Origin of the sequence: Clostridium sp. FP2 (assembly GCF_011065955.2) — a bacterium.
Lineage (GTDB): Bacteria > Bacillota > Clostridia > Clostridiales > Clostridiaceae > Clostridium_AD > Clostridium_AD tagluense.
In genome coordinates, this window is the sequence record NZ_JAAMNI020000001.1 from 3,229,607 (window position 1) to 3,287,277 (window position 57,671).

Genomic DNA, 57,671 nt, shown 5'->3' on the forward strand with positions numbered 1-57,671 from the left:
CCATATATGTGTCATTTTCAATAAAAGTATTTGTGGGCATCATTTTCTCAACTACTGGATGCCTTCCCCCCACAATATTAAAAATACCCTTTGTATTTATTTCAGGTTTTGTATAATTATTTTCAAGGGCAATTGTAGCAAGGGAGCTTAAACAATCAATTTCTGATATTAGCTGAGCAGTATTTTTCATTCTTTCAACGTGCTTTTCAATCTCTTCACGAATACCTGTAAATACCTCGTATTCAAGATTTACTAATTTTTCTTCTGCACCTAAAATCTTTTCTTCCATTTCCTTAAGTTCAGGAGTAATATATCTTTCTGCATTAGATAGTGTTTGTTTTCGTATATACCTGCCCTCAGGTATTAGTGGAATATTTGCTTTTGTTATTTCAATATAATAACCAAATACTCTGTTATATCCTACTTTTAGTGATCTTATTCCAGTTATGCCCTTCTCATCATTTTCTAAGGTAGCAATCCATTCCTTACCATGAGCCTTAGCTAGCCTTAGCTCATCTATTTCAGTATTTAATCCTTCTTTAATAATATTTCCCTCTTTAATAGAAATAGCTGGATTTTCAATAATGGACTTATTTAAAGTATCATATATATCTTTTAAGTCGTCTAAACCTAAATATATTTTCCTCATTAATTTACTATTAAGTCCTGCTAAAATCAATTTAATCTTTGGTATTTTTTCTATAGAATTTTTAAGAGAAATCAATTCTTTTGCATTAACATTTTTAGAAGAAATTTTTCCTACAAGTCTTTCTATATCATATATATCAGTAAGTACATCTTTTAAATCTTCATGGCTGGATATATTACTTTTTAATTCCGAAACGACCTCTAATCTCTCTTCTATTAACGCTTTATTTATTAGTGGTTGATCTAACCATTTGCGGAGCCTTCTAGCACCCATTGCAGTATTTGTTCTATCTAATACCCAAAGCAGCGAACCTTTCTTAGTTTTATCTCTTAGTGTTTCTGTGAGCTCCAAATTCCTCCTGGAATTCGCATCCAAACTTACATAATCTAAAATGTCATAATATTCTATAGTATCTATGTGTGACAGAGAATTTCTTTGAGTATCCATAATATAGCTGAGAAGTCCTGTAATACTTCTCAGTAATTCTTCTGACAAGGTGATTTCACAAAAATTGTTAAACTGGTTTTTTATTAAAGTGTAGTCTTTTGTTATAAAATAATCATTTGGATAAGATGAATAGGATACATTAAATCTTTCTTTGATGGCACTTAGCATCTCGCCCGATATATCCTCTGATACAATAATTTCTTTTGGACTAAATTTTGAAATTTCATCTAATATATTAACAAGGCTTAGTTTAGTATCCGTGCAACTAAATTCACCTGTTGATACATCACAAAAACAAAGTCCACAGAAATTAGTTTTTTTATCAATGTAAATACTCATAACATAATTATTTTTACTTTCTTCTAAAAAACCAGAATCAGTGTAGGTACCTGGCGTTATTATTTTAATTATATCTCTTTTAACTATACCCTTTGCCACTGCTGGATCTTCTACTTGTTCACATATAGCAACCTTATATCCTTTAGCAATTAGCCTACCCACATAGGTATTTGCTGCATGGTATGGAATCCCGCACATAGGTGCCCTTTTCTCTAGTCCACAGTCACGACCTGTAAGCACCAGTTCTAATTCTTTTGCTGCAAGCTCTGCATCTGTAAAAAACATTTCATAAAAGTCACCTAATCTAAAAAACAGTATACAGTCCGTGCAGGTTTCTTTTATTTCAAAATATTGTACCATCATTGGAGTTAATGCCACTTATAATGCCCCCTTGCTTGTCTATGCGCCTAATATTTCTTCACCCATAAGTGAAAAAGAATGTGCATTGGTTATTTGAACTGATACCAGCTCTCCAATAGCTTTGTAATTGCCTTCAAAATTAACTAATTTTCCTGTTCTTGTTCTTCCAGTTAATTTGCTTTTATCATTTTTACTAAAACCTTCAACCAGTACTTCTACAATTTTTCCTACATATTCTATGTTTTTTTCTTTAGAAGTTCTATTAACAACTTCGATTAATCTATTAAATCTTTCATGCTTAATTTTATCTGGTATTTGGTCTAGCATTTCATCTGCGGGAGTTCCTTTTCTTTTAGAATAAAGGTACATAAATGCTAAATCAAATTTCACCTCTTCCATAAGACTTAATGTTTCTGCAAAGTCTTCTTCTGTTTCTCCTGGAAATCCAACGATAATATCTGTACTGAGTCCAACACTTGGCAGTATATTTTTAATGTTTTTAACTAATTCCAAATATTGCTCTCTATCGTAGTGTCTATTCATTTTGTTTAAAAGATTAGTTGAACCTGATTGTACTGGTAAATGAATTTGCTCACAAATTTTATCGCACTCAGCTATTACTTCTATTACCTCAATAGATAAATCCTTTGGGTGAGATGTCATAAATCTTATTCTCTCTAAATCCTCAATATCGTTAATCCTTCTGAGTAACTCTGCAAAATTTATTTGAGGAATTAATCCCTTGCCATATGAATTAACATTTTGACCAAGTACGGTTATTTCTTTATAACCCTCTGAAACCAAAGTTTTTATTTCACTTATAATATCTTCTGGAGTTCTACTTCGCTCTCGCCCTCTTACATAAGGAACTATGCAATAAGTACAAAAATTATTGCAACCATACATAATAGTAACAAAGCCTTTTATACTACTTTCCCTGTCTATTGGCATTCCTTCGATTATAGCGCCTTCTTTATCCCAAATTTCTACAATAGAGGACTCTCCGCCTTGTATTCTTTTTAAGTACTCAGGAAATTTATAAGCATTATGTGTTCCAATAATAATATCTACAAATGGAAATTTAGTGATTATATGTTTAGCCATACCTTCCTGCTGCATCATACATCCAGTAACTGCTATTATAAGGTTTGGATTTTGTTTTTTCATATTCTTTAGAGCTCCTATGTTCCCATCAACCTTTTGCTCTGCATTCTCTCTAACACAACAGGTATTGAAAATAATTATATCAGCAGCTTCCTTATCCGTAGTTTTTTTATATCCCATAGGTATTAGCATACCGGATAATTTTTCGGAATCCTCCTCATTCATCTGACAACCCCATGTTTCTATATAATAGTTAAGTATTTCATTCATTAGTGCATTCTCCTTTATAAAAAAAGTATTACTATCTACCCATTATATATAATGTGTAGGTTTTTTTAAAGGTATTTTTAATATTTCAATGTATTTAATCATTTAATTAATTTACTTGAAATATATATTTAAATTAGATTTTAATAATAGTAGTCCTATTGTATTGTAATACATAAAAAAACTATACGTAAATTATGTTCTTTATTTTCCGCTTATCTCTAATATTCATTTATTTAGCTATTACATTAAATTTCTGATTTTTGGGTAATATAACTAAAGAGGAGTGATTTTATATGTATGATGCAAAAAAAGATGAAAATTTTAGAAGTAAGCAATTACAATATGATTGTATAGGTGACAGGAGTTATTTTTATATGTGTGCCCATAGTAATATGGTAAATATAACAGTACCCTATGTACCTGCAGAAATTATAATAAGAGAATTTAAATAGTTTTAAATTTAGGAAGTGTGCATTATAACAAATAAGTATCTTATTTAATTAAGATACTTATTTATATTCTATTACAAAAAAATTAAATTATAGGGATTAGAATTCGCCTGTTACCGTTTTTAGCGGTTTAGTACTCATTTACCATAAATTGAGCATTATAGCAATAATCTAATTAACCTGATATAATATTATATGAAGGTAACTATTTTATAAATTATAATTATATTTTTAGGGGGTATTTTTATGAACAAACCAATACTGTCAGAACATTTTAAGAAAAGGATGCCATCAGACGTCAGACTTGGTCAAATCAAATTTGATGAGCGCACAGTTAAACCTGCATTAGTCAATGTAGCAATTGGAAACGTTTCCCTACCAACAAATCCTGCTATGCAAAAAAGGATGTTTTCATTGGATGCACCTGAAAGCCCATTTGCAAAGGGTATTGTAAGATATTCAGGTACTGCCGGTGTAGCCGAAGCTAAAGATGCATTTAAAAACATCCTAAGGTGCCAAGGTTTTGATACTAGTAAACTATTTGTTCAGGTAACCGATGGCGGATCCTCAGGTATGGAACTTTTATTACTTGGCGTTTGCGGAGATGCAGGCACCGATGATAAACCTCTTATGATGATTGACCCAGCCTATACAAATTATATTTCTTTTGCAGAAAGAATCGGACGTAAAACTGTTACAGTAAAACGTAATTTAGGAGCTGATGGCAAGTTCAGCCTTCCAGAGCTTGACAAAATTGAAGAAACCATTAAAAAGCACAATCCTGGAGCACTTCTTGTAATACCTTACGACAATCCTACAGGACAGCTCTACGACTATGCAACGCTTAAAGAGCTTGCTAAAATATGCGTAAAATATAATATGTGGATGATCAGCGATGAAGCTTATCGTGGACTGTTTTATGTTGACGGTGACCTGGTAAGCATTTGGGGAATCACTGATGCAGATGTACCTGGCATAGAAGGCAGAAGAATAAGCATTGATACCGCATCAAAGGTATGGAGTGCCTGCGGTTTAAGAATAGGAGCTTTAATCACTGATAATGAAGAGTTCCATACTCAGTCAGTAGCTGAATATACTGCTAATCTTTGCGCCAATGTAATAGGTCAGTATATCTTCGGAGCACTGGCTCATGAAAGCAAGCAGCAGATTGATGGATGGTGCAAAGGCCTTCGTGAGTATTACAAAAATATCATGTTTAAATTCTATAACGGTCTAAGAGAACTGGACCCTGGTCTGATTGTTTCTAGCCCTGATTCATCTATATATTCAGTAGTTGATGTTAGAAATGTTGTAAAACCAGGATTTGATTCAATCAAATTTGTTATGTATTGTGCCCAGGAAGGTTCTGTGGACTTAAATGGAGTAGAAACAACTCTTTTGGTAGCACCTATGAAAGGTTTCTATGACCTTAAACCCGGCCAGGCTAATCCAGGCAGCACTCAGATGCGTATTGCATTCGTAGAAACTCCAGAAAACATGGAAAAGGTTCCTGAGTTATTCGTTAAGCTTCTAAGGAAGTATGAAAAAGCACGCTAAATAGTTATTAACATCCTTCAATTATAATAATAAGGCAGTAATGGTTGCACCTGCAGAAGGTTTCTATGCAACTAATGGACTAGCTATATTATCCTATTGCATTACCCTACATTAAAAGATGCTATTGAAATCTCAGGGATAGCTCTTGAAAAATATATAGAATTAAATAAACATAGAATAATATAAAAGGAGGTACTAATACCTCCTTTTATATTATTGAAGTCTAGTTTTTTCCCAGGTATATAATTCTCTTTTAATATTAAAGCCAAGTGAACTATATAATCTAAAAGCATCAACATTATTAGAATCTACCTTCAGAGACACTTTAGAAAAGTCATTTTCCCTAGCTATATTAAGCAAATAGCACAGTAGCACTTTCCCATATCCTTCTTTTCTATATTTTCTTACAATCCCAAAATTTACTATGATTGCCACCTTATCTTCAATTATAATTTGACCATATCCAATTGGTATTTTGTCTAGCTCAATAAATATTGCACCTTTATCAAAATAATATTCCTGTGCTTCATCATAATAAATATCTTCTATATCTATTGGAATTCTATCATCGTTGTTAAATATATCATTTTGTAATAAACATCGTGCTTTTTCATCTTTATCCTTTTCTACTATAGAAAAACTAATGTTCTTAGGCTGGGCGGTACTAATATATTCTGTGCACTGTTTTTCAAGTTCCATAAAACCTTTAGCTCTAATAAAACCTAATTTACTTAAAATATCTATATTTACTGCATTATCTTCACATTCATAAGTTATTAAACTATCATTTTTCAATGGACCTATTAAAGTTTCATAATAATAAATTGAATTATTATCTCCGATTACATTTATTGAGTTAATAGAACTATGATGTTTATTATGTTTTTCAAACCATATATAACCTATATAAGTATTTTTTTCTAATAGTAGGTTTACATTTTTCCTTAAAAACATTCTTTGGATAATATTGCTGTTATCATAAAGCTGAAAAAAATCTTGATTTGACAAACTAAAGTTAGTATTAAATTGAGAAATTTTTCTAAATTTATTAATATTTTTTAAAGTTAGACTTATTGATTTATACATTTAGCTTTACTCCATTAATTTTTATTTTTAAATATATTTGATTACTGATAAAGTATAGTACAATTCTAATTATAAATCTATTAATAATATTTTTACAATAAATTTATTGTTATTTATAAATATTCTTGCAAGAAAATCAAATAATCAGCAAAAAATTTCTCTTGATTTTCACTGTAGCTTAAAATCCTCTTTAGCTTATGCAAATATTTAGTCTCGGACCATTTTTTTTGATCTATATACCTTCTATATCCTAACCTCCAAAATTTTTGAGGAAAAATTATTAATGCAAACATTATTTCTAAATCTTCTTTGCACAATTTATTAATGGAATTATAAGCTTCAATTAGAGCTTTGGCAAAATCAAAGTTCCATCCATAAGATTTTTTAAACATCAACCTCCTAATAAGCGTTCCTAGATCACTTATTTGTAAATCAATTATAATACTATCAAGGTCAGTTATAAAGTACTCTCCCTCCTTTTTAATTATATTCTGATTATAAAAGTCTTTGTAGCATATTGTTTTACCATCATTTGCTACTTTTGATAGTTTATAATATTGTGACTTATTTATCATGTTAATGGCTAACAATCCTCTATTATAAAAGTTATCAATTCCTCCTAGAAAAAGCACATCAAAATCATTTTTTATCCTTTTGCTAATAATTATTTTTTTGAATTTTTCAAGATTATTTAAATTACTAGCGAAAATCTTTGGCCAATTATTTAAATTTCTTCCTATATGAATTTTGTTATGGTCAATTTTATTTAATTTATTATGAAATTCGGCTAAAAGTTTTGTACAATTTACAGCTTCATCAATATCAGTTAAATCACATTCACAGCCTTCTAGCCATTCTGTTAAGTAGAATATACTACTTTTATACCTTACATAAAAATCTCCCTCCTTTGTTCTGAAATATTTGGCTATATTTGTAAATTTATTAAATATTAACTCTTCTGTTAAAAGACAACCATTTTTAGCTTTATTTCTTCCATGTTTTATTCTCTTTAAAGAGAAATTGCCACTATCTGCGGTAATTTTGTATGCACCTCTAATTTTTTCTGCAGTTACTAATTGGATATTGTACTTATGCATTACGCTTATTAATATTTGCATCTCTTTATTGTTAATTATTTTAAAGTGCTGAGCTGTCTTGGTATTCCCTTTCAATTTTTTCTCTCCCCATAATAGTGCTATTAAATTATATTACTTAATTTTATTTAGTATTCAATAATTTTCAAATAAGATATTTATTTAGAACCTATTTATGATTCCACAATTTTAGAAGCCCAATAAATAATAAAAAACGTGTATGCATAATTTATGCTACACGTTCTTATAGTAAACATTATAATTTTATAAACCTATTTACCAGAATTGATTTTTATAATTGCTTCCTTAATAATCCAATCTGGTGTAGAAGCTCCTGCTGTAACACCTATATTTTTTAAATTCCCATCTTTTATAAATTCATCCGGGATACCTGATAAATTTTCTACATGTACTGTATTCTCGCAATTTTTTTTGCATATTTCATAAAGTTTTGTAGTGTTTGAACTATTAAACCCGCCAATAACTACCATAGCATCAACTTTTGTTGATATTTCCTCTGCAGACTTTTGACGAACTTCTGTTGCACTACAAATAGTATTGAATGCAACTATTTCTTTACTGGTTTTTATAAGCACAGCTAATACCTCTTCCCAGGTAGATTGCCTTTCAGTTGTCTGAGATACAACACATACTTTATTGGGTATATTAAAAATGGGATCGCCACTCTTAAGTATTAAAGCTGAGTCATTACACCATCCATTAATTCCAATAACTTCAGGATGATTTTTATCTCCTACAATAATAATACTATATCCCAAATCGTAGTATTTCTTTACCTTTTTGTGAATATTTTCTACATAGGGACATGTTGCATCTATTATATTAAGTTTATGTTTTTTTAAAACATTTAACGCTTTTTCAGATACTCCATGTGATCTAATAATGATTGTATCATTTTCTTTTAAGCTATCAATATTATCAAGTTCTATAGGGAATATTAGATTTTCCTTTAAAAAATCCACAACATCATTATTATGAATAAGTGGTCCTAGTGTATAGATTTCACTTTTGTACTTCTCTTTCATTTTTAAAGCCGTATCTACTGCTCGTTTAACTCCAAAGCAAAAGCCAGCTGAATCTGCAAGTGTTATTTTTTTCATTCTGCCTCCTCCTTATTAAGGTATCTCACAAAATACTAATTATTATTTTTAATATTTGAATTAATATAATCTATCATTTTTTGTGCTACCCCATCAATATCTAAATCATTAGAATCAATCTCTATAGCATCTATTGCTTTTTTTAGTGGACTAACTTCTCTATGGGTATCAATATAATCCCTTTTTATAATATCGCTTAAAATGGTGTCATAATCAACATCTATGCCCTTAGTAATTAGCTCTTTATATCTTCTTTTAGCTCTCTCTTCACTGCTTGCAGTTAAATAAAATTTAAAAGTAGCATCTTTAAGTACAACAGTGCCAATATCGCGGCCATCCATAATAACATTGAATTTTTTAGCTATATCCTGTTGCAACTTAACAAGAATTTCTCTCACTTTAGGAACTGCTGCATACTTTGAAACATTATTGCTTATAACAGGCATGCTTATAAGCTCTGTCAAATCTTCCTTGTTAACAAACAAATGATCCTCTTCAAAATGCATTTCTAAAGATGCTACTATTTTAACTAAATCATCTACATTTTTTTCAGAGATATTTGCATTCATAGCCGTAAGTGTAACTGCTCTATACATTGATCCTGTGTTAATATACATAAGATTGAATTTTTCACCTATTATTTTAGCAATAGTACTTTTTCCTGCACCCGCAGGTCCATCTATTGCAACTGAAATTCTCATTATATTCCACCCACCCTTTATAAATATGATAGTATTAGTCTTCCCCTACATTATTTCCAGCTAAATAGCCTGTTGATAATGCTATTTGAAGGTTATAACCTCCTGTATATGCATCTACATCTATCATTTCGCCTGCAAAATAAAGATTATCAATTACTTTTGACTTCATAGTAGACGCATCTATTTGCAGCGTATCTACTCCACCACTAGTTATAATTGCTTCTTCAATTGGGCGAAGACCTTTTATGTTAAGAGTCAAATTTTGAAGTAAATTCACTAAGACTTTTCTTTCTTCTTTGGTAATAGAATTCACTTTTTTATTTTCATCAATATTAGATAATTGGATTATTGTATTAATTAATTTACTAGGAAGTAAATCATTTAATGAGTTTCTAAAATCTTTGTTTGCATATTTTATGAAATCGCTTTGAATTCGCTTATCAAGCTCAACTTCACTTAAAGCTGGTTTTAGATTTATGAAAGCTTTTAATTTTACTCCTTCTTTCACAAAACTACTACCACTTAAAACAATAGGTCCTGAAATACCATAATGAGTAAAAAGCATTTCTCCAAACTCTTTATATAGACACTTATTTTTACTATTAGTAATTCTTAATTCTACATTCTTTAGAGAAAGACCCTGTACATCCGGGATCCAAGCCTCCTCAGCCTCTATTGGTACTAGAGATGGTCTAGGTTTAATTATATTATGTCCTAACACACGGGCATAAGATAAGCCTTCACCAGATGAACCTGTTTGTGGATATGATAAACCACCAGTACATAAGATAAAGTAATCCCCTAATACAATACTTCCATCACCGAGCTCAACGGAAACAATCTTTTGATTATCTCTAATTAACCTTTTCACTTTTGTGTTTAATAGTACTTTAACCTTTTTATTTTTTAATTCCGTATTAAAAGCTTTTATAATATCTGAAGACTTATCTGACTCAGGAAATACTCTATCTCCTCTTTCAACTTTAAGGTTAACTCCCAACTCTTTGAAGAAATTCATTGTATCTTCGTTAGTAAAGGAATATAGTGAACTATATAAAAACTGCGGATTACATGGTATATTTTCAAAAAAATCACCGATATCCTTCGCATTTGTAATATTACATCTACCCTTACCTGTTATATAAAGCTTCCTTCCTAATTTTTCATTCTTTTCAATGAGTACCACTTCGTGTTTTGATGAAGCTGTAACAGCTGCCATCATACCTGCTGGTCCTCCTCCAATAATAATTATTTTTGACACTTAATCACTCCCTTATAATACTTACCATTATAACTTAATATAATATATTAATCTATTAACCTTATTTAAAATAAATAAAATAATTTAAAATAATGCATAGATTTTCCTAGTAAGCTCTCTTATAAAGATGAAAACAAGTGAAACGAAAAAAAGAATCCCAATAAAGGGATTCTCTTAAAAACGTTTACTTAATACTTAATAACTTCCTTGTGAATGCATAGCTTCTGCAACTTTAACAAATCCTGCAATGTTAGCTCCTGCAACTAGATTATAACCAAATCCAAATTCTTCTGCAGCATCTCTACAATTGTTGTATATATTAACCATAATTGCATGTAATTTTGCATCAACTTCTTCTTCAGTCCATGATAATCTCATACTATTTTGGCTCATTTCAAGTGCTGATGTAGCAACTCCACCTGCATTTGCAGCCTTAGATGGTCCTACTTTAAGTCCCTTTTCTAAGAAGTATTCAACCGCTTCATTAGTACATGGCATATTAGCGCCTTCACAAACCATTGTTATTCCATTTGCAACTATTTGTTTAGCATGCTCAATATGAATATCATTTTGAGTAGCACATGGTATTACTATATCAACTTTTACATTCCATGGTTTTTCTCCAGCAAAGAATTCACAACCATACTTGTCAGCATAGTCTTTAACTCTTGCGCCTTTGTTTACGTTTAACATTTCAACCATGTAATCTACCTTCTCGCCAAGTACTCCAGCTGGGTCATATATGTATCCGTCTGGACCAGAAAGTGTTACTACTTTACCACCTAATTCTTCAACTTTTTTGCAAAGACCCCAAGCAACGTTACCGAAACCTGAAGATGCTACTGTTTTGCCTTTAAAGCTTGTTCCTTCATGTTTAAGCATTTCTTCACAGTAATAAGCTATACCAAATCCTGTAGCACTTGGTCTTCCTATACTTCCACCATAAGATAATCCTTTTCCTGTAAGAACTCCATTTTCGAAATTTCCTTTGATTCTTCTGTATTGTCCAAATAAATAACCAATTTCACGTCCACCAACACCAATGTCTCCAGCTGGAACGTCTACATCTGGTCCAATGTGTCTGTAAAGTTCAGTCATAAAGCTTTGGCAGAATCTCATTATTTCAGCATCAGATTTTCCTTTTGGATCAAAATCAGAACCACCTTTACCTCCACCTATTGGAAGTCCAGTTAATGAATTCTTTAATATTTGTTCAAATCCAAGGAATTTAATGATTCCTATGTAAACTGATGGATGGAATCTTAAACCACCTTTAAATGGTCCTATACATCCATTAAATTGCACTCTAAAACCACGATTAACCTGATTAACGCCTGCATCATCTATCCATGGTACTCTAAACATAATTTGTCTTTCTGGCTCACAAAATCTTTCTAAAAGATTTGCTTCCATATATTCTGGGTGTTTTTCTAAAACTGGTCCTAATGATCCTAATACCTCTTGAACTGTTTGTAAAAATTCTGGTTCATTAGCATTTCTCTTTTTAACATTTTCTATTACCTGTTGAATATAAGCTTTTGTTTCCATAACTTAATCCCTCCCAAAAATGAATGTATAAATTCAATTTAATACCATCATGCATACTAAATTGCTTTATATATAGTATATTCTATATGTTTTTTAATAATCCTTCTTTATTTTTAAAAAAAAACATTATTTTTTAAAAAAAGAGTAAACATTTACATATAATTATTTTAAAGGAATATTTTATCGGGATTATCTTTCATTCTTATCTTTATAAGAGTAAACTTGATATTCTTCCCATATACTTTCCAAAGTAGAAAATGTTCTTGAAATTTTTTCTTTTTCGCGAAGTCCAACAGCAATAATTAATGCATTTATTACACTAAGCGGCGCTACTAAAGAATCAACAAAGGAAGCCATATTACTTTGGGCAATTAATGTGTAGTCAGCTTTAGCTGCAAGTGGAGATAATAAACTATCCGTAATTGCTACAACATCAGCATTTCTGCTTTTAGCAAAAGCTAAAGCTTCAATTGTCCTTGTAGCATACCTTGGAAATCCTATTCCAATCAGTACGTCTTCTTCAGAAACATTAATTATTTGTTCAAATATATCGCTAACTCCATAGGCAACAACCTTAACATTATCCAAAATTAGATTTAAATAAAAGGCTAAAAACTCTGCCAATGCTGAGGAACTTCTAAGGCCAATTATATATATTTTTTTAGCTTTAAATAGTGAATTTACTACGTCCTCAAAAGTTTTATGATTTATCTTTTCAAGAGTGGCGCGAATATTTTCCATATCAGCTTTTAATACACCTTTTAATGCATTTTCTTGCGTAATAAAATCATTAGATAATTCAATTCTTTGCACAGTAGTTAATTTATTTTTAATTAATTCTTGAAGAGATTTTTGTAGTTTTGGATACCCACTAAAACCTAATTCATTAGCAAATCTTACAACTGTAGATTCACTTACCCCTACACTAGAACCTAATTTTGCAGCCGTCATAAAAGCAGCCTTATCATAGTGCTTTAAAATATATTCTGCTATTAACTTTTGTCCCTTACTTAAACGCGGAAACTTCACTTGAATAGCCCTCATCAAATCTTGTTTGTTGTTTTCCATAATAACCCCAATCCTTTCTATGTTAACTTTTAAAAAATGAAATAAAAATTTCATTATATAAATAAATGAAATTTTTATTTCATTTTATCATTTATTGAACATAGTTTCAACAAATTATTCATTTCTTATGAAATCTTAGCTGTTTTTTATCTTAAACAACTAAGATTTCCTCCATAATATCTTGATTTCTTCAAAACACTACTGACATTTAATAATTATAAATTCTTCAAATATCTTATTTCTTCTTCAGTCAAGTTTCTCCATTCACCTTTTTCCATATTACCCAGTGTAATCTCACCAACTGAAACTCTTTTTAATGCAATAACTGGATGATCTATGGCCTCACACATTTTTCTGATTTGACGATTCTTTCCTTCATGAATAGTAATTGTAACTTTGCTGTTAAATCCAATTCTCTTATTCATTTCAAAATTTGATCCTGCTGTAATATATCCGTCAATATCTATGCCATTACAGAACTTAAATATTTCTTCCTCTGTTGCGCAACCTTCTAATAACGCTATATAAACTTTATTAATTGCTTGCCTTGGATGAATCACCCTATTATAGATATCTCCATCATTAGTTAATATAATTAAACCAGATGTATCATAGTCCAAACGCCCTATAGGGTATATCCTTTCTTTTGTCTTCACTAAATCTAAAATGGTTTTTCTTTCTTTTTCATCTTTTACAGTAGATACTATTCCCTCAGGTTTATTTAATGCAATATAAACCTTATTTTCTTCTATATTGATAATTTTATTATCTACATATACAGTATCTTTATCAGGGTCAACTTTTTGTCCAAGTTCTGTAACTACAAAATCATTTACTTTTACTCTCCCACCTGTAATTATTTCCTCGCATTTTCTTCTTGAAGCAACCCCACATCTAGCCATGAATTTTTGCAAACGTTCTTCCACTATACCACTTCCTAATATTATTTTAATTACTATATAATTAAGTCTTCATAAAGAAGTATATAAGTATATTAGTAAAAAATCAATTGTCGAAATCTTTTTTCATTTGATTAGCCCCTCCAAAGTAAAATTTTATGATATATTCACTACCCTTTCTTTTAACTTGTCTAATGATATAATATATACATAATTATTCCTTAAAAATATAACTCACGTTACAGTCAACAAAGACATAAAAATAAGGAAGTGTAAAATTTACACTTCCTTATTTTTATGTCTTTAAACTTTTCTTTAACTTTTCTTTAACTTTTCTTTAACTTAATCATCATTTAAATTAATGTGGCAGTAGCCTCCAGGATTTTTTTGTAGATACTTTTGATGATAATCTTCAGCATCATAAAAACAAACTAAAGGCTGTATTTCTGTAACTATGGGTTTATTATATTTACCTTGGGCTTCATCTTTTGTTTTTAATATAATATCTAAATCCACTTTATCAGTATAATAAATACCACTTCTATATTGACTACCTACATCAGGCCCTTGCCTATTAGAAACCGTAGGATCTATTATTCCCCAAAACTTATTTAATATTTTTTGAAGGGATATAATGTTTTCATCGTAACTTATTAAGCATGCTTCTGCATGACCTGTGTTTCCCGTACAAACCTCATTATATGTTGGATCTTTCTTTGAACCATTAGCATAACCAACTACAGTTTCAATAATACCATTTATTCTTGATATGTAAGCTTCTACACCCCAAAAACATCCTCCTGCTACAACAATAGTCTTCATAAACGCACCTCCATATTATATAAACTAGTACATATATATATATTACTACAAATGCATTTGCTTTTCTAACTAATTGTAAAAAATAATCTAGTAATAGTAAATTTTTCTCTTGTTAGTTTTACTTACATTATACTATTTCTTTCTTTTTATCTAAAAATTTAAAATCCTCTGCTACAACTTCCATACTATATTTTTTGTTTCCATCTTTATCTGTATAACTGCTACTGCAAAGTCTACCAGTCAGACCAATTTGGCTTCCCTTCCCTAAATATTTGCACATAGTTTCTGCTAGTGTATTCCATACTAAAACATTTATAAAATCGGCTTCAGGTTGTGAGTCCTTACGTTGTATTCTATTAATTGCCAATGTAAATTTAGTATAAAATCCTTTTCCATCATTAAAATCTTTTAGTTCCAAATCTCTTGTTATTCTGCCTATCAATGATACATTATTCATAATATCTCTCCTTTTTTTTAATAGCTTTTTAAATTATTGACAGCAAAAATAATTTTTATACAAACAAATGTTTGCTTTTAAATTTATTGTTTTGTGGTAACAAAAAACTTTCGCCTTCCTAGAGTCAATCTAAGAAAGCGAAAGTATATTTTTTATTGAAAATTTATTTACTGTAATATATAGTCTTAATATTTTTTTCAATTTCCTCTTTAGTTCTTGTGTCAAAAGGATTATTAGTCATTGCCGTAACAAATAAATATGGAAAAGCATTTTTTAAATGCTTCATATACAAAACCCATTGACTTACGCTTGCTCCATATACTCTTTTTATATCAATTTCTAAATGTTCTTTTTCATCATCTCTTAGTTCTGATAAATTTCTTGAAGATAACTCATCTTGTAAATGAAAAACTGCAGTTAATAAATGCGTAAAAATTTCATGTTCTAATAAATTTGGGTTTTCTAATAATTTAAGTAAAAATTCCCTTTTACATAATAGAAATTCATTCATTCTTTCTAAATCAACTTTGCAAAATTCAATTTGATAGTTATAATTTTTGCATTTTTCTAATGCTTTTTTAAAATCTCTTTCTTCCCAACTTGGTTCAACTATCAGGGAATTTGCTATTTCATCTACCTTTGGATGAATGGATGTGCAGTATTTTAAAATAGTAGTACCTACTTCATTAAAATATACACCTATTATTAAATTGAGTTTTTCCATTAAGGCTTCTCTCTCTCTTATTTTAATAACTCCATCTATAACTAATGATACAAATAAAACCTCAATAGGTATAAATGCTAAATCACCTACAATATATAAAAATATATGATGTGCATCTCTAAAAACAAAATAGTGAAAACAATATAATAACGCTGATGAAAGTATCAATAATACCGAAAGTTTTAAACGCCAATCCGTTTTCTTCATGTTTGTCCCCCTCTGGAATTACTCTAAGTAAAATATTGACGCTTTTATAATTATTGATTCTTCGTGACTTCTATTTTGAATCATAAATTGTGAAATGATTTCTTTATCTATTCTAGTTACTATTGCTAAATCACCTTGATTAAGATTTATTTTCCCATTTATTTCTGAATCTATTTCTATATCACCTTTTACTATGTAGAATGCTTCTGTTATTTGCGAAGACTTTTCAACATCATTCAGATTAATATCTTTAAACTCTCCTGCATTAACCGAAATCGCCTCTAATTTCCCTTTGTAACCTTTAGCCATCATTAAATTAAAATCTTTAACCTTACCAAAACTTTTTGTCACCCACTCTCCGCTAAAATCATCCTGCTGAAATGTTTTTAACGTAGCATTGTGATGATTTTCATGTTCAAGAAGTAGTTCTCCCTCAAGAACCATAATAATCCTAGATATGCCTTGCAAAAAAGTAAATGTAGAAGATTCTACTTGGACCTTTGCAGAACTAAGCCTCCATTTAAAATTACGAAGACTATATTGTGAATCCACAGGATAAATGTAAAGCTCAGTTGTTGTACCACCAGACCATTCACTTGTTTTATGTTGGGTTTTTTTAATTACTTCAATATTGCATGACATTTATATATCCTCCTTTTTTATAAGCCTGCCAGTAACCTAAATTTCAAAAAAATCAATAATGAAAATAATAGGAATTAAGCATATACCCAGCATTATACTTATCACATAATTTTTTCAGATAAATCTTAACCTTTTCTTTATGTTCTAAATCCATTATAAGTTTTCTAAAATGCGCATGTTCTTTATCAGAAGCACTACTTTTCACATAGCCCCAAACATGTTCGCAAGTGTTTATAAAACTTCCATTCTCTACTGGAAAATTCATTACTTCATCTGTGTACTCATAGAATTGCTGAATATTGCAATTTTCTTTAACAAGGCGACTACACTCTTTATAATATTTATAATTTCTTTCCATTAGCAAATATTTATATTTTGCCCACTGCTTTTCTGTAATTACATGCTTTAATTTCTTATTCATATTACTAACTACAAGATTACATTTTATAGCTGAAACATCCTTATCTTTTACTTCTAGCATGATATCAATATTAAACTCTTTAACTTCTTCATAGTATTCTAGAAAGTCTTTAATTATTATAGTATTTGAATGCGCCCCTACATGTTTACGTAAATCTTGTTGACTATAATGGACTTTTGGATTTCCATCTTCTTCTTTCCATGTTTTAGCTACCCTATTCATTATCTCTTTTATTGGAATCTCCATTTCATGGTTACACTCATGGTGAAGGTTATCAAATATTACTGGTATATTAATTTCAGCACTTACGAAAAGTAAATCATTAATATTGAATGTTCTATCATCATTCTCAATTACAAGCCTATTCTTTACTGATAGCGATAATCTTTTAAAGTTTTCAATAAACCTATTCATAGCGGAAACCTTATCTCCATAACCACCACCAATATGAAGTATTATCTTATTCTCTCCGTCTACCCCTAATGCATCAAGAAATCTAGCATGATATTCCAAATCTTTAATTGCTTTTTCTACAATGTCTTCTTTTTCTGCATTAAGAACTGTATACTGTCCTGGATGCATAGAAACCCTCATACCACATTTTTTTATATATTCCCCTATTTCATTTAATTCATTTTGAAAATATTTATGCCAAGGAATTTCATTAATACTATGGCTTCCTAGTGGAACTATATCTGAGCTTATTCTAAATAACTTTATGTTATACTTCTCATTGTTCTCTAGTATTTGTCTCAAATCTATTAGATTCTGCTCTAATACCTCTAAAAGCATCTTTTCGGAAAAATTTTTCAGTGTTAATCTTCTGTTTGTTCTTGCATCTATTGTAAGTGGTATGCATGCATATCCAATTTTCATGTTTTCCTCCTGTTCATATTTATATTTATAAAAAACTATACGTATATTGCTACTACTTCCGCCAGGTTATTCTTATATATTAATCACATAAATGACGTTAAAAAGCAATAAAAGATTAAGAAAGCATAAATAACTTTCTTAACCCTTTTATCACTATACACCAATATAAATTAAACTTCAAATAAATATAAGTCACTTACTATTTCATAAATTATTAAAAATCAAATACATTTTCAAATTTAGGCTTTATGACGAATTTACCTTGTTTATCTATGAACCCCCACTTATTATCCATTTTAACCGCTGCTACACCTTCTGAAAAGTCTGAAGCTGATTCAAAGGTAGGTTCAATAGTCCAATGCAACTTACTGTCCATATAACCCCATTTATCATTTTTTTCTATTGCTACTAAGCCTTCAGAGTACTTTAATTTGGAATAGGGGTTATCATCAAATTTAGGTTCTATTATAAACTCCCCCTTTTTATTTATTATTCCCCACTTATTTTCAGTTTTTACTGCAGCTAATCCATCTGAAAAATCTGATACATCTTCAAACTTAGGTTGTATTAAAAAAGTACCATTTTTATCAATAATACCCCATTTATCCTTTACTTTCACAAAAGCAAGCCCACCCGAAAAGTCCTCCGCATCATCAAATTGTGGTTTTATAATGAAATTTCCTTTTTTATCTAAATACCCCCATTTATAGTTATAACAAGCAGGTATTAGCCCTTCAGAAAATTCTACAACTTGAAAATTTCTAGAATAATTCCCAATATCATCAAACACAGGTTCAATTATAAATGAACCACTTTTATCTATGCATCCCCATTTTCCATCACTACAGATTACTGCAGCCCCTTCTTTAAAATTTCCAAGTGAAGTTCCCTTAAATTTAGGCTCTATAACCATAGTCCCTTTTTTATCTATATAGCCATATTTACCATTTTGGCTTGCTAATGCTAATCCTTCTGAAAAATTATATGCATTATCAAAATTTGGCTTTATAGACCATTCCCCTTTTATATCTATATACCCATACTTATTTTCATATTCAGCAGAAGCTAGCCCTTCTGAAAATTTTCCTACTGCACTAAACTTTGGCTTAATAACCCACTGACCACCCTTATCAATAAAACCCCACTTTCCTTCATAATTAGCAGCTACCATATTACTTTTGTTCGTAGCCTCCAGATTATTCAAATTTACAATTTCCTTGCCTTTTTTACTTACTGAAGGTAAACATATGATTAGCCCTGTTATTAAAATAGTAACTGCTGTTATTCGTATTCTTTTATTTTTTTCCACATATTACATCTCCTCGTAACTAAAATAATTAAAACAATTCGTAATTAATTGGTAATATATTACATATAATACCATCATAAAGTGCTTATGTAAATAGATTTTACAAAATATGTAATATATTTATACATTGAAACTATTAAATTTATTTGTTTTTTTATAATAGTAAAAATATAAAATTCCCTAAAAAAATAAAACCTTATAGGTTTCATTTTTTTAGGGAATCATGATGTTAAGGATTTATTCAAATTTTAGAATCTACTACCCCGTTAAAATAAATCAATTAAATCACCAGCATTATTTTTCAACCTATCTACAGAGTGAATATACCGATTAGTAGTTGCCAAATTTTTATGCGCAGCAAAATCCCGAACTTTTTCTACGGTAGCCCCTTCTAAAATTGCTAAAGTAATGGCTGTATGCCTAGTAGAATGAACTTGTAGATTTTTATCTATGCCTGCATTTTTGCATACTTTTTTTATCATGTAATTTAAAGTACTTGCATCTAATTTTTCTTTATTCTTGCCATTACTGGAATGACCAATAAATAAATACTCCTCTCCACTATATAACTTACTTCTCTTAGTAAGCAGAATATACTCGTTAATCATAGCAAGAACATTTTTTTGAAGTTTTACTATATCCTCCTTGCCACCCTTTCTCCTTACTTTAACTACATCATAACCAGTATAAGTTGTAACATGTTTTATTTTAATGTTTATAATTTCTGATTTTCTTAAAGCAGTGGTTAATGCAAGTACTAATATAGTTTTATTTCTATGGCCTAATATAGTAGTTGTATCTATACTACTTAATAAAACCTTACACTCTTCTTTTGTTAAAAACTCAGTTTCCTTGTTGTTTATAACTGGTTTTTCCTCTTTTAAATTTCCAAAAGGATTATATTTAATTATATGAATATCTGTAGAGTTATCTTGGTATTTTAATAACCATTTATATAGTGCGCTCAATGATGATATTTTCCGATTTATAGTAGCAGAAGACATATTTTTATCCATTAATTTTATTATATAATTTTGTGTATTTACTATAGAAACTTTTCTAATATCTTCTATACTGATATCAGAAATAGAATCTACGCTGAAATAATCTTTTATATCGCGTTCATAGCTTTTAGAAGTATAAATACTTTTTCTAGCCTTGATCTCAAGAAAATACCATATAAAATGTTTATTGTCTAAAAATACGTTTGAATCACAATTGTATTCTATAATTTTTTTTATCATATATATTCTCCCTTAATATTTTCCTTTTTCTATGAATTTTAAAAAGCTGCAAACAGTAAGTTAGCAGCTTTTTAAAGTATACAGACTATAATGCATCTTTGGCTCGTTATTTTTTAAATGATTAATTACTCTTCTAATGAGCTAATTAGGTTTACTATTTCTTCTAAGGCTAATTTTTCATCATCACCATTTGCTATAACGTTTACAGTACTGTTAGAACCAACACCAAGAGACAGAATACCTATTAAACTCTTAATATTGGCCTTTTTACCCATATATTCTAAACCTATATCGGATTTGAAAGAAGCAGCTTTCCTTACTAATAATGTAGCTGGCCTTGCATGCAGACCTTTTGGATTACTAACCATAACTTCTCTTGTTACCAATTCACTTCACCCCAATACTTTAATAATAGCATGAGCTAATATATAAAAGTTTACTATTAACTCATACTATTATAATAGCATTAAAAAGTATGTAAATCAATTTTAAATATTTTCAACAAACTTTGCTATTCTATCAATTCCATTTTTTATGTTTTCCATTGAAGTAGCATAGGATAGTCTAATAAAATTATCTGCTCCAAATGCAATACCGGGTATAACCGCAACTTTTTCCTTTTGAAGTAAAAGTTCTGAAAATTGGAGTGAATCTTTTATAATTTTTCCATCTATTGATTTATTTAAGACTTTGCACAAATTTACCATAACATAGAAAGCACCTTCAGGTTCTATGCAAGATAAATTACTGATACTATTAATTCTCTCTACCATATAATCTCGCCTTAGCTTAAATTGTTCAACCATAACGTGCATATCATCTTGTTTACCGTTTATTGCTTCAACTGATGCATACTGGGCAATTGAATTAGGATTCGAGGTAGTATGGCTTTGAAGGTTAGACATCAATGCTATTATTTCTGTACTAGCAGCAGCATACCCTATTCTCCATCCTGTCATAGCGTAGGCCTTAGAAACACCATTGATTACAATAGTTCTATTATAAGCATCCTCTGAAAGAGTCGCTATACTAATATGAGGATTAGTTCCATATAATAATTTTTCATAAATTTCATCTGATATTATAAATAAATTATTTATTTTTGCAAAATCAGCAATTTCTATAAGTTCTTCCCTTGAATATACTGTCCCTGTAGGATTACTCGGACTATTTAATACTATTGCTTTAGATTTAGAAGTTATTGCTCTATTTAGGTTTTCAATTGTTAATTTGAATTTGTGTATTTCTTCTGTTTGTACATAAACAGGTTCTCCATCTGCTAATTTAACTAGTTCTGGATAACTTACCCAATACGGAGCTCCTATTAGCACTTCGTCTCCTGGATTTAAAATAGTTTGAAAAACATTAGCTAAGCATTGTTTTGCTCCAGTTGAAACTATAATTTGGGATGGTATATAAGTTAAGTTATTATCACTTTTTAATTTTTGAATTATTGCCTGTTTTAACTCAATAATACCTGATGAAGCTGTATATTTGGTCTTTCCTTCTTGAATTGCTTTTATAGCAGCATCTTGAATGTTTTTTGGTGTATTAAAATCAGGTTCACCAGCACCAAAACCTATGACATCTATTCCATCAGCCCTCATTTTTTTTGCCTTTGCAGTTATATCCAATGTTAAAGATGGTGATATTTGTTTAGCTTTTTTAGAAAAAATCATTTTTTTACCCCCAACACATATATTATTTGTATATTTTTACATGAATTTGATTTAAATTAGATAATTGAATTTTTGCCTTCATTTATAAATAAAGTGAAGGATATAATTCATATACTACTAATATAGCATTTTTCTTTTGTAATGTAAATAGTACAAATTTTCTATAAATAGTGTACAAATTTCTATAAAAAAATAAAGAGCTTATACCACAAGCCCTTTTTATATTTATTATCTAGGTTGAACTATTAATTTAATTGCAGTTCTTTCTTCGCCTTCTATTATTACATCTGTAAATGCAGGTATACAAACTAGGTCAACACCACTAGGTGCGACAAAACCTCTTGCTATAGCAATAGCCTTAACTGCTTGATTAATTGCACCAGCACCTATTGCTTGAATTTCTGCTGCTCCTTTTTCTCTTAGTACTCCTGCTAAGGCTCCTGCTACTGAATTTGGGCTAGATTTTGCTGAAACTTTTAACACTTCCATAATAAACCTCCTATTAGCCAATTTAATTGCTACATTTGTATTATTCTACAAACATAAAAAAAATCCTCTTAAAATTTGGAAATTTTCTAAATTTTAAGAGGAGTAAATATTATATTGGTTTATTTAGCATAATCAATGGCTCTTGTTTCTCTGATTACATTCACCTTAATTTGGCCTGGATATTCTAGTTCATTTTCAATTCTTTTAACTAGATTTCTTGCCAATTCAACAGCACCTGCATCATCAATTATTTCTGGTTTAATCATGATTCGAACTTCTCTTCCAGCTTGAATAGCATATGACTTTTCTACGCCTTCATAGGAATTTGCAATTTCTTCTAATTTTTCTAGTCTTTTAATATAGGCTTCCAGAGTTTCTCTTCTTGCACCTGGTCTTGCAGCTGATATAGCATCTGCTGCTTGAACTAGTATTGCTTCAAGAGACTGTAGTTCAACGTCACCATGATGAGCTGCAATAGCATTTACTACAATAGCTGATTCGTGGTGTTTCTTTGCTATCTCTGCACCTATAAGTGCATGAGGTCCTTCAACTTCGTGGTCTACAGCTTTACCTATATCATGAAGTAGTCCACACCTTTTAGCAAGAGTTGGATCAATTCCGAGTTCAGAGGCCATAAGCCCAGCTAAGTATGAAACTTCAATAGAATGCTTTAATACATTTTGACCATAACTAGTTCTGTATTTAAGCCTTCCAAGTAGTCTAATAATTTCTGAATGAAGACCATGCACTCCTGTTTCAAAAGTAGCTTGTTCTCCTTCTTCTCTTATATCACTCTCAACCTCTTTTTTAGCTTTTTCTACCATTTCTTCAATTCTAGCAGGATGAATTCTTCCATCCACTATTAGCTTCTCAAGTGCTATTCTAGCAACTTCACGCCTTATAGGATCAAATGCTGAAAGAATTACTGCTTCAGGTGTATCATCTATTATTAAATCAACGCCTGTAAGTGTTTCTAGAGTTCGAATATTTCTACCCTCTCTACCTATTATTCTTCCTTTCATCTCATCATTAGGAAGCGAAACTACATGAACTGTTGTTTCTGCAACATGATCAGCAGCGCATCTTTGAATAGCATAAGTAATAATTTCTCGTGCTTTTTTATCGGCTTCTTCTTTTGCCTTAGTTTCAATTTCTTTAATCATAATTGCGGCATCATGTTTAATTTCTTTTTTAATTTCATCTAATAAAACTTGTTTTGCTTCATCGGCTGTTAACCCTGATAGTCTTTCTAATTCTTCCCTTTGTTTTGTGTATAAATCTTGAATACTTGCTTCTAACATCTCAATTTCTTGTTGCTTTTTATTAAGATTTTCTTCTTTTCTCTCTAGCACATCACTTTTTTTATCTAAAGATTCCTCTCTTTGGATATTTCTTCTTTCTAACCTTTGAACTTCATTACGTCTTTCTCTTGATTCTTTTTCTAAATCGGTTCTAAGTCTGTGAACTTCTTCTTTGGCTTCTAAAATAGCTTCTTTCTTTTTTGTTTCAGATTCTTTTGAACTTTCATCAAGAATTTTTTTAGCTTCTTTTTCAGCTTCAGAAATATTTGCTTGAGATATATTTTTTCTAGTATAAATTACAACAAAAATACCCACTAAAACAACAACCAAAATAGCACAACCTATTAAGATCATTCGACTATTAGTATCCATCGATTATCAACACCTCCTTTGCTTATTTTCGAGTCTATTTAAGAGTAAACATGAAAGCTAGAGAAGGTGTAATATTTATTCAATTGGTAGCAGTTTGAATATGCTAAACCAGTATTTGTATTTATTTTATATTACTTTTCAATTAATGTCAAGATTTTAACATTTAAATAAATTATTTTACTTTACTATCATACAATAATTATGCTAAACAATAATATGCTACACCTTAAAAAGTATATACTTCACATTATTATAGTACTAATATTCCACAATTATACTTAGAATATACTACTTAAATTAAAATAGCATATAATCTCCAATAATGAAAAGAAGAAAAAAAGCAAGTAGCCACTTGCTTTTATTCTTCTTTTTTATTAACTTCTTTTATTTCTTTTGCTTGTTTTACTTCTTTCTTATCAATTACTGGAGCTTTTGATAAAGGTAGATTATATTTTTCTCTGATTTTATTTTCGATTTCAAACATTACCATAGCATTGTCTTTAAAGTATTGTTTTGCATTTTCTCTTCCTTGTCCAAGACGTATATCTCCATATGCAAACCATGCTCCACTTTTTTGTACAATTTCTTCTTTAACGCCTATATCTAAAACATCTCCCTCACGAGATATACCTTCACCGTACATAATATCAAATTCAGCTTGTTTAAATGGAGGAGCAACTTTATTTTTGACTATTTTTATTCTTGTTCTATTACCCATAAATTGATCACCTTGTTTAATTGTATCTATTCTTCTGATATCTATTCTAACAGAAGCATAAAATTTTAATGCTCTACCGCCAGGAGTTACTTCTGGATTTCCAAACATTACTCCAACTTTTTCTCTTAATTGGTTTATAAACACAAGAACACATTTTGATTTATTTATAGATCCAGCAAGTTTTCTTAGTGCTTGTGACATAAGTCTTGCTTGCAATCCTATATGAGAGTCTCCCATTTCGCCTTCAATTTCGGCTTTAGGCACCAATGCGGCTACTGAATCCACAACAATAACATCTATAGCCCCTGAACGAACTAAGGCCTCTGTAATCTCTAAAGCCTGCTCACCAGTATCTGGCTGAGAAACTATTAAATCATCTATATTAATTCCTAGTGATTTAGCATAAATAGGATCTAGTGCATGTTCTACATCAATAAATGCAGCTGTGCCTCCTTCCTTCTGTGCTTCTGCCACTATATGTAGTGCAACTGTAGTTTTACCTGAAGATTCTGGTCCAAAAATTTCAATCATTCTTCCTCTAGGAACACCACCTATACCCAGCCCTATATCCAGTCCTAAACAACCAGTAGAAATAGCATCTAAATTTAAAGTACTATGGTCTCCCAGTTTCATTATTGAACCTTTACCAAATTGTTTCTCTATTTGACCCATAGCTGCTTCTAGTGCTTTTAATTTTTCATTATTCATACATTTCCCCTTAGGGTTCACCATCCTTCTTATTGCGAACATTTGTTCTATGTTAAGTATACACCATTTGTTTTGCATGGTCAACATGCAAAATAAAAGTTCCTAGTTTTTCCTTCTCTTGGAATATTACAATAGGAACTCCATTATTTGTATTATTAACAAACTATAATAAATTAATCACTTATCAATTCTAATTGAGTCTTTATTTTTAACAAAATAGTCAACTCCTGATATTATTGTAATAATTACTGCAGCAGCCATAAATATATCAGTTAGCACATTTAAAATTGGATGTACATAAGATAAGTTTAATAATGCTGTAATTATAGCAACTATTTGAATAACAGTTTTTATTTTTCCCCACCAGCTAGCTGCAATTACTTTCCCCTCCGAGGCGGCTATTGTTCGAAGACCTGAAACTGCAAATTCTCTAGCAATTATAATCATAGCTACCCAACTAGCTACAATCTGAAGTTCCACTAAGGAAACAAGTGCAGCAGTTACCAATAGTTTATCAGCTAGAGGATCCATAAATTTACCGAAATTAGTTATTTGGTTTCTGCTTCTAGCTATATATCCATCTAATTTGTCTGTAAGAGAAGCTACTATGAAAATAATAGTAGCCACTTCTCTTCCATAAGGTATGTCTTGAACTGCCATAAATATTAAAAATATAGGCACTAGAAAAATTCGGAGCATTGTAAGTTTATTCGCAAGATTCATAGCACACAACTCCTATTAAATCGTATTCTAAAGCTTTAGTAACTTTGACATTAACAAATTCTCCCTTATTATACACCACATCAGATTCAAAGAAAATATTTCCATCAACCTCTGGTGCCATTTCATAACCCCTGCCAAAATATGTTTTATCATTAACCCCTTCTACTAAAACCTTGTATGTTTTTCCTATCTTTTTACTATTTAGTTCTTTGGATATACTTTGTTGTATTAACATCAGTTCTTCTTCACGTTTTACTTTTATATCTTCAGAAATTTGATTTTCCATTTCTGCTGCGGCAGTACCATCTTCCATTGAATACTTAAATACTCCCAATTTGTCAAATTTAGTTTCTTTAATAAACTGTTTTAACTCCTTAAAATTTTCCTCTGTTTCACCTGGGAATCCAACAATAAGTGTAGTTCTAAGGTTTACTCCAGCAATGTTTTTTCTCATCTTGTTTATGTTTTCTGTTATAATATTCTTTCTTCCTTTTCTTCTCATGGATTTAAGAATATCATCACTTATATGTTGGATTGGTATATCTACATATTTGCATACTTTATCGTTTATTGATATTTCACTTATAATTTCATCCGTAATTTCTTCTGCATAACAGTAAAGTACTCTAATCCATTCAATTTCACTTATTTCAGAAATTTTTCTTATCAGCTTATGCAAGGTTTTCTCACCGTACAAATCAATACCATATCTAGTAGTATCTTGAGCAACTAAAATAATTTCTTTGCAACCATGCTGGCTTAAGTCCTTAACCTCTTGTACTATATTTTCCATCTTTCTGCTTCTATATTTACCTCTAATATTTGGTATTGCACAATATGCACAAGCATTATCACAGCCCTCTGATATTCTAACATAAGCTGTGTACGTTCCTGTAGTTAATACCCTTTGACCTTCATTAATATTTTCATCACTATAAGTATAATGTTGTACTTTAATATTTTTGGAAAGCACCTCTTCTATACTACTTAGTAACTTACTATAATCGTTGACACCAAGCATTATATCAAGTTCTGGCATAAGCTCAAGCAGTTCTGCTCCATAACGCTGAGTAAGGCACCCAGTTGCAATTAAAACCGTACACTTGTATTTGTCTTTGTATTTTGACATTTCTAAAATAGTGTCTATTGATTCTTGTTTTGAAGATTCTATAAATCCACAAGTATTTACTAAAATTATATTTGCAAGTTTAGGATCGTTTGTAATGTCATATTTTTCACTTAAACTACCTATTATAATCTCACTATCAATTCTATTTTTATCACAACCTAAATTTATAACTCCAACTTTTAATTTTTCCACGGGTCATCCTCCTTGTTTATATACCTTTTTAGATAACATTTAACTGTTATCTTCCTTGTCTGGTTTTATGAATGCATAATAGTTATTAACTATTAACCTTATACATTTGTACACATAAATTATTGTAAATGTGATTTACAAATTAAACAAGGGTATTTGCAGTTTTTCTTACATAAATTTATATTATTAATCTTTTAATTCACTCTGGCTTAATAATATTTCTCTAGGCTTACTTCCATTTCTACCTGAAATAATTCCACGTTCCTCCATTTGCTCTATAATTCTTGCTGCTCTATTATACCCTATTTTTAGCTTACGTTGCAATAAGGAAGTGGAAGCTTGATCATTTTCAACTACTATTTTAATTGCTTCATTTAATAACTCATCAATATCGCAAGCCTCATCTTTATTACTTAAACTACCTTCTATTTGGTCTATTATCTCTTTTTCATAGTTTAATTCTGAGTTCTGACTTTTTATAAAATCAACCACTCGCTCAACTTCTTCTTCTGATACAAAAGCCCCTTGAATTCTAAATGGTTTAGCCTCTCCTACAGGGTAAAAAAGCATATCGCCTTTACCTAGCAATTTTTCTGCACCAGCGGAATCTAAAATTGTTCTTGAATCTATTTGACTTGAAACTGCAAAGGATATTCTTGAAGGTATATTTGCCTTTATAACCCCTGTAATAACATCTACTGATGGTCTTTGCGTAGCAATTACTAAATGCATACCAGCCGCTCTTGCCATTTGTGCCAGTCTTCCAATGTATTCTTCTACGTCATTCGCACAAACAGTCATGAGGTCTGCTAATTCATCAATTATAATTACTATCCAAGGTAATTTATTTTCCTCAATACCTTTATTAACCAATTCATTATATCCTTCAATATTACGTACATTGTTTTCAGCGAAAAGTTTGTACCTTCTTGTCATTTCATTTACAGCCCAATTTAAAGCGCCTGCAGATTTTTTTGGATCCGTTACAACTGGTATTAATAGATGTGGTATTCCATTGTAAATATTTAATTCAACTACCTTAGGGTCAATTAATAAAAGCTTAACCTCCTCTGGAGAATATTTATAAAGTAAACTTATTATTAATGAATTTATACAAACACTCTTTCCAGATCCCGTAGCTCCTGCTACCAGCAAATGAGGCATTTTTGTTAAATCTGAAACAACACAATTACCTCCTATATCTTTTCCTAGACTAAAGGATAAATTTTTATTTGTAGCTGAAAATTCATTTGACTCTATTACCTCTCTTAGGTAAACTGCACTTAACTCCTTATTCGGCACTTCAATACCTACAGCTGCCTTACCAGGTATAGGGGCTTCAATTCTTACACCAGAAGAAGCCAAATTCAATGCAATATCATCTGCTAAATTTACAATTTTGCTGACCTTAACACCAGCATTTGGTTGAAGCTCAAATCTTGTCACTGAAGGTCCTTTTGTAACTTGAATAACTTTTGCTTCAACCCCAAAGCTACTTAATGTCTCTTGCAACTTAGTAGCACTACTAAGCAATTCTTTTTTATCATTTTTATTCATTTTGGAAGTAGTATTTTCATTTAATAAATCCACGGTTGGAAAATCATATTTATAATTTGATTTTGAATGCGCACTATTTAATTGAATTTCTTGTTCTACTTCTTGCTTAATAGAATTATCTATATGCTTTTCTTTAGATACGCCTGCATCGCCTTGTTTAATATCATTAACAGTTTCTTCTTTATTTACAATTTCCACTTCTGACGCAACTTCATTTGATCTTATAAAGTCAAATATTTTAATTTTATTGTTACTTCCTTTAATAAAATCATTTTTTTCTTCATTTGGTAGTATCAATTCTTCTTGCTTATCGCTATTTTCTATATATAACTCCTTATTATCATTAATTTTCTTAGTCTTTTTAGTCTTTTCAGTGATAAATTTATCCTTTAAATCGAAACAAATGTCATGCCAAGATATTTCTAATATTAAAGTTAAACATATAACATAAATACCAATAAAAATTATAAAAGTTCCCACAGTTCCAAATAATGTATGCAGTGGTACATCAATTGAATAACTAATAATCCCACCATGCAGCACATGCTCTGAATTGTATATTTTATTTATTCCCTGCCAAAACTCACCTTTAACATAATACTTATTAAAAGATAGCATTTGTATAAATAGCAATGTATTTATTATAAAAAGTATTATTCCATAAAACTTCTTACTGAGGTTTATCTTACCTTTCTTAAGGATGGAGCATATACCAATAAACATTATCAAAAACGGCGAAAAGTATGCACCCACCCCTAGTATTGCAAAAAGTAAGTGGTTAATAAAGTCTCCTATAGTACCTGATATAGAATCAGAACTTGAAAACATAGTAGAGAAGATACTAAATAAAATTAATATGCCTATCGTTATTAAAATAATTCCATGAATTTCACTATTAGAACCCACACTACTGCTAACTTTAGATTTAGTTTTTTTTCTAGCCAAAGTATCACCTCCATTCTTAATATTTCTACAAATTTTAGAAATCTCCTTTAACTTTATATAGATTTATAGATGAATTTTAAAGTATAACATAAAAAACTCAATTACTCCTATGGCTTATGGTAAAAAAATCAATAAAATAGATATAAATAGGCCCATAGAACCTATTTATATCTATTTTTAAGCTTTATCTATCATTTCATTTAATTTTGATAAGGCTTCACTAATTCCACCAACTTCATCTATTAATCCATTATCAACTGCTTGTTTTCCGATAAGTATAGTACCCATATCATTTAAAAGTTCATCAGTTTGAAGCATTAACCTATTTACGGTTTCCTTATCGATTCGAGAAGTTCTAATAATAAATTCAGTTATTCTTTCTTGCATTTTATTAAAATATTCAAAAGTTTGGGGAACCCCTATTATCAAACCGTTCATTCTTATAGGGTGAATTATCATAGTTGCAGATGGTGATATGAATGAATAGGTAGCAGCTGTTGCGAGGGGGATACCTATTGAATGGCCACCTCCAACTACTAATGATACCGTTGGTTTGCTAACACTTCTAATCATCTCAGCTATTGCAAGGCCAGCTTCCACATCTCCTCCTACAGTGTTTAGAACTATTAGAATACCTTTTACTTTTTCATCCCTTTCCATAGCAATTAGCTCTGGAATAACATGTTCATACTTAGTAGTTTTGGTTTGAGGAGATAACATCATATGTCCTTCTATTTGACCAATAATAGACAAAACTTGAATTTTGTCGCTTTGATTTGGAACATTAGTTACTCCCAGTTCTTTGATATTTTCAACCTGCTGATTTGAATTTTCCACAATAATTTCACTTTTCTTATCTTCATTATTTTTTTGATCTTTTGGCATTTGCATTCCTCCTAATCCATCTTTATTTTGTGCATTAAGAGAAACTATATACATTTATTATCCTAATTTAAATTCCCTGTGCAAGGCATTAATTGCACCTTCAACATATTCTGTTTCTACAAGACACCATATAGTCATATGTGAATCTGCTGTTTGCAACACTTCAATTTTTTCTCTAGTTAACGCTTTAAGTATCCTAGCCATAACACCTGGTATACCTCTCATTTTTGAACCTATAATTGAAATTTTACTACAATCCTTCACAAAAGAACAAACCAGATTAATTTCTTTTATTAAATTTTGAAATTTAATAAAGTCTTTTTCATCAATAGTAAATATTTTCTCTTTAGGGAAAACATTTATAAGATCTATGCTTATAAGGTTTTCAGCTAAGATATCAAAGAGATCCTCGTAACTAGAATCTGAATTTTTACATATTTTTATTTGAACTCTATTATTCATATGTGTAATACCTGTAATTATACTTTCATAGCCTTCATTTCCTAAATTACTAATTACCGTCCCATCACAATTATTCATAGTGTTCTTTATTACGAGTGGTATATTATATTTTCTAGATATCTCCACTGCTCTTGGGTGTATCACCTTGGCTCCTTGATCTGCAAATTGAAAAATTTCATCATAACTTATTTTCTTTATTAAAGTCGCTTCAGAAACTATTCGTGGATCTGCTGTCATAATACCATCTACATCAGTGTATATTTGAGTCTCTACTGCATTAAGTGCCGCTCCGAGTATTGCAGCAGTAACATCACTTCCACCTCTACCTATAGTTGTAATATAGTTATTTTCATCCTTACCTTGAAATCCTGCTACTACAGGAATTTTCCCCTTTTGCAGTATGCTAAGTATTTGTTTTGTATCCACGTTAAGTATTGCTGCATTGTTATAATTGCAATCTGTAATTATACCTGCTTGTCCTCCAGTTAAGGGCACAGCATCAATACCTTTACTATTTAATTCATTACACATTATTACAGTACTTATAGTTTCCCCACAACTCATTAGCAAATCTAGTGCTAATGGATTTGCTACTTTAAAATTATCATCTATAAGTGATAGCAGAGTATCTGTAGCGTAAGGATCTCCTTTTCGTCCCATGGCAGATACTACTACCACAGGAAAATAACCTTCTTCCTTTGCTTTCAATACTTTACACACTACAAGCTTTCTCTTTTCCTGCGTTGAAACAGATGTGCCTCCAAACTTTTGCACTAATATTTTCATTTATGGCCTCCAAAGTTAAATATGAGATTTTTTTAAAAATTCATTATCAACATCAATTATTATAGTTCTTGAGCCTATTTTTTTTACATATTCCCAAGGTACCTCAATAATATCATTATTTTTGAAAAAACTAAATTTAGAACTACCCTCATTAATAATTAAAAATTTCAGAAGGCCATTCTCATCAATAACCACATCATTGCTACCTAAATTGCTATATTTATCACCATCATTAATATTGATAATTTCATATCTTTCCATTTCACTGTATAATTTTATATTATCTTCCATATAAGCTCCCTCCTTACCAATTCTCTGAGGGGCATGAAAATAAATAACAAATACCTTTTATTTATTTTCATGCCCCTAAAATACTATGGAATATATTGTGGAGTTATGCATAATTTCTATATTATCATAAATAAATTTACTTATCCATAGAAATAATATTTCCTTTAAATAGCTTATTTAGCATTTCTCTTTCTTTACCTACATATGCAGAATTTATTATACCCTTTTTAAAAGTCTTTTCCATAACAGAGTTTACACGTGACATATCTATCTCATTTATTTTTCTAAGTACGTCTTTAGGAGTATTAATTTTATTCAAAAACATAACAGATTTGCCATTGCTAAACATTCTACTGCTGGTGCTTTCAAGCCCTAGAATATAGCTACCCTTTAACTGCTCTTTAGCCTTTAGTAATCTTTCATTATCAATTCCTGATTTTGCAAATTTTCTAACCTCTTCTTTTATTGCATCAATAGCAACTTCTGCATGTAATGGATTTAGCCCCGCATAAATGCTTACAATCCCAGTGTTTTTAAAGGCTGATATGTAAGAATAAATTGAGTAACATAGTCCTAATTCTTCACGAATTTTTTGAAATAACATTGAGGAGGCTCCTCCTCCTAATATATTACTTAGTAATATTAGAGTATATGTGTCCTCATTTCCAATTTCCACTCCAGGCATTCCTAGACTTATGTGAAGTTGTTCAATATCTTTTTTTCTAAAATAATGGTGATTTAGAAGCTCCGGACTACTATATTTAGTAATATTTTTATTTTTAGTATGCCATTTTCCAAAATATTTTTCTAGAAGCTTTTCTATATTTTTCATGTCAAATTTACCAGAAATTGATATAACTGAATTTTCTGGTATATAATATGAATCAATGTAATCTAACATTATTTTTCTATTAAAAGATTTTACAGTTTCCATGGTTCCCAAAATAGGTAAAGATATAGAATCCTTATTCCAAATTGCCTTTGTGTGTAAATCTATTAATACATCCTCTGGTGAATCTTCACTCATATTTATTTCTTCGAAAATTACACCTTTTTCTTTTTCAATTTCCTCTTCTGAAAAATTACTATTAAAAAGCATATCTGACAGAATATCCAATGACAATTCTAAATGTGTATCTAAAGCTTTTATGTAATAACATGTAGCTTCTTTTCCTGTAAATGCATTTATTTGACCACCAACGTCTTCAATAGCTTCGGCAATTTGTTTTGCAGTCCTACCAGTTGTTCCTTTAAAAAGCATATGCTCAATAAAATGTGATATTCCACTGCTACTTGCATTTTCATTTCTTGAACCATTTTCTATCCATAGCCCTACGCTTACAGAATTTACATATTCTATGTTTTCAACTACAACTCTTAACCCGTTATTTAACTTAAATAAATTATACATATGCGCCTCTCCTTAATGAGAATTTATATTTAATATGTGCATATTAGTGTTTTTTTATTAAAAAAAATAAAAAGGCATCTAAGCCCTTCTATTATTCAGCATCTTTTTTTTCAGTTTCACTATCTTTAATAGCATCTCTTCTTGAAAGATTTACTCTTCCTTGATTATCTATTTCCATTACTTTTACTAATATTTCATCGCCCACTGAAACGATATCTTCTACTTTATTTACTCTAGCAAAATCAAGTTTAGATATATGCACTAATCCTTCTTTATTAGGAAGTATTTCAACAAATGCTCCAAAAGCAGCAATTTTTGTTACTTTTCCTAAATATATTTCGCCTACCTTAACTGATTTAGTTAAATCTTCAATGATTTTTACTGCTCTATTTGCACAAACACTATCACTAGACATAATTACAACTTTTCCATCATCATAAGTGTCAATTTTAACACCGGTTTCTGCTATAATTTTCTTTATCATTTTTCCACCAGGTCCAATTATGTCTCTAATCTTATCAGGTGCTATGTTTAGTGTGTAAATTCTAGGAGCATATATTGATATTTCACTTCTTTCTCCTGAAATACATTGATTCATTTTCTCTAATATATGAAGTCTAGCAACTTTGGCATCATTAATTGCAGTTTTAATGCAATAATTAGACAAGCCATGAAGCTTTGTATCAACTTGTATAGCTGTAATACCTAGCTCAGTTCCAGCTACTTTAAAGTCCATGTCACCAAAGAAATCTTCTATACCTTGAATATCGGTCAATACTTTTTCTTTAGTTAAATCAGCATTTGTAATAAGTCCCATTGCAATACCTGCAGCAGGTCTCTTAAGTGGAACCCCAGCATCTAGTAGTGCTAAAATACTTGCACTTACACTTGCTTGTGATGTTGAACCATTAGAACTTAACACTTCTGATACCACACGAATAGCATATGGGAAATCTTCTACAGATGGTAAAAGTGGTTCTACTGCTTTTTCTGCTAGTGCACCATGACCAATTTCACGTCTTCCAGGTCCACGCATTGGTTTAACTTCTCCTACGCTATAAGCTGGAAAATTATAATGATGCATGTATCTTTTAGAATCTTCATTTCCTATTCCATCTAAATTCTGAGCTTCACCTAATGCTCCAAGTGTTGCAACACCCATTACTTGAGTAAGCCCTCTTGTAAAGAGACCTGTTCCATGAGTTCTAGGAAGTATTCCTACTTCGCAACTTATTGGCCTAACTTGATCAAAAGCTCTTCCATCTGGTCTTCTATCTTCATTTAGCATCATATTTCTAACTATTTCTTTTTGGATGCTATATGCAACTTCACCTATATCAGATTTTTTATCTGCGTATTTTTCATTAAATTCAAGGCTTATTTTTTGTTTTATTTCATCTACCATTTTATTTCTCTCATCTTTATCCATTATGTACATTGCTGTCTTAAACATATCAAATGAGAAATCTCTAACTTCACTTTGGAGAGTTTCATCTATTTTACTTATTTGAGGAATGATTTTTTCTTTTCCAAACTTAGCCACAGCTTCTTCTTGGAAAGCTACAATTTTTTTACATGCTTCAAAAGCAAAATCAATTGCATTTATCATTACATCTTCTGGTATTTCATTTCCACTAGCTTCTATCATTGTTACATTGTCTTTTGTTGCACAAACTGTAAGATTCATAGAACTAGCATTTCTCTCTTCTACAGTAGGACTCAATATGAACTTATCGTCAACAAGGCCCACTGAAACCGTTGCAACAGCATCAGTAAAAGGTATACTTGATATACATAATGCCATTGATGCTGCATTCATAGCAAGTATCTCAGGTGAATTATCTTGTTCAACTGATAATACAGTACAAACAATTTGCACATCGTTTTTATATCCTTTAGGAAATAATGGTCTAAGTGGCCTATCAATACCTCTTGCTGTTAAAATTGCTCTTTCTGATGGTCTTGCTTCTCTCTTTATGAACCCACCAGGAATCTTACCAACGGCATAAAGTCTTTCTTCATATTCTACACTTAGTGGAAAGAAATCAATACCTTCCTTTGGTTTTTCTGATGCATTTGCATTAACCATAACTACTGTTTCGCCATAGCTCATGAATATTGAACAGTTTGAAAGCATTCCAACCTTACCATATTCAACTTTAAGAGTTCTACCTGCAACAGTAGTTTCTATAACATGAATCATATATTTGCCTCCCTTCAATTTTTACTAATATTATTAGCTAATATATGTGTTTTTAAAATCTAATTTTATTACTATTACTTAAAATAATAGAGCGGCTAAGCCGCTCTTAATTACTTTCTTAGTCCAAGCTCTGCAAGAATTGCACGATATCTTTCAATATCCTGGTTCTTTAAGTAACCTAACATACCTTTTCTTTGTCCAACCATCATTAATAGACCTCTTCTTGAATGGTGGTCTTTTTTATGAATTTTTAAGTGTTCAGTTAACTCTAAAATTCTTTCAGTAAGTAGTGCGATTTGCACCTCTGGAGAACCTGTGTCTCCTTCATGTCTCGCATGTTTAGTCATTATTTCTTGTTTTGTAGCTTTTTGCATTTTACAACACCTCCGAATATAATCCCCATATTCCAAGTACACCGTTAGCAATTCGGTGAACTTAGCATAAGGTTCAAATCAATTATAACAAACTAAAATTAAATTGTAAATTAGTTTTTATATCTTAATGATATTTTTCTACTTTTTTTGCTTAATAGCGTATTCTTTATCCTTTATAAGCTGTTGTCTTAATTCCTCAACGGTATCAAATTTAACTTCATCTCTTATCCTATTTACAAAGTTAATTTTAACCTTTTCACCATAGATTTGTTTATCAAAATTCAAAATATAGGTTTCTACTGATAGTTTTCCACCTTCTACAGTAGGATTATACCCTATATTTGTTATAGCTTTATAAATATTATTATCATACTGGGCTAAAGTATAGTATACCCCTCCCTTAGGAATGATATATTGCTTATTGTAATTTAAATTTACAGTTGGAAATCCAATAGTTCTTCCAAGTTGTTTCCCTTTAATTACTTCACCAGTAATAGAATGCGGTCTTCCTAAAAGTTCATTTGCTTTAATGATATTCCCCTCAGCTATAAGATGGCGTATATTTGAACTACTTACAACCTCATTGTTATTACTAATAGCTTCACAAACATATAGCTTATAGCCTAGTATACTACTGTACTTTTGAAGCATTTCTACATCGCCTAAATTTTTATATCCAAATCTATAATTAAAACCAACAACTATTCCCTTTGTATTATAGAAATTCACCATGTCTTTTATGAACTGCTCTGGAGTTATCTTCATAAAATCTTTATCAAAACTAACTAAATTAACAATATCAATACCTGTTCCCTCTAATAATTTTATTTTGGTGTCATTATCCATTATTAGCTGTGGACAAATTTCTTTGTTGATAACAGACAATGGATGATTTTTAAAAGTACAAATCATACTTTTAGCATTATTCTCTTTTGATAATTCCACCGCTTTATTTACAAGATGCATATGTCCTAAATGGAGTCCATCAAAACTTCCCAGTGCAATGTATGTTGGATATTCAAGTTTAGTTTTAAAATTATCTTTTATAATTACCATCTTTAATATACTCCTATATAAATGATTTTATAAGCCTAACACCATCATTTCCTTTATCCGCAATCCCAATAAAGTCGTTGTCATTATTATAGATACTATACATTTTTTCGCTTTCAAACTTAGAAGCTAAAGCTTTATCTTTTACTACAACACCATTTAATAAGAACTTAACAAATCTATCCTCTATGGTGATTTTAGTATTATTTTTAAAAATACTTTCTATAGGCATAATATGTCCATTTATATTTTCTTCATTTAAATCATTAATATTTATAGCATCTTCAATGTGAAATTGCCCTGTAGCTGTTCTTTGCAAGTTCCACATCATTCCACCACATTTTAATAATTCTCCAATATCATAACATAGACTTCTAATATATGTACCCTTAGAGCATTTTACCCTAAAGTTCACGTAAGGTATTTTAATAGAACTAATTTCTATGTCATAAATTGTTATAGCTCTTGCTTCTCTCTCTATTTCTATCCCAGCCCTTGCCAGTTCATAAAGTTTTTTTCCATTAACCTTTAAAGCTGAGTACATAGGAGGCACTTGTTTTATTTCTCCTATAAATGAATTAATCGCCCGTGTAATTTCATCTTCACTCAAATTGACCTCACACTCATGTAGAATTTTACCTTCTCTATCATAAGTATCTGTAATAACGCCTAACTTAAGTTCAGTTTCATAAATTTTAAAGTCCGCCATTATATAGTCAATAGCTTTTGTTGCCTTTCCTATACAAACAGGTAAAACCCCGCTAGCCTCTGGGTCTAGAGTGCCAGCGTGGCCTACTTTTTTTATATGACTGATTTTTTTTATTATGCGAACTACATCAAAAGAGGTCATTCCTGTAGGTTTAAATACATTTAATATACCATTCATTTTATCAACTCTTTTTCTATAATTTCCAGCAATTTCACTTTAGTGTCATGGAAATCCCCTTCTGTGAAAAAACCTGAAGCTCTAATATGTCCGCCACCGTTAAAACTTTCAGCAACTTTGCTAACATCTACTAGTGATTTAGATCTTAAACTCACTTTAACACCATTTTCAGCATCTTTTATAAGAATAGTAACTTCAACCGTATCTATGGAAGCACCAAAAGCAATAACATCTGATGTATCTTCGGAAACGGTCTCATATTTTTCAAGCATGTTTTTAGATATATACATAATACACACCTTAGCATTGAGTTCTGAAGTCATACTATTAATAACTTCTCCATAGAATTTTATTTTTTCAAATTTCTTGTTTTCAAAAATCATTCTATGGATGTTACTAAACTCTATACCTGTATTAATAAGTTCACCTGCTATATTATGAGTTACTGCTGTGGTGCTGGAATGCCTAAAGGATCCCGTATCTGTAAGTAGTGAAGTGTACAAGCATGTGCTTATTTCTTTGTCTATTTCTATATGAAGAAGTTTAAGCACTTCATACACAATTTCTCCAACTGCAGAAGCGCTTGTATCAACAAAATTTAAATCTCCATATAAATCATTAGATAAATGGTGATCCATATTAATTAATTCAAAATTCTTATTTTGCATACATAAATTTGCATTAATTCTTTTAAAATCACCACAATCTAACACTATAACACACTCTGTATTCTTTAATGGCTCAATTGTTTCACCATTAATTTCATTTGAGCATGGTAAAAACTGAAAAGTTTGTGGTATAATTTCTTTTGAAATTATATATACTTCCTTTTTTAATTTTCTAAGTCCAATAAGTAAAGCGAGCGCACTACCTAAGGAATCACCATCTGGTGAAGTATGAAAAGTTATAGCAATTTTTTTGAATAGCTTTATTCTATCAATAATATCATTAATTTTCATCGCTATCTTCGTTACTTATATCTTCTTCATTCATATCCTCATCATCTATATCTTCATCGCTTATGTTTTCTTCATCAATTTTTTCTTTTGCCTTTATTTGATGAAAAATACTTTCTAAATGTATTGCACGTTCTATAGTTTCATCTACCTCTATGATAACTTGAGGAACATGTCTTAGCTTAACATGAGCCCCTATTTCTTTTCTCATAAGTCCAGTTGAACTTTTAAGCGCTTGAATTGTTTCTTTTTTAGAAGCTTCGCTACCAAATATACTAACATAAATCTTTGTATATGTTAGGTCTTTTGTTGTATCTACTTTTGTTACACTTACCATAGCACTTTTTCTTGGATCTTTTATTTTGTTTTGAATTGTATTGCTTACTTCTTTTTTTATTTCTTCGTTTATTCTACCATTTCTATAATTAACCATACAACCCACCACTCCTTATACTTATAATTTTGGTTTTACTTCTTCCATTATGAATGCTTCGATAATGTCGCTTTCTTTAAGATCATTGAATTTTTCTACACTTAATCCACATTCATATCCAGCAGCAACCTCTTTTGCATCATCTTTAAATCTCTTCAATGAAGCTAGTGTTGATTCAGTTATTACTATTCCATTTCTAAGCACACGTACACTACTATTTCTTGTAATCTTACCAGTTAATACATAAGACCCAGCTATTGTTCCTACATTTGAAACTTTGTATATTTGTCTTATTTCAACTCTACCTAGAACAACTTCTTTATATACAGGATCGAGCATTCCAACCATTGCAGCTTTTATATCATCAAGAGCATCGTAAATCACTCTATAAGTTTTAATTTCTACCTTTTCTTTTTCACCAACTATTGCAGCATTATTATCTGGTCTTACATTAAACCCTATAATTATTGCATTTGAAGCTGCTGCAAGTGTAACGTCTGTTTCTGTAATAGCTCCAACTCCAGAATGTATAACTCTTACTTTAACATTATCAGTAGATAATTTTTCTAGGGATTGACGTACAGCTTCTACAGATCCTTGAACATCAGCTTTTACAATAACACCAAGTTCCTTAACAGATCCTTCTTGTATTTGACTATATAGATTTTCCATAGAAACTCTATTACTAGATTGAAAATGTTCTTCTCTTGATTTTGATTTTCTAGTTTCAGCCATATTTCTTGCAGTTTTCTCATCTTTAACTACATTAAATCTATCTCCAGCTTCTGGCACTTCAGATAATCCAAGTATTTCTACTGGTATAGAAGGTCCTGCAGTTTTTATTTTGTTACCCTTATCATCAAACATCGCTCTTATTCTTCCGTAAGTTGAACCAACTATTATAGAATCACCAGTGCTTAATGTACCATTCTGTATTAATAGTGTAGCAAGTGGTCCTCTACCTTTATCAAGTTTTGCTTCTATTACAGTTCCTTTTGCACGTCTGTTAGGGTTTGCTTTGAGTTCTAACATTTCAGCTGTAATAAGTACCATTTCAAGTAGTGTATCTATACCCTCTTTAGTATGAGCTGATACTGGAACACAAATTGTATCTCCACCCCAATCTTCTGCTACAAGTCCATACTCTGTCAATTCTTGCTTAACTTTATCAACATTAGCTCCTGGTCTATCTATCTTGTTTATAGCTACTATCATTGGTACCTTAGCAGCCTTACAGTGATTTATAGCTTCTGCAGTTTGTGGCATAATACCATCATCTGCAGCTACAACAAGTATAACTATATCTGTTATTTGAGCACCTCTGGCTCTCATTGCTGTGAACGCTTCATGACCAGGTGTATCTAAAAATGTAATTTTTTCTCCATTAATATTAACAGTATAGGCACCAATATGTTGTGTAATTCCGCCTGCTTCTGTTTCAGTTACCTTAGCTTTTCTAATACAGTCAAGTAATGATGTCTTACCATGATCAACGTGACCCATAACTGTTACAACAGCTGGTTTTTTTGCTATTGCTAAATCAGCTTCGACTTCTTCAACTTCTTCATCATCAGCAATTTTGCCTTCTTCTGCATCTTTGAGTACTGCAAGTGCGCCATATTTTTCTATTACTTTTTCAGCTGTAGCAAAATCAATTTCTTGATTCATTCCAGCCATAACGCCTATGAAAATAAGTTGTTTTATTACTTCAACATAAGGTCTCTTTAGCGTGTCAGCTAAGTCTTTAACTGTAATAGAAGCTTCAATTACTACAACCTCATCATCTATTGCCTCAACACCATTGTTACCATTTCCAAGTTCATCTCTACCTTTTCTACCTCTTTTTCTAATAACGACTTTGTTAGCATCTTCATTAGCTATATTTTCATAATGCTCTACTGTTTCATTTTTTTCATCTTTAAGTCCTGAATTTTCGTCATTATAAAGTTCCTTTATTAATTCAGCATCTTCTTCCTCAATTACACTCATATGATTCTTGGCTTTTATACTAAACTCTTCGAATAGTACATTAATTAATTCTTTACTTGACACCTCTAACTCTTTTGCTAATTCATATATTCTGACTTTTGCCAAATCATTCACCCCCGAAATTTAATTTATTCATTACTTTCATTCCATAAGCTAAGTAGCTTATCGCTCATTCTTTTATCACTTACGCACAAAACATTAATTTCTGCTCTTCCTAGACAATTTCCTAGGACCTCATTGGATACTCCTTCTATAAGGGGTATATTATTTTTAATACTAAATCTTTTAAATTTATCTTTAGTATTTGTGGCGCTTTCCTGAGACATTATTATAAGGGTTCCTCTCCTATGTGATAGTGCTTCTTCACATTGGTTGTAACCTTCAATAAGTTTGCCGGCTTTCTTAGTCAAACCCAAAAATTGAAAAAATTTATTGTTCATGCTATACCTCACCTTCAGGATTTATTTGTTCCTTCAGTGTTCCATAAATTTCTTCACTTATTTTTCCACCTAAATTTCGCTCTAATCTTTTTGTCTTAAAAGATTTTTCAAAGCACTCTATACTTTTACAAATATATGCACCTCTGCCTGGCTTTTTCCCAATTAAATCTATAGAAATTTCGCCTTCTTTACTACGAACTATACGTAATAACTCTTTTTTACATTTCATTTCCATACAACCTGTACACATGCGCTGAGGTATTTTTTTAACTTTCATAAAGCCATCACCTACTCTTCAGTAATTGTCTGGATTACTTCATTTTCAATAGTTCCGATTGTTTCCATCTGATATTGTGCTTGGGTTCTACTTTTAATGTCAATTTTCCAACCTGTAAGTCTTGCTGCCAATCTAACATTTTGGCCTTCTTTTCCTATAGCCAGGGATAATTGATTATCTTCCACTATAACCTTTGCAGATTTAGAAGCTTCTTCAACTACTACATTCAATACCTTTGCTGGACTTAAGGCATTCGAAATATATTCTTCAGATTTTTTGCTCCACTTAATAATATCAATTTTTTCATTTCTTAATTCATTAACTATATTTTGAACTCTAATACCTTTTGGTCCAACACAAGCTCCCATAGCATCAACATTTTCATCATTTGAATATACTGCGATTTTAGTTCTTGAACCTGCTTCTCTTGAAATACTTTTTATTTCAACAACTCCACCAAAAACTTCTGGCACTTCCAGTTCAAATAAACGTTTTACAAGACCTGGATGAGTTCTTGATACTCCTACTTGAGCACCTTTAGTAGTATTTTTAACCTCAACAATATATAGTTTTAGTTTTTCATTGAAATTATATTCCTCACCAGGCATTTGCTCACTGGCTCCAAGCACAGCTTCAATTTTACCCAAATCTATAAATACATTTCCTCTATCTTTCCTTATAACACTTCCTGTAATAATATCAAATTCTTTGGTAATAAATTCATTGTAAATTATATTTCTTTCGGCTTCTTTAATTCTCTGAATAACAACTTGTTTTGCAGATTGTGCAGCTATTCTTCCGAATTTTCTTGGAGTTACTTCAATATCAACGATATCATCAATTTGATATCTAGGGCTATATTCTTTAGCTTCTTCGAGTGATATTTCATTAACTTCTTCAATCACTTCTTCTACAACTACCTTTTGACCATAAACATGTATTTCGCCTGTTTCTCTATTCATTGATACTTTTACATTTTGGCTATTGCTGGACAAAGTAGCATAATTTTTTTTATATGCTGCAACTAATGCATCTTCAATAGTTTGAAAAAGTAAATCTTCACTGATTCCCTTTTGATCTACAATTTCTCTCAATGCTTCAATAAATTCCTGATTCATTTTAACATCCTCCTTACAGCACTGGTTTCAAATTCACAATGGAAATCTTTTCTTTAGGAATAGATATATTATTCCCATCATATTGAATTTCTATTTGTATATCAGAAAATCCTAATAAATTGCCCTCAAGTTTTTTCTTGCCCTCATATAGACTATTTAAATTAACTAGTACATTCTCACCAATGTATTTTTTCAGATGATTATCATCATATAAAGTTCTCTCAATTCCTGGAGAGGATACTTCTAAACAGTAACTATCAGTTATTGGGTCTTCTACATCTAATATCTCGCTTGTGGCTCTGCTGACCTTTTCACAATCTTCTAAAGATATTCCATTATCACTATCTATATAAATTCTCAGAAAATTTTCTCCTGCTTCTTTTACATACTCTATATGATATAATTCAACATTATTTTTTTCTGCTATTGGCTCAGTTATTTTTCTAAGTTTTTGTATCAAGGTATCATTTTTCATTTTAACACCCTCCTTTTATTAATATTTTCTACAATTATTAACATAATTAATCATAATATTATAATTAAAACGCAACCATGAGTTGCGTTTCAATAAATAGAGAGTAGGCGGGCCTACTCTCTTACAATAAAATTCTCTCTTACAATAAAATTATCAGCCATAACCAATATATATTATTCTATCATATAAAATTTGCTATTTCAAGGGCTAATTATATTTCGCTAAAAAAACGACAGCTGGTTTGTCTCAGGCAGTCCTTTTAAGCATCCATGATTCGCTAATGCTTCAACCACTGTTTTAGAAATTTTGCAACGAGTTCTCAAATCTTCTTTTGAGATGAACTCACCTTCATCTCTTATGGCAACTATGCTTTTAGCAGCATTTTCTCCTACACCCTCAAGACCGTTTAGTGGTGGTCTTATTGCATCATCTTCAATTTTAAATTTAACAGCATCAGATTTATAAAGATCCACATTTAATAATTTAATTCCTCTTTTAAACATCTCATAAGATAATTCAAGGGTTGTTAGAAGTCCTTTTTCTTTAGTTCCTATATCATTACCCATAGCCGTTAGTTCATCCATTTTAAGTTTTATAGCACTCTCACCTTTTGCAATCAAATCCGCATCAAAGTCATCTGCTCTTATTGTAAAGTAAGTAGCATAGTATTCCTTAGGATAATATACCTTATGGTAGGCTATTCTTACCGCCATCATTACATAAGCTACTGCATGCCCTTTAGGAAACATATACTTTATTTTTTTGCAAGATTCTATATACCAATCAGGAACATCATGTTCTCTCATTATCTTTTCATCATCTTCCTTAAGTCCCTTACCTTTTCTTACACTCTCCATGATAGTAAAAGCAGTTTTAGGCGGAAGTTCCTTTTGCATTAGATATACCATAATATCATCTCTTGTAGAAATACAATCTTTTAATGTTGTAAATCCTTCTTTAATATAATATTGCGCATTATTAATCCATACGTCCGTACCATGAGATAATCCTGAAATTCTAACGAGGTCTGCAAAAGATTTTGGCTGAGTATCGAGTAGCATCTGTCTAACAAATTTTGTACCAAACTCTGGCAGACCATAACTTCCTACTTCACAACCCAATTCTTTAATGGTAAGCCCCAATGCTTTTGGTGACGTAAATAAACTTATAACCTTAGGATCTGATAATGGAATAGTTTTGGGATCAAGTCCTGTTAAGTCTTGAAGCATCCTAAGTACTGTAGGGTCGTCATGACCAAGTATATCAAGTTTGAGTAGCCTACCACTTATGGAATGGTAATCAAAATGTGTTGTAACAATATCTGATGTTGGATCGTCTGCAGGATGTTGTACTGGACAAAAATTATATATCTCGTTGTCGCTTGGAACAACCATTATTCCACCTGGATGTTGCCCTGACGTCCTCTTAACACCAGTACACCCAAGTACAAGCCGTTCTATTTCGGCTTGGGGCACCATAATATCTTTTTCACCTAAATATTTTTTTACATATCCATAAGCAGTCTTGTCAGCAATAGTTCCAATGGTCCCCGCCTTAAAAGTATGCCCTTTTCCAAACAGCACCTCTGTATACCTATGGATGTCTGCTTGATTTTCTCCTGAAAAATTCAAATCTATATCCGGTTCTTTATCTCCTTCAAAGCCTAAGAAGGTTTCAAATGGGATATCATGACCATCTTTCATATATTGCGCACCACAATTTGGACACTCTTTTCCAGGCAAATCAGCGCCTGAACCAATAGATCCATCTAAAAAGAATTCACTCTTTTTACAACTCGGACATACATAATGAGGTGGAAGGCCATTTACTTCTGTTATATTAGACATATTGGCTACAAAAGAAGATCCAACTGAACCTCTCGAGCCTACTAAATAACCGTCAGCAAGAGATTTGGCTACTAGTTTTGCAGCTATTAGATACAGTACAGCATATCCATTATTTATAATAGAGTTTAATTCCTTGTCCAATCTTTTTTGGACTACTTCTGGTAAGGATTCGCCATATATTGAATGAACTTTATCCAAGGTCATCTCGCGAATTTCATCTTCTGCACCCGCTATTTTAGGTGGAAACGTTCCATCCGGTATTGGTTTTATAACTTCTATAAGTTCAGCGATTTTGTTTGGACTTACAATTACTACTTCCCTGCATTTTTTTTCTCCTAAATAAGCAAACTCCTTTAACATCTCATTAGTTGTCTTAAAATATAGAGGTGGTTGGTCATCTGCATCTGAAAAACCTTTACCAGCCATTAAAATCCTTCTAAACACTTCATCTGAGGCATCTAAAAAGTGCACATCTCCTGTAGCCACTACTGGTAAATTATTTTTTTCTCCTAAAGCACATATTTTTTTATTAATATCCATTAATTCATTTTCATCTTTTACCATGCCATTTTTAATCAAAAATTTATTATTTAGGAGTGGTTGTATTTCTAAATAATCATAAAATTCTACAATGCTTTTAATATCTTCTTCTGATTTCCCTTGAAGCACTTCCTTATATACTTGCCCAGCTTCACATGCGGATCCAATTATAAGACCTTCTCTATATTTTTCAATTAATGTTTTAGGAAGTCTAGGTCTTCTATGGAAATGTTCTAAATTTGAAATTGAAATAAGCTTATAAAGATTTTTAAGACCTATTAGATTTTTCACTAAAATAATCACATGATAGGTATTTGCCTTTTTTATATCGAAATCGCCTAAAAACTTTTTATTTAGCGTATCTAAGTCTAAAATATCTTTTTCTTTTAATAAACCAAAGCAATGTAATAGTATTTCTGCAGTAGCTTTAGCATCATCTACAGCTCTATGATGATTTTCTAATGAAATGCCTAAATGCTTAGCCACAGTGTTAAGCTTAAAGCGTTTCAGAGTTGGAAGTAAAAACTTTGCTAGTGGGATTGTATCCATAATTGCATTTTCAAAGAGGAGTCCTAACCTCTGTGCATTTTTTATAATAAAAGCTGTATCAAAAGCAGCATTATGAGCTACCACCACGCTACCTTGTGTAAACTCTAAAAACCTAGGAAGAATTTCGCAAATAGAGTCTGCATCTTCCACCATTTCGTTTGTTATTCCAGTAAGTTCTGTGATCTTGTAAGGTATATCTATTCCGGGATTTACAAATTCATTAAATCTATCTACTATTTTCCCATTTTCAATTTTAACTGCCCCAATTTCAGTAATTCTATCATTTTCACTGGATAGACCAGTTGTTTCTATATCAAAGACTACAAAGCAATCATCTAAAGTTTCATTTTTATTATTAATAACAATAGGAACTCCATCATCTACAAGGTAACCCTCTACACCATATATAATCTTAATATTATTCTTTTTTGCTGCATCCATGGCTTCAGGAAAAGCTTGCACTACACCATGGTCAGTTATTGCTACTGCGCAGTGTCCCCATTTAGCAGCTCTTTCAATAAGTTTAGACGTTGGAGTCATGCCATCCATTGCACTCATTTGAGTGTGCATATGAAGTTCAACTCTTTTCTCCTGCGCATTGTCCATTCTTTCTATTTTCTTTAGCTTTACTATATCTCTTGCCATTATAACAACTTCTTTTGCATAGGTATCATAACTTGCTTCTCCACGCAGCTTACAATAGAGTCCTACTTTAATTTCTTCCATAATCTTTTCTACATCTTTAGGCTTTGGAAAACATTTCACTGTAATTGAACTTGTGTAATCCGTAATAAAAAACGTTATAATTATTCTTCCTGTTTTCGTTTCTATTATATTTACTTTAAAAATATCACCACAGGCACATACTATTCCTGAAGTTTCATTTATATCTTGTATTTCTATATTTTCACCATTTATATTTCTTCCCATTATTGTGTTTTCATCGGCAACCTCATTTTTTTTATAACCTTGCCCATTACCTTTATTCCATTTATTACCGTTGCTGAAATCTTTATTTTGACTATTACCTTGACTACTGCTCTGTGGTTTATCTTTCTTTTCTACATTTATATTTTTAATAATCTCATTAATTATAGTTTGATTTTCCTTTTCTTTTTTGCCAAAATCCTCTTCTTTAGAAAGTTCACTGTTATGCTCTAATTTAACAAGTGAATTAACTCCGAACATATCATTTATAGTGTTTTTCAAAAGAAGTTCTATGTTTTTGTCTCTTAGAATTTTGCACATAAAATCATTACCACACTGAATTTTCAACGTACCATTTTCAATAGTTCTAGAAGATTTTAACAAACTATCCTTACTTGATGGTTGAGAGGTAGCTATTACATTGACAACATCTAACCAAAACTTATCTGCTACATCTTCTATTGTGGCATTTGATACATCTTGGTAACAAATTAATTGTATATCTTCAAAACTACTTAACCGTTTTGAAATAATATTTTTGATTAATAGTTTTTTGTAATCATCTATATTCACAAAAGATTTGATTATTACCCTTAACTTGTTGCTTTTTTTAAGGTATTGAACTCGGAGTACCTTAATATCATCTACTAATGTTTGTTCGTTTGAATCAAAATCATTTTTTAACATTTCAGCTAGGCTTACATTCATTAGTATTCCTCCTGATTTGACATTTTATAGTTTATCTATCTCGCGAAGAAGTTCTTCCACTAAATCTTCTTCCTTAACAGTTTTAATTATTTCGCCTTTTTTAAATATTAGGCCAACTCCTTTGCCTCCAGCGATTCCAATATCAGCTTCTCTTGCTTCACCAGGACCATTAACGGCGCACCCCATTATTGCAATTTTTATGTTCTTATGGCAATTTACCAGTCTCTGCTCTACTTCATTTGCAATTTTTATAAGATTAATTTGAGTTCTGCCACAAGTAGGGCATGATATAAATTTAATTCCATCATCAATATATCCTAAAGATTTCAGAATTTCTATAGCGACTTTAACCTCGTCTATTACATCTCCAGTTAGAGATACTCTTATAGTATCTCCAATTCCCTCCGCTAGTAGTGCGCCAATGCCCACACTTGATTTTATTGTTCCTCGCCATGTAGTTCCAGCCTCAGTAACGCCTAGGTGCAGTGGATAATCTACCTTACCTGATATTAATTTATAACTTTCAATCATCATTACTACATCAGAAGATTTTATAGAAATAACTATATCATAAAAATTTAAGCTCTCTAATATTTCAACATGCCTTAAGGCACTTTCCACTAGTGCCTGCGCACATACATGACCATACTTTTCAAGAATATCACTTTCTAACGATCCTGAATTTACACCAATTCTAATAGGAATGCCCTTATCACTTGCTGCTTTTGCAACTAATTTTATTTTATCAATACTACCAATATTACCTGGGTTAATCCTTAATTTAGATATTCCATTTTCAATAGATTTTAATGCTAGCTTATAGTCAAAATGAATATCTGCAACTAAGGGTATATGAATTCTTTTTACAATATCTTTAATAGCCTCCGCCGCTAGCATATCAGGCACTGCGCATCGTACAATGTCACAGCCCGCCTCTTCTAATAAAAGAATTTGTGCTACAGTAGCATCTACATCTCTTGTATCGGTGTTTGTCATAGACTGCACCGCTACCTTCGAGTCTCCACCTATATATATACTTCCAACTTTAACCTTCTTGGTTTTACGTTTTTTCATAGTCCTCATCTCCTAGAATTTTATTGGACTGACTATATCCTTAATGACTACCAATACCATTATTGCCATTAAAACCATAAATCCAATATTATTTACAGCTCCAACTTTATTTTCATCTAATTTTTTACCTGATATTATTTCAAATAACAGTATAAAAATCCATCCTCCATCCAAAGCTGGAAAAGGTATTATGTTGAATATTCCCAGTTGCACACTAAGTAGTGCCGTAAGAAAAAGTAATTTTACAAGGCCAGCGTGTGCCGCCATTGTTGATATTTTTATTATACTTACTGGTCCCCCAACATCATTGGCAGAAACTTGACCGCGAAATAAGCTACCGAAAAATCCAAAAGTTTGTTTTGCTGTACCAATAGTTTGATTAAATCCATATCCAACAGACTGACCAAAGTTCAATTTTTTTTCTACATTAGAAGCTGCAATTCCTATCATGAATCTTTTTTCTTTTACATTCATAATAGGTTTTACTGTAATTTTTTCAGCTTTTGAATTTCTTACTATTTCAATATTCATACTTTCACCTTTAGAAGCGAAAATCTCATTTAAAGCTTGATCCCATCTATCTACTTTAACTTTATTAACCTTAGTAATTTCGTCTCCAACTTTTATTCCGGCCTGCATTGCTGGACTATTAGGGGATACTTGCCCTATTATGGGTAATACATATCCTTCTGAAGCTCCTACAATAGCAAATAAAACCACGGCTAAAATTAAATTCATAATTGCACCTGCTGAAACTATGCTTAATTTTTGACCTGGAGTTTTATTGTTGAAAGCTCTCGGATCATTGCTTCCTTCATCTTCACCTTCCATTTTAACATATCCACCAATAGGAAATGCCTTAATTAAATACTCTGTTTCTTTTCCTTTTATTCCAAAAATTTTCGGACCCATTCCTAGTGAAAATTCATATACTTTTACTCCATTTAGCTTACACATAGCAAAATGGCCTAATTCATGTATTATAATCAAAAGACTAAATGCTAATATGGCCATGATGAAATATGGTATATTTGCTATAATACTACTCATAGTAATTCCCCTCCCTATTCTTTATCATAATTATTTCTTACGTATTCTCTTACCTTTAAATCAATTTCCAAAATTTCTTCTAAATTAGGGCTCGTTTGGTGCTCAAATTTATTCATACATTTTTCTATAATATATTCTATTTGAAGATACTTTATTTTATAATCTAAGAATAATTCAACCGCTACTTCATTAGCTGCATTCATTATAGCAGGCATATTACCGCCCATTTTTCCTGCGCTATAAGCTAATTTAAGACATTTGAAAGTATCCATATCTGGCTTTTCAAAAGTCAAATTACCCATATTATAAAAATCTAACTTATCAATAACAGCGTTATTTCTTTCAGGATAGTTAATTGCATATTGAATAGGTAATCTCATGTCAGTAGAACTTAGTTGTGCTATTACACTTCCATCTACATATTCTACCATAGAATGTATTATACTTTGAGGATGAACTACTACTTGTATATTTTCGTAATCTACACCAAATAACCAGTGTGCCTCTATAACCTCAAGCCCTTTATTCATAAGCGTTGAAGAATCAATAGACACTTTTTTGCCCATATTCCATTTAGGGTGTTTTAGCGCCTCTTCCGGTTTTATTTCCACTAATTGCTGTTTGCTTTTCCCTCTAAATGGTCCACCTGATGCAGTTAGTATTATTTTATTAACATTCTCTAACCTATTACCTTGAAGACATTGAAAAATAGCACCATGTTCTGAATCAACCGGTAAAATATTTACATGGTTTTTTCTAGCTGCCTCCATCACAAGTCCACCAGCCGCCACTAGTGTTTCCTTATTAGCTAAAGCGATGTCTTTTCCAGCATGTATAGCTTTTATAGTAGGAACAAGTCCTATCATACCTACAACTGATGTTACTACAACATCAACTTCTGCTAGTGTGCTTATATAGTTTAAGCCTTCCAGTCCTTGCAAAATTTCTGTTGAATAATTTTTCTCCCTGCAATGTTTTTCAAGTTTCACTGAAGCTTCCCTGTCCATCATGGCGACATATTTAGGTTTAAATTCCTCTATAATTGGTATGATTTTTTCCCAATTTGTATTGGCAGATATTCCTACAATATCAAAATTATAAATATCATTTCGAATAACATCTAAAGTTTGAGTTCCTATGGACCCCGTAACTCCTAAAATAGTAACCTTCTTCATGCAAATCTCTCCATTCGTGTATTGCTATAATTAAATCATCACTTGCGCAACTGTTTATCTTCTTAGAATCTACAATATTAGTTTTACCTTATTATACAGCATTTAATATAACATATTTGTCTACTAAAATAAAGCGAGTAGCAACATTTCCTATTATATAAGATATTATTACATATGTAGTATAATTCCATAATCAGTGCAAATATTACTTTGAAATATAAAATCATATATTTTCGCCAATGCCAATTATTCAATTAAGTTAATAATAACTACGAATAGTTTTTTGCATTCTGCTAAATATATGTTTTTTTTAACATTATGTGAATTTATAATCCTAATACAAATGTAATATAGTAAAATGCTCCCACGGACACAAATAGAATACTATCAAACCGATCCAAAATTCCGCCATGTCCCGGTATAAGACTACTATAATCTTTAGCTCCTACAAATCTTTTTATAGATGAAGCAATTAAATCTCCAAATTGTCCAACAATGCCACAAAGAACACCAATTATAACGAAATGATATAATTGAATAGGAACACCATATTTTGAAATAGCATAACCATAAATTGTGCACCCTATAGTACTTCCAAGTAAGCCTCCGATTGAACCCTCAATTGTTTTATTAGGGCTAACTTTAGGGCATAGCTTATGCATACCTCCTTTACCAAAAAATCTTCCAGAATAATATGCTGACGTATCACAAACCCATGAGCAAATAAATATAATCCATACTAAATATCCACCATAGGGTTTACTATTTGTAAATACTATAAAGCTAAAAAATACTGCTACATACAAAAAACCGAATATAGTAAGAGCCACATCCACAAAATTATAATTTGTATAAATCACAGGAATACATAACATCAAGAAAATTGTCCCTATCAAAATGTATACATTAAAACTACTTGAAAAATCACTTCCCATATTTAAGTAATATCCTATACATAAAATATATCCTATAAGTCCCATGGGCTTATAGTGTTTTTTCCTAGAAACTTTGTAGAATTCATACATACCCAAAAGTGAAAGTACCATTACAAGATATTTTAGGTAATCTCCCCCTAAAAATAAAAATATTATTAGCGGTGCTAGAATAAGTGCTCCTATATATCTATTATTCATAATTTTCTCCCCTATTTAACCTTTCCAAATCTTCTGTCTCTTTTTTGGTAATCCACTATTGCAAGTGTTAGATGCTTCTCACTAAAATCTGGCCAATTAATATCTGAAAACCAAAATTCTGAGTATGCGCTTTGCCAAAGTAAAAAGTTGCTTAATCGAAGCTCCCCACTGGGCCTTATTATAAGATCTGGATCTGGCATTTCCCCCGTATACATATATTTTGAAAATAACTCTTCAGTTATTTCATCCTTTGATATTTTTTTGTTAATTAAATCTAGTGAAATTTCTTTTACAGCATCCACTATTTCATTTCTTCCACCGTAATTTAAAGCTAAATTTAAAACTAAACCTTTATTATTCTTTGTTTTTTCATAAGCATTGTCCAGTTCCACTCTACATATCCTTGGTAACTTTGATATGTTACCAATAGAATTAATAACAACATCATTAGCGTTTAATTCCTCAAATTCATTTTTTAAATATTCTACTAATAATTTCATTAGTGCATCTATTTCTTGCATTGGCCTATTCCAATTTTCAGTAGAAAATGCATATAGTGTTAAATATTTAACCCCTAAATTATTACATTTTTTTACAATTTTTCTTATTGTTTCTACGCCAGCCTTGTGCCCAAGTGCTCTAGGCAGATTACGTTGCTTGGCCCATCTTCCATTTCCATCCATTATAATAGCAATATGTGCAGGTATTCTTTTCATATCTAAATCAATATTAGTGCCTATATTTTTATCTTTTTTAAAAAAAGCGAATAATTTTTTCAATAAAATTCTCTCCTTTTTATTAGTTATAGTATAATTTTAAATAGAACCTGCATAACTGCAGGTTCTATTTAAAATTATATACTAAACTACCATTATTTGTTTTTCTTTAGTGTCTATCATTTTATCCACTTCTTTAATAAATTTATCTGTTTCCTTTTGGATGGTATCTTCTGATTTTTTCACTTCATCCTCAGTAACTTCATTGTTTTTTTTCAAAGCCTTAATTTTATCATTAGCGTCTCGCCTAATAGACCTTATGGCTACTTTAGCATCTTCTCCTGCTTTTTTAACAGTTTTAAGCAGTGTTTTTCTTGTTTCCTCAGTAAGTTCAGCAATAATCAATCTAATGGCTGAACCATCATTGGATGGATTTAATCCTAAATCAGATTTCAATATAGCTTTTTCTATATCTTTCATAGATGATTTATCCCAAGGCTGAATAAGCAATACTCTAGGTTCTGGTGCAGAAATGTTTGCTAGTTGACTTAGTGGCACAAAACTACCATAACATTCAACCTGAACCCTATCTAACATTTTAGGATTTGCTCTTCCTGCTTTCATACTTTCAAACTCATGTTTTAAAACTGCAATAGTTTTATTCATTTTTTCATCAGCAATACTAATAATTCCCTTAATCATAGAATTCCCTCCATATTATTGTTATTCTTTAATAGAAGCAGTTACTAAAGTACCAATTTTTTCTCCTAAAACTGCTCTTTTTATATTTTCTGGTTTATCAAGTCCAAAGACTAATATAGGTATATTGTTATCCATACATAATGATGTAGCAGTAGAATCCATAACTTGAAGTCCTTTTTCAAGCACATTAATATAACTTAGCTCCTCAAACTTCACAGCATCCTTATAAATATGTGGATCCTTATCGTAAACACCATCAACTTTTTTAGCAAGCAAAATTACTTCAGCTTCTATTTCTGCTGCTCTGAGTGCTGCTGTTGTATCAGTTGAAAAATATGGATTACCTGTACCAGCTGCGAATATAACAACTCTACCTTTTTCCAAATGTCTCATTGCTCTTCTTCTTATAAATGGTTCTGCTACTTCTTTCATTTCAATGGCAGTTTGCACTCTAGTATTAACGCCTAGATTTTCTAGTGAATCTTGAAGCGCTAATGCATTGATGCAAGTTGCCATCATCCCCATATAATCTGCAGTAGTTCTGTCCATACCTTCTCCACTTCTACCACGCCATATATTTCCACCACCAACAACTATTCCTATTTCAACACCCAGTTTTACCAATTCTTTTATTTGAAGTGCTATATCATTTGTAGTATCAAAGTCTATTCCAAATCCCTGCACGCCGGCTAGTGCTTCTCCGGAAATCTTTAACATAATTCTTTTATACTTAGCAACCTCCATAAACATTACACCTCCAAATTTAAAGTATTACTTATTTTAAAAAAGAGAACACGCAGTGTTCCCTTTAATTATTATTTACCTTGCACTTGTCTTTGAACTTCTTCAGCAAAGTTTTCTTCTTTCTTTTCTATTCCTTCGCCTCTTTCAAATCTTACAAATCTTGTTATCTTTATTTCAGCACCAAGTTTTGCAGATTCTTCTTGAAGATATTTCGTAATAGTATAGTCAGCGTTTTTAACCCAAACTTGTTCAAGTAAACAAACTTCTTTATAATATTTATTGACTCTACCCATAACCATTTTTTCAACGATTTTTTCTGGTTTTCCTTCGTTTAAAGCTTGAACCCTGTATATTTCTTTTTCTTTTTCTAAAGTTTCATGATCAACACATGTATTATCTAAGAATAGTGGACTAGCAGCTGCTATTTGCATTGCAACATCTTTAGCAATCTGAATTAACACGTCATCTTGTTTTTCGCAAGCTAGTTCTACTAAAACTCCTATTCTTCCGCCACCATGTATATAGCTTTGAACTATACCTTTTTCAATAGCAAACTTTTGAAATCTTCTCACAGACATGTTCTCGCCCAATTTTGCTATTAGTGCTGTAACAGCATCATTAATAGTAATTGCTTGATCAGCTATGTATTTTTCTGAAACAAATTCATCAATAGTAGTTGAAGAAGTTTGTGCTGCTTGAATTGCTACGTTTTTTGCTACAGTAACAAAATCTTCATTATCAGCAACGAAATCTGTTTCACAGTTAACTTCTACAATAGATCCAGCCTTCATATCTTCTGAAATAGATGTACATACTAATCCTTCCGCAGCTATTCTTCCAGCTTTTTTAGCTGCTGCTGCTAACCCTTTTTCTCTTAAAAGTTCAATGGCTTTATCCATATCACCCTCTGTTTCACTTAGAGCTCTTTTACAATCCATCATTCCAGCCCCAGTTCTTTCTCTTAACTCTTTAACCATGCTTGCAGTAATCATTATTTATTTCCTCCTATTCCTATCTAACTTAAAAGGTAAATGAAAGAATTAACTTCCACCTACCCCTCAAATGTTATTTCATAATTATGTTTTAGATAAATATAGCCACTATTCTTATTATATAAATATAGCTACTATTATTCAGCTAATTGTTCGCCTTGTCTTCCTTCTATAATAGCATCAGCTAATCTTTCAGTTATTAATTTAACTGCTCTTATAGCATCATCATTACCTGGAATTACATAATCAACTTCATCTGGATCACAGTTAGTGTCAACTATAGCAACTACAGGAATTCCAAGAATTTTAGCTTCAGAGATTGCATTTTTTTCTTTTCTTGGGTCTACGATAAATAGAGCTCCAATTTTACTCGCATCCATACTTCTGATTCCGCCTAAATTCTTTTCTAGTTTTTCTCTTTCATTTAAAAGTTTACTAACTTCTTTTTTAGGAAGAACTTCAAAAACTCCATCTTCTTCAATTTTATATAATTCTTCTAATCTTTGTATTCTTGTTTTAATTGTTTTGAAGTTTGTTAACATTCCGCCTAACCATCTATTGTTTACAAAATGCATTCCTGATCTTATAGCTTCAAATTTAATAGCTTCTTGAGCTTGTTTTTTTGTTCCTACGAATAGGATATCCTTACCTTCTTCAGATACAGATTTAATAAAGTCATATGCCTCATCGATTTTTCTAACTGTTTTTTGTAAATCGATAATGTATATTCCGTTTCTTTCTGTAAATATGTACGGAGCCATCTTAGGGTTCCATCTTCTAGTTTGATGTCCAAAATGAACACCTGCCTCTAATAATTGTTTCATTGAAATAACTGCCATTAATAGTAACCTCCTTGGTTTTTACCTCCATTACTATCATCTTATTGAAGACCAAATGTTGGCACCCTTCCATAATCAAGCAATGTGTGTATTTTCTCACGGACTTATTGTATCACATGCTAAATATCTATTCAATAAAAATTTTCAATAAAACTAAAAACTTTTAAT

At 31.0% G+C, this 57,671-nt stretch carries 50 protein-coding genes and 2 pseudogenes (1 of these 52 cut by a window edge); 2 read left to right on the forward strand and 50 right to left on the reverse strand.

Going from position 1 to position 57,671, the window contains the following annotated elements; translation table 11 throughout:
• Positions 1-1,813 carry the 5' portion of a DNA mismatch repair protein MutS gene (gene mutS, locus G9F71_RS15530; protein ID WP_164950214.1) on the reverse strand. 869 nt of this gene lie to the left of the window's left edge, so the window shows 1,813 of its 2,682 coding nt (coding positions 1-1,813); its start codon is at positions 1,811-1,813; the stop codon falls past the left edge of the window.
• A gap of 21 nt (positions 1,814-1,834) precedes the next feature.
• Positions 1,835-3,169, reverse strand: coding sequence for a tRNA (N6-isopentenyl adenosine(37)-C2)-methylthiotransferase MiaB (gene miaB, locus G9F71_RS15535; protein WP_164950213.1), 1,335 nt, complete (start codon positions 3,167-3,169; stop codon positions 1,835-1,837).
• A gap of 293 nt (positions 3,170-3,462) precedes the next feature.
• On the opposite strand from miaB, the gene G9F71_RS15540 reads away from it, so the two are divergent.
• Together G9F71_RS15540 and G9F71_RS15545 are read left to right on the forward strand one after the other, a co-directional pair.
• Positions 3,463-3,621 carry a hypothetical protein gene (locus G9F71_RS15540; protein ID WP_164944156.1) on the forward strand — a complete coding sequence of 53 codons (159 nt, stop codon included), beginning with the start codon at positions 3,463-3,465 and terminating at the stop codon, positions 3,619-3,621.
• Positions 3,622-3,864: 243 nt separating this feature from the next.
• Positions 3,865-5,175 (forward strand): pyridoxal phosphate-dependent aminotransferase, encoded by a 1,311-nt coding sequence (locus G9F71_RS15545; RefSeq protein ID WP_164950212.1) that lies wholly within the window; start codon positions 3,865-3,867, stop codon positions 5,173-5,175.
• 213 nt (positions 5,176-5,388) lie between these two features.
• Here G9F71_RS15545 and G9F71_RS15550 read toward each other — a convergent pair whose 3' ends face one another.
• The 48 genes and pseudogenes from G9F71_RS15550 to rpsB form a co-directional block, all read right to left on the reverse strand.
• Complete coding sequence (locus tag G9F71_RS15550; RefSeq protein WP_164950211.1) at positions 5,389-6,261, reverse strand: GNAT family N-acetyltransferase; 873 nt, start codon at positions 6,259-6,261, stop codon at positions 5,389-5,391.
• A gap of 113 nt (positions 6,262-6,374) precedes the next feature.
• Positions 6,375-7,433 carry a CotS family spore coat protein gene (locus G9F71_RS15555; protein WP_224626425.1) on the reverse strand — a complete coding sequence of 353 codons (1,059 nt, stop codon included), beginning with the start codon at positions 7,431-7,433 and terminating at the stop codon, positions 6,375-6,377.
• Between the two features lie 203 nt (positions 7,434-7,636).
• Positions 7,637-8,476: pseudogene (locus G9F71_RS15560) on the reverse strand (4-hydroxy-3-methylbut-2-enyl diphosphate reductase); the annotation flags it as partial.
• 35 nt (positions 8,477-8,511) lie between these two features.
• Positions 8,512-9,177 carry a (d)CMP kinase gene (gene cmk / locus G9F71_RS15565; RefSeq protein ID WP_164950209.1) on the reverse strand — a complete coding sequence of 222 codons (666 nt, stop codon included), beginning with the start codon at positions 9,175-9,177 and terminating at the stop codon, positions 8,512-8,514.
• A gap of 34 nt (positions 9,178-9,211) precedes the next feature.
• Entirely contained in the window at positions 9,212-10,438 is a 1,227-nt protein-coding gene (locus tag G9F71_RS15570) for an NAD(P)/FAD-dependent oxidoreductase (protein WP_164950208.1), read from the reverse strand.
• Positions 10,439-10,633: 195 nt separating this feature from the next.
• Positions 10,634-11,986 carry an NADP-specific glutamate dehydrogenase gene (gdhA, locus tag G9F71_RS15575; RefSeq protein WP_164950207.1) on the reverse strand — a complete coding sequence of 451 codons (1,353 nt, stop codon included), beginning with the start codon at positions 11,984-11,986 and terminating at the stop codon, positions 10,634-10,636.
• Between the two features lie 189 nt (positions 11,987-12,175).
• Positions 12,176-13,054 carry a MurR/RpiR family transcriptional regulator gene (locus G9F71_RS15580; RefSeq protein ID WP_124999141.1) on the reverse strand — a complete coding sequence of 293 codons (879 nt, stop codon included), beginning with the start codon at positions 13,052-13,054 and terminating at the stop codon, positions 12,176-12,178.
• Positions 13,055-13,269: 215 nt separating this feature from the next.
• Positions 13,270-13,980: a pseudouridine synthase gene (locus G9F71_RS15585; RefSeq protein WP_164950206.1), complete on the reverse strand. Its 711-nt coding sequence runs from the start codon at positions 13,978-13,980 to the stop codon at positions 13,270-13,272.
• 315 nt (positions 13,981-14,295) lie between these two features.
• Entirely contained in the window at positions 14,296-14,775 is a 480-nt protein-coding gene (msrA, locus tag G9F71_RS15590) for a peptide-methionine (S)-S-oxide reductase MsrA (RefSeq protein WP_164950205.1), read from the reverse strand.
• A gap of 127 nt (positions 14,776-14,902) precedes the next feature.
• Complete coding sequence (locus G9F71_RS15595) at positions 14,903-15,232, reverse strand: single-stranded DNA-binding protein (protein ID WP_164944164.1); 330 nt, start codon at positions 15,230-15,232, stop codon at positions 14,903-14,905.
• A 163-nt stretch (positions 15,233-15,395) separates the two neighbouring features.
• Positions 15,396-16,163 (reverse strand): hypothetical protein, encoded by a 768-nt coding sequence (locus G9F71_RS15600; protein ID WP_164950204.1) that lies wholly within the window; start codon positions 16,161-16,163, stop codon positions 15,396-15,398.
• Positions 16,164-16,181: 18 nt separating this feature from the next.
• The gene (locus G9F71_RS15605; protein WP_164950203.1) at positions 16,182-16,805 is read right to left on the reverse strand and encodes a HutD family protein; all 624 of its coding nucleotides are present in this window, start codon (positions 16,803-16,805) and stop codon (positions 16,182-16,184) included.
• Between the two features lie 52 nt (positions 16,806-16,857).
• Positions 16,858-18,102, reverse strand: a complete 1,245-nt coding sequence (gene uvsE, locus G9F71_RS15610; protein WP_164950202.1) for a UV DNA damage repair endonuclease UvsE — start codon at positions 18,100-18,102, stop codon at positions 16,858-16,860.
• 214 nt (positions 18,103-18,316) lie between these two features.
• Positions 18,317-19,411: a WG repeat-containing protein gene (locus tag G9F71_RS15615; RefSeq protein WP_164950201.1), complete on the reverse strand. Its 1,095-nt coding sequence runs from the start codon at positions 19,409-19,411 to the stop codon at positions 18,317-18,319.
• Between the two features lie 266 nt (positions 19,412-19,677).
• Positions 19,678-20,655: a tyrosine-type recombinase/integrase gene (locus G9F71_RS15620; protein WP_164950200.1), complete on the reverse strand. Its 978-nt coding sequence runs from the start codon at positions 20,653-20,655 to the stop codon at positions 19,678-19,680.
• A gap of 125 nt (positions 20,656-20,780) precedes the next feature.
• Positions 20,781-21,041: an HPr family phosphocarrier protein gene (locus tag G9F71_RS15625; protein ID WP_164950199.1), complete on the reverse strand. Its 261-nt coding sequence runs from the start codon at positions 21,039-21,041 to the stop codon at positions 20,781-20,783.
• A 102-nt stretch (positions 21,042-21,143) separates the two neighbouring features.
• Entirely contained in the window at positions 21,144-22,334 is a 1,191-nt protein-coding gene (locus tag G9F71_RS15630; protein ID WP_164950198.1) for a pyridoxal phosphate-dependent aminotransferase, read from the reverse strand.
• Positions 22,335-22,562: 228 nt separating this feature from the next.
• Positions 22,563-22,823 (reverse strand): stage V sporulation protein S, encoded by a 261-nt coding sequence (locus G9F71_RS15635; RefSeq protein ID WP_124999118.1) that lies wholly within the window; start codon positions 22,821-22,823, stop codon positions 22,563-22,565.
• 119 nt (positions 22,824-22,942) lie between these two features.
• Entirely contained in the window at positions 22,943-24,496 is a 1,554-nt protein-coding gene (gene rny / locus G9F71_RS15640; RefSeq protein WP_185732599.1) for a ribonuclease Y, read from the reverse strand.
• Between the two features lie 358 nt (positions 24,497-24,854).
• Positions 24,855-25,922: a recombinase RecA gene (recA, locus tag G9F71_RS15645; protein WP_164950197.1), complete on the reverse strand. Its 1,068-nt coding sequence runs from the start codon at positions 25,920-25,922 to the stop codon at positions 24,855-24,857.
• 177 nt (positions 25,923-26,099) lie between these two features.
• Entirely contained in the window at positions 26,100-26,645 is a 546-nt protein-coding gene (pgsA, locus tag G9F71_RS15650) for a CDP-diacylglycerol--glycerol-3-phosphate 3-phosphatidyltransferase (RefSeq protein ID WP_124999114.1), read from the reverse strand.
• A complete protein-coding gene (gene rimO / locus G9F71_RS15655) occupies positions 26,629-27,966 on the reverse strand; it encodes a 30S ribosomal protein S12 methylthiotransferase RimO (protein WP_164950196.1) in 1,338 nt (445 codons plus the stop codon). Before rimO ends, pgsA begins: the two co-directional genes overlap by 17 nt.
• A 186-nt stretch (positions 27,967-28,152) precedes the next feature.
• Positions 28,153-30,468, reverse strand: a complete 2,316-nt coding sequence (locus G9F71_RS15660) for an FtsK/SpoIIIE family DNA translocase (RefSeq protein WP_224626426.1) — start codon at positions 30,466-30,468, stop codon at positions 28,153-28,155.
• Between the two features lie 177 nt (positions 30,469-30,645).
• Positions 30,646-31,359 carry a ClpP family protease gene (locus tag G9F71_RS15665; RefSeq protein ID WP_187353485.1) on the reverse strand — a complete coding sequence of 238 codons (714 nt, stop codon included), beginning with the start codon at positions 31,357-31,359 and terminating at the stop codon, positions 30,646-30,648.
• Between the two features lie 51 nt (positions 31,360-31,410).
• Entirely contained in the window at positions 31,411-32,601 is a 1,191-nt protein-coding gene (gene dapG, locus G9F71_RS15670) for an aspartate kinase (RefSeq protein WP_164950194.1), read from the reverse strand.
• A 15-nt stretch (positions 32,602-32,616) separates the two neighbouring features.
• On the reverse strand, positions 32,617-32,892 hold the full coding sequence (locus G9F71_RS15675; RefSeq protein ID WP_124999106.1) for a YlmC/YmxH family sporulation protein: 276 nt from the start codon (positions 32,890-32,892) through the stop codon (positions 32,617-32,619).
• Positions 32,893-33,028: 136 nt separating this feature from the next.
• Complete coding sequence (locus G9F71_RS15680) at positions 33,029-34,303, reverse strand: M16 family metallopeptidase (RefSeq protein ID WP_164950193.1); 1,275 nt, start codon at positions 34,301-34,303, stop codon at positions 33,029-33,031.
• A gap of 91 nt (positions 34,304-34,394) precedes the next feature.
• Complete coding sequence (locus G9F71_RS15685) at positions 34,395-36,506, reverse strand: polyribonucleotide nucleotidyltransferase (RefSeq protein WP_164950192.1); 2,112 nt, start codon at positions 36,504-36,506, stop codon at positions 34,395-34,397.
• Positions 36,507-36,616: 110 nt separating this feature from the next.
• A complete protein-coding gene (gene rpsO / locus G9F71_RS15690) occupies positions 36,617-36,880 on the reverse strand; it encodes a 30S ribosomal protein S15 (protein ID WP_124999100.1) in 264 nt (87 codons plus the stop codon).
• A gap of 138 nt (positions 36,881-37,018) precedes the next feature.
• Positions 37,019-37,936 carry a bifunctional riboflavin kinase/FAD synthetase gene (locus tag G9F71_RS15695; protein WP_164950191.1) on the reverse strand — a complete coding sequence of 306 codons (918 nt, stop codon included), beginning with the start codon at positions 37,934-37,936 and terminating at the stop codon, positions 37,019-37,021.
• A 13-nt stretch (positions 37,937-37,949) separates the two neighbouring features.
• The gene (gene truB, locus G9F71_RS15700) at positions 37,950-38,819 is read right to left on the reverse strand and encodes a tRNA pseudouridine(55) synthase TruB (protein ID WP_164950190.1); all 870 of its coding nucleotides are present in this window, start codon (positions 38,817-38,819) and stop codon (positions 37,950-37,952) included.
• Entirely contained in the window at positions 38,816-39,778 is a 963-nt protein-coding gene (locus G9F71_RS15705) for a DHH family phosphoesterase (protein WP_164950189.1), read from the reverse strand. Before G9F71_RS15705 ends, truB begins: the two co-directional genes overlap by 4 nt.
• 73 nt (positions 39,779-39,851) lie before the next feature.
• Positions 39,852-40,208 (reverse strand): annotated as a pseudogene (gene rbfA / locus G9F71_RS15710) (30S ribosome-binding factor RbfA); the annotation flags it as partial.
• Positions 40,209-40,229: 21 nt separating this feature from the next.
• Positions 40,230-42,302 carry a translation initiation factor IF-2 gene (gene infB, locus G9F71_RS15715; RefSeq protein WP_164950187.1) on the reverse strand — a complete coding sequence of 691 codons (2,073 nt, stop codon included), beginning with the start codon at positions 42,300-42,302 and terminating at the stop codon, positions 40,230-40,232.
• 23 nt (positions 42,303-42,325) lie between these two features.
• Positions 42,326-42,637, reverse strand: a complete 312-nt coding sequence (locus G9F71_RS15720) for a ribosomal L7Ae/L30e/S12e/Gadd45 family protein (protein ID WP_124999088.1) — start codon at positions 42,635-42,637, stop codon at positions 42,326-42,328.
• A gap of 1 nt (position 42,638) precedes the next feature.
• Positions 42,639-42,914, reverse strand: coding sequence for an RNase P modulator RnpM (gene rnpM / locus G9F71_RS15725; RefSeq protein WP_124999086.1), 276 nt, complete (start codon positions 42,912-42,914; stop codon positions 42,639-42,641).
• Between the two features lie 11 nt (positions 42,915-42,925).
• Complete coding sequence (gene nusA / locus G9F71_RS15730) at positions 42,926-44,032, reverse strand: transcription termination factor NusA (protein ID WP_164950186.1); 1,107 nt, start codon at positions 44,030-44,032, stop codon at positions 42,926-42,928.
• Positions 44,033-44,045: 13 nt separating this feature from the next.
• On the reverse strand, positions 44,046-44,507 hold the full coding sequence (gene rimP / locus G9F71_RS15735; RefSeq protein ID WP_164950185.1) for a ribosome maturation factor RimP: 462 nt from the start codon (positions 44,505-44,507) through the stop codon (positions 44,046-44,048).
• A gap of 221 nt (positions 44,508-44,728) precedes the next feature.
• Entirely contained in the window at positions 44,729-49,078 is a 4,350-nt protein-coding gene (locus tag G9F71_RS15740) for a PolC-type DNA polymerase III (RefSeq protein WP_164950184.1), read from the reverse strand.
• Positions 49,079-49,102: 24 nt separating this feature from the next.
• On the reverse strand, positions 49,103-50,152 hold the full coding sequence (gene ispG / locus G9F71_RS15745; protein WP_164950183.1) for a flavodoxin-dependent (E)-4-hydroxy-3-methylbut-2-enyl-diphosphate synthase: 1,050 nt from the start codon (positions 50,150-50,152) through the stop codon (positions 49,103-49,105).
• 12 nt (positions 50,153-50,164) lie between these two features.
• Positions 50,165-51,202, reverse strand: coding sequence for an RIP metalloprotease RseP (gene rseP / locus G9F71_RS15750; protein WP_164950182.1), 1,038 nt, complete (start codon positions 51,200-51,202; stop codon positions 50,165-50,167).
• Between the two features lie 14 nt (positions 51,203-51,216).
• Complete coding sequence (gene dxr / locus G9F71_RS15755; protein ID WP_164950181.1) at positions 51,217-52,377, reverse strand: 1-deoxy-D-xylulose-5-phosphate reductoisomerase; 1,161 nt, start codon at positions 52,375-52,377, stop codon at positions 51,217-51,219.
• A 326-nt stretch (positions 52,378-52,703) separates the two neighbouring features.
• Positions 52,704-53,510, reverse strand: coding sequence for a phosphatidate cytidylyltransferase (locus G9F71_RS15760; RefSeq protein ID WP_164950180.1), 807 nt, complete (start codon positions 53,508-53,510; stop codon positions 52,704-52,706).
• Positions 53,511-53,521: 11 nt separating this feature from the next.
• Entirely contained in the window at positions 53,522-54,226 is a 705-nt protein-coding gene (locus G9F71_RS15765; protein ID WP_411956139.1) for an isoprenyl transferase, read from the reverse strand.
• A 144-nt stretch (positions 54,227-54,370) separates the two neighbouring features.
• Positions 54,371-54,928 (reverse strand): ribosome recycling factor, encoded by a 558-nt coding sequence (gene frr / locus G9F71_RS15770; RefSeq protein ID WP_164944196.1) that lies wholly within the window; start codon positions 54,926-54,928, stop codon positions 54,371-54,373.
• A 21-nt stretch (positions 54,929-54,949) separates the two neighbouring features.
• Entirely contained in the window at positions 54,950-55,672 is a 723-nt protein-coding gene (pyrH, locus tag G9F71_RS15775; RefSeq protein WP_164950178.1) for a UMP kinase, read from the reverse strand.
• A gap of 71 nt (positions 55,673-55,743) precedes the next feature.
• Positions 55,744-56,664, reverse strand: a complete 921-nt coding sequence (tsf, locus tag G9F71_RS15780; RefSeq protein WP_164950177.1) for a translation elongation factor Ts — start codon at positions 56,662-56,664, stop codon at positions 55,744-55,746.
• Between the two features lie 137 nt (positions 56,665-56,801).
• The gene (rpsB, locus tag G9F71_RS15785) at positions 56,802-57,503 is read right to left on the reverse strand and encodes a 30S ribosomal protein S2 (RefSeq protein WP_164944199.1); all 702 of its coding nucleotides are present in this window, start codon (positions 57,501-57,503) and stop codon (positions 56,802-56,804) included.
• Between the last annotated feature and the right edge of the window lie 168 nt (positions 57,504-57,671).

Excerpts from the sequence above, each read along its gene's own strand:
- miaB (WP_164950213.1), bottom strand. The coding sequence starts at position 3,169 with ATGAATGAAATACTTAACTATTATATAGAAACATGGGGTTGTCAGATG.
- G9F71_RS15540 (WP_164944156.1), top strand. The coding sequence starts at position 3,463 with ATGTATGATGCAAAAAAAGATGAAAATTTTAGAAGTAAGCAATTACAA.
- G9F71_RS15545 (WP_164950212.1), top strand. The coding sequence starts at position 3,865 with ATGAACAAACCAATACTGTCAGAACATTTTAAGAAAAGGATGCCATCA.
- G9F71_RS15550 (WP_164950211.1), bottom strand. The coding sequence starts at position 6,261 with ATGTATAAATCAATAAGTCTAACTTTAAAAAATATTAATAAATTTAGA.
- cmk (WP_164950209.1), bottom strand. The coding sequence starts at position 9,177 with ATGAGAATTTCAGTTGCAATAGATGGACCTGCGGGTGCAGGAAAAAGT.
- gdhA (WP_164950207.1), bottom strand. The coding sequence starts at position 11,986 with ATGGAAACAAAAGCTTATATTCAACAGGTAATAGAAAATGTTAAAAAG.
- G9F71_RS15580 (WP_124999141.1), bottom strand. The coding sequence starts at position 13,054 with ATGGAAAACAACAAACAAGATTTGATGAGGGCTATTCAAGTGAAGTTT.
- msrA (WP_164950205.1), bottom strand. The coding sequence starts at position 14,775 with ATGAAGACTATTGTTGTAGCAGGAGGATGTTTTTGGGGTGTAGAAGCT.
- G9F71_RS15595 (WP_164944164.1), bottom strand. The coding sequence starts at position 15,232 with ATGAATAATGTATCATTGATAGGCAGAATAACAAGAGATTTGGAACTA.
- G9F71_RS15600 (WP_164950204.1), bottom strand. The coding sequence starts at position 16,163 with ATGAAGAAAACGGATTGGCGTTTAAAACTTTCGGTATTATTGATACTT.
- G9F71_RS15605 (WP_164950203.1), bottom strand. The coding sequence starts at position 16,805 with ATGTCATGCAATATTGAAGTAATTAAAAAAACCCAACATAAAACAAGT.
- uvsE (WP_164950202.1), bottom strand. The coding sequence starts at position 18,102 with ATGAAAATTGGATATGCATGCATACCACTTACAATAGATGCAAGAACA.
- G9F71_RS15620 (WP_164950200.1), bottom strand. The coding sequence starts at position 20,655 with ATGATAAAAAAAATTATAGAATACAATTGTGATTCAAACGTATTTTTA.
- G9F71_RS15630 (WP_164950198.1), bottom strand. The coding sequence starts at position 22,334 with ATGATTTTTTCTAAAAAAGCTAAACAAATATCACCATCTTTAACATTG.
- G9F71_RS15635 (WP_124999118.1), bottom strand. The coding sequence starts at position 22,823 with ATGGAAGTGTTAAAAGTTTCAGCAAAATCTAGCCCAAATTCAGTAGCA.
- rny (WP_185732599.1), bottom strand. The coding sequence starts at position 24,496 with ATGGATACTAATAGTCGAATGATCTTAATAGGTTGTGCTATTTTGGTT.
- recA (WP_164950197.1), bottom strand. The coding sequence starts at position 25,922 with ATGAATAATGAAAAATTAAAAGCACTAGAAGCAGCTATGGGTCAAATA.
- pgsA (WP_124999114.1), bottom strand. The coding sequence starts at position 26,645 with ATGAATCTTGCGAATAAACTTACAATGCTCCGAATTTTTCTAGTGCCT.
- G9F71_RS15665 (WP_187353485.1), bottom strand. The coding sequence starts at position 31,359 with ATGCAAATGCCAAAAGATCAAAAAAATAATGAAGATAAGAAAAGTGAA.
- dapG (WP_164950194.1), bottom strand. The coding sequence starts at position 32,601 with ATGAAAATATTAGTGCAAAAGTTTGGAGGCACATCTGTTTCAACGCAG.
- G9F71_RS15675 (WP_124999106.1), bottom strand. The coding sequence starts at position 32,892 with ATGGAAGATAATATAAAATTATACAGTGAAATGGAAAGATATGAAATT.
- G9F71_RS15680 (WP_164950193.1), bottom strand. The coding sequence starts at position 34,303 with ATGTATAATTTATTTAAGTTAAATAACGGGTTAAGAGTTGTAGTTGAA.
- G9F71_RS15685 (WP_164950192.1), bottom strand. The coding sequence starts at position 36,506 with ATGATTCATGTTATAGAAACTACTGTTGCAGGTAGAACTCTTAAAGTT.
- rpsO (WP_124999100.1), bottom strand. The coding sequence starts at position 36,880 with ATGCAAAAAGCTACAAAACAAGAAATAATGACTAAACATGCGAGACAT.
- G9F71_RS15695 (WP_164950191.1), bottom strand. The coding sequence starts at position 37,936 with ATGGTAATTATAAAAGATAATTTTAAAACTAAACTTGAATATCCAACA.
- truB (WP_164950190.1), bottom strand. The coding sequence starts at position 38,819 with ATGAATGGTATATTAAATGTATTTAAACCTACAGGAATGACCTCTTTT.
- G9F71_RS15705 (WP_164950189.1), bottom strand. The coding sequence starts at position 39,778 with ATGAAAATTAATGATATTATTGATAGAATAAAGCTATTCAAAAAAATT.
- G9F71_RS15720 (WP_124999088.1), bottom strand. The coding sequence starts at position 42,637 with ATGAACAATAAATTTTTTCAATTTTTGGGTTTGACTAAGAAAGCCGGC.
- rnpM (WP_124999086.1), bottom strand. The coding sequence starts at position 42,914 with ATGAAAGTTAAAAAAATACCTCAGCGCATGTGTACAGGTTGTATGGAA.
- nusA (WP_164950186.1), bottom strand. The coding sequence starts at position 44,032 with ATGAATCAGGAATTTATTGAAGCATTGAGAGAAATTGTAGATCAAAAG.
- rimP (WP_164950185.1), bottom strand. The coding sequence starts at position 44,507 with ATGAAAAATGATACCTTGATACAAAAACTTAGAAAAATAACTGAGCCA.
- G9F71_RS15740 (WP_164950184.1), bottom strand. The coding sequence starts at position 49,078 with ATGAATGTAAGCCTAGCTGAAATGTTAAAAAATGATTTTGATTCAAAC.
- ispG (WP_164950183.1), bottom strand. The coding sequence starts at position 50,152 with ATGAAAAAACGTAAAACCAAGAAGGTTAAAGTTGGAAGTATATATATA.
- rseP (WP_164950182.1), bottom strand. The coding sequence starts at position 51,202 with ATGAGTAGTATTATAGCAAATATACCATATTTCATCATGGCCATATTA.
- dxr (WP_164950181.1), bottom strand. The coding sequence starts at position 52,377 with ATGAAGAAGGTTACTATTTTAGGAGTTACGGGGTCCATAGGAACTCAA.
- G9F71_RS15760 (WP_164950180.1), bottom strand. The coding sequence starts at position 53,510 with ATGAATAATAGATATATAGGAGCACTTATTCTAGCACCGCTAATAATA.
- G9F71_RS15765 (WP_411956139.1), bottom strand. The coding sequence starts at position 54,226 with ATGAAAAGAATACCTGCACATATTGCTATTATAATGGATGGAAATGGA.
- frr (WP_164944196.1), bottom strand. The coding sequence starts at position 54,928 with ATGATTAAGGGAATTATTAGTATTGCTGATGAAAAAATGAATAAAACT.
- pyrH (WP_164950178.1), bottom strand. The coding sequence starts at position 55,672 with ATGGAGGTTGCTAAGTATAAAAGAATTATGTTAAAGATTTCCGGAGAA.
- tsf (WP_164950177.1), bottom strand. The coding sequence starts at position 56,664 with ATGATTACTGCAAGCATGGTTAAAGAGTTAAGAGAAAGAACTGGGGCT.
- rpsB (WP_164944199.1), bottom strand. The coding sequence starts at position 57,503 with ATGGCAGTTATTTCAATGAAACAATTATTAGAGGCAGGTGTTCATTTT.